The 57,671-nt window shown below is 73.8% G+C and carries 40 protein-coding genes and 34 pseudogenes (1 of these 74 running past the window's edge); 31 read left to right on the top strand and 43 right to left on the bottom strand.

Going from position 1 to position 57,671, the window contains the following annotated elements; all coding sequences use genetic code 11:
- The 5 genes and pseudogenes from UK94_RS25255 to UK94_RS25270 form a co-directional block, all read right to left on the bottom strand.
- A pseudogene (locus UK94_RS25255) lies at positions 1–552 on the bottom strand (hypothetical protein); the annotation flags it as partial.
- Entirely contained in the window at positions 552–1,025 is a 474-nt protein-coding gene (locus tag UK94_RS25260; RefSeq protein WP_011606646.1) for a toll/interleukin-1 receptor domain-containing protein, read from the bottom strand. The pseudogene UK94_RS25255 and the gene UK94_RS25260, both read right to left, overlap by 1 nt.
- A gap of 108 nt (positions 1,026–1,133) precedes the next feature.
- Positions 1,134–1,420 (bottom strand): ethanolamine ammonia-lyase light chain EutC (locus tag UK94_RS65080; RefSeq protein ID WP_235489803.1); only part of this gene is annotated, 287 nt, incomplete at its 5' end.
- Position 1,421: 1 nt separating this feature from the next.
- Positions 1,422–1,958 (bottom strand): annotated as a pseudogene (locus tag UK94_RS65085) (ethanolamine ammonia-lyase light chain EutC); the annotation flags it as partial.
- Positions 1,955–3,397, bottom strand: coding sequence for an ethanolamine ammonia-lyase subunit EutB (locus UK94_RS25270; RefSeq protein ID WP_095213000.1), 1,443 nt, complete (start codon positions 3,395–3,397; stop codon positions 1,955–1,957). The pseudogene UK94_RS65085 and the gene UK94_RS25270, both read right to left, overlap by 4 nt.
- A gap of 204 nt (positions 3,398–3,601) precedes the next feature.
- Between UK94_RS25270 and UK94_RS25275 the strand changes: the two genes are divergently transcribed.
- The 3 genes and pseudogenes from UK94_RS25275 to fabG form a co-directional block, all read left to right on the top strand.
- The coding region (locus UK94_RS25275; RefSeq protein ID WP_235489805.1) for a phosphotransferase at positions 3,602–4,536 on the top strand (935 nt) is incomplete at its 3' end.
- Between the two features lie 40 nt (positions 4,537–4,576).
- Positions 4,577–4,780 (top strand): annotated as a pseudogene (locus tag UK94_RS65090) (aminoglycoside phosphotransferase); the annotation flags it as partial.
- 80 nt (positions 4,781–4,860) lie between these two features.
- Positions 4,861–5,643, top strand: a complete 783-nt coding sequence (gene fabG / locus UK94_RS25280; protein WP_041939726.1) for a 3-oxoacyl-ACP reductase FabG — start codon at positions 4,861–4,863, stop codon at positions 5,641–5,643.
- A gap of 22 nt (positions 5,644–5,665) precedes the next feature.
- Here fabG and UK94_RS25285 read toward each other — a convergent pair whose 3' ends face one another.
- On the bottom strand, positions 5,666–6,211 hold the full coding sequence (locus UK94_RS25285; RefSeq protein ID WP_200912905.1) for a YbaK/EbsC family protein: 546 nt from the start codon (positions 6,209–6,211) through the stop codon (positions 5,666–5,668).
- Between the two features lie 2,315 nt (positions 6,212–8,526).
- On the opposite strand from UK94_RS25285, the gene UK94_RS25300 reads away from it, so the two are divergent.
- Entirely contained in the window at positions 8,527–8,868 is a 342-nt protein-coding gene (locus UK94_RS25300) for a hypothetical protein (RefSeq protein WP_055751825.1), read from the top strand.
- A gap of 152 nt (positions 8,869–9,020) precedes the next feature.
- On the opposite strand, the gene UK94_RS65095 is transcribed toward UK94_RS25300, so the two are convergent.
- The 3 genes and pseudogenes from UK94_RS65095 to UK94_RS25310 form a co-directional block, all read right to left on the bottom strand.
- On the bottom strand, positions 9,021–9,502 hold a 482-nt coding region (locus UK94_RS65095), incomplete at its 5' end, for an ABC transporter substrate-binding protein (RefSeq protein WP_235489807.1).
- A gap of 1 nt (position 9,503) precedes the next feature.
- Positions 9,504–10,295: pseudogene (locus UK94_RS65100) on the bottom strand (ABC transporter substrate-binding protein); the annotation flags it as partial.
- A gap of 811 nt (positions 10,296–11,106) precedes the next feature.
- Positions 11,107–12,057 (bottom strand): DMT family transporter, encoded by a 951-nt coding sequence (locus UK94_RS25310; RefSeq protein WP_011606634.1) that lies wholly within the window; start codon positions 12,055–12,057, stop codon positions 11,107–11,109.
- Here UK94_RS25310 and UK94_RS25315 point away from each other — a divergent pair.
- Both UK94_RS25315 and UK94_RS65105 read left to right on the top strand, forming a co-directional pair.
- Positions 12,056–13,510: a PLP-dependent aminotransferase family protein gene (locus UK94_RS25315; protein WP_095212992.1), complete on the top strand. Its 1,455-nt coding sequence runs from the start codon at positions 12,056–12,058 to the stop codon at positions 13,508–13,510. The genes UK94_RS25310 and UK94_RS25315 overlap by 2 nt on opposite strands.
- Positions 13,511–14,877: 1,367 nt before the next feature.
- Entirely contained in the window at positions 14,878–16,326 is a 1,449-nt protein-coding gene (locus UK94_RS65105) for an EAL domain-containing protein (RefSeq protein WP_235489852.1), read from the top strand.
- A gap of 10 nt (positions 16,327–16,336) precedes the next feature.
- Here UK94_RS65105 and UK94_RS25325 read toward each other — a convergent pair.
- On the bottom strand, positions 16,337–17,054 hold a 718-nt coding region (locus UK94_RS25325), incomplete at its 5' end, for an enoyl-CoA hydratase/isomerase family protein (RefSeq protein ID WP_268761616.1).
- A gap of 1 nt (position 17,055) precedes the next feature.
- Positions 17,056–17,284, bottom strand: a pseudogene (locus tag UK94_RS76510) (hypothetical protein); the annotation flags it as partial.
- A gap of 237 nt (positions 17,285–17,521) precedes the next feature.
- Here UK94_RS76510 and UK94_RS65110 point away from each other — a divergent pair.
- On the top strand, positions 17,522–18,051 hold a 530-nt coding region (locus UK94_RS65110; protein ID WP_235489809.1), incomplete at its 3' end, for a class I SAM-dependent methyltransferase.
- Between the two features lie 420 nt (positions 18,052–18,471).
- On the opposite strand, the gene UK94_RS25335 is transcribed toward UK94_RS65110, so the two are convergent.
- Both UK94_RS25335 and UK94_RS25345 read right to left on the bottom strand, forming a co-directional pair.
- The gene (locus tag UK94_RS25335) at positions 18,472–19,677 is read right to left on the bottom strand and encodes an HAF repeat-containing protein (RefSeq protein WP_041939725.1); all 1,206 of its coding nucleotides are present in this window, start codon (positions 19,675–19,677) and stop codon (positions 18,472–18,474) included.
- 1,269 nt (positions 19,678–20,946) lie between these two features.
- Complete coding sequence (locus UK94_RS25345) at positions 20,947–22,014, bottom strand: hypothetical protein (protein ID WP_157734432.1); 1,068 nt, start codon at positions 22,012–22,014, stop codon at positions 20,947–20,949.
- Here UK94_RS25345 and UK94_RS25350 point away from each other — a divergent pair.
- From UK94_RS25350 to UK94_RS25360, 7 genes and pseudogenes are all read left to right on the top strand, one after another.
- Positions 22,004–22,717: a hypothetical protein gene (locus UK94_RS25350; protein ID WP_231861334.1), complete on the top strand. Its 714-nt coding sequence runs from the start codon at positions 22,004–22,006 to the stop codon at positions 22,715–22,717. The two genes, UK94_RS25345 and UK94_RS25350, sit on opposite strands and share 11 nt — an antisense overlap.
- 189 nt (positions 22,718–22,906) lie before the next feature.
- A partial coding sequence (locus UK94_RS65115; RefSeq protein WP_313949595.1) for a protein kinase occupies positions 22,907–23,298 on the top strand: 392 nt, incomplete at its 3' end.
- Position 23,299: 1 nt separating this feature from the next.
- Positions 23,300–23,455 (top strand): hypothetical protein (locus UK94_RS65120; protein ID WP_235489856.1); only part of this gene is annotated, 156 nt, incomplete at its 3' end.
- Position 23,456: 1 nt separating this feature from the next.
- Positions 23,457–24,494 (top strand): annotated as a pseudogene (locus tag UK94_RS65125) (serine/threonine protein kinase); the annotation flags it as partial.
- 62 nt (positions 24,495–24,556) lie between these two features.
- Positions 24,557–24,887 (top strand): annotated as a pseudogene (locus UK94_RS65130) (serine/threonine protein kinase); the annotation flags it as partial.
- A 1-nt stretch (position 24,888) separates the two neighbouring features.
- Positions 24,889–25,615, top strand: a pseudogene (locus UK94_RS65135) (serine/threonine protein kinase); the annotation flags it as partial.
- Between the two features lie 140 nt (positions 25,616–25,755).
- Entirely contained in the window at positions 25,756–26,262 is a 507-nt protein-coding gene (locus UK94_RS25360; protein WP_231861333.1) for a universal stress protein, read from the top strand.
- 37 nt (positions 26,263–26,299) lie between these two features.
- On the opposite strand, the gene UK94_RS25365 is transcribed toward UK94_RS25360, so the two are convergent.
- From UK94_RS25365 to UK94_RS65145, 4 genes and pseudogenes are all read right to left on the bottom strand, one after another.
- Positions 26,300–27,466, bottom strand: a complete 1,167-nt coding sequence (locus UK94_RS25365; RefSeq protein ID WP_011606623.1) for a YihY/virulence factor BrkB family protein — start codon at positions 27,464–27,466, stop codon at positions 26,300–26,302.
- 10 nt (positions 27,467–27,476) lie between these two features.
- Positions 27,477–28,211, bottom strand: a complete 735-nt coding sequence (locus UK94_RS33075) for a LapA family protein (protein ID WP_235489811.1) — start codon at positions 28,209–28,211, stop codon at positions 27,477–27,479.
- 783 nt (positions 28,212–28,994) lie between these two features.
- A pseudogene (locus tag UK94_RS65140) lies at positions 28,995–29,224 on the bottom strand (mechanosensitive ion channel family protein); the annotation flags it as partial.
- 1 nt (position 29,225) lies between these two features.
- Positions 29,226–29,632, bottom strand: a pseudogene (locus UK94_RS65145) (mechanosensitive ion channel); the annotation flags it as partial.
- 638 nt (positions 29,633–30,270) lie between these two features.
- On the opposite strand from UK94_RS65145, the gene UK94_RS75040 reads away from it, so the two are divergent.
- The 4 genes and pseudogenes from UK94_RS75040 to UK94_RS65150 form a co-directional block, all read left to right on the top strand.
- The coding region (locus UK94_RS75040) for a hypothetical protein (protein WP_268761619.1) at positions 30,271–30,313 on the top strand (43 nt) is incomplete at its 3' end.
- Position 30,314: 1 nt separating this feature from the next.
- A pseudogene (locus UK94_RS25385) lies at positions 30,315–31,131 on the top strand (DUF3710 domain-containing protein); the annotation flags it as partial.
- Positions 31,132–31,294: 163 nt separating this feature from the next.
- The coding region (locus UK94_RS25390; protein WP_235489813.1) for an SsgA family sporulation/cell division regulator at positions 31,295–31,586 on the top strand (292 nt) is incomplete at its 3' end.
- 6 nt (positions 31,587–31,592) lie between these two features.
- Positions 31,593–31,732, top strand: a pseudogene (locus UK94_RS65150) (SsgA family sporulation/cell division regulator); the annotation flags it as partial.
- Between the two features lie 51 nt (positions 31,733–31,783).
- On the opposite strand, the gene UK94_RS25395 reads toward UK94_RS65150, so the two are convergent.
- The 11 genes and pseudogenes from UK94_RS25395 to UK94_RS65190 form a co-directional block, all read right to left on the bottom strand.
- Positions 31,784–32,353, bottom strand: coding sequence for a GNAT family N-acetyltransferase (locus UK94_RS25395; RefSeq protein WP_011606616.1), 570 nt, complete (start codon positions 32,351–32,353; stop codon positions 31,784–31,786).
- Between the two features lie 367 nt (positions 32,354–32,720).
- The coding region (locus UK94_RS25405; protein ID WP_235489815.1) for a DUF664 domain-containing protein at positions 32,721–33,214 on the bottom strand (494 nt) is incomplete at its 5' end.
- Positions 33,215–33,417: 203 nt separating this feature from the next.
- A partial coding sequence (locus UK94_RS65155) for an ABC transporter permease (RefSeq protein WP_235489817.1) occupies positions 33,418–33,724 on the bottom strand: 307 nt, incomplete at its 5' end.
- 1 nt (position 33,725) lies between these two features.
- Positions 33,726–33,995, bottom strand: a pseudogene (locus UK94_RS65160) (ABC transporter permease); the annotation flags it as partial.
- 1 nt (position 33,996) lies between these two features.
- A pseudogene (locus UK94_RS65165) lies at positions 33,997–34,079 on the bottom strand (ABC transporter permease); the annotation flags it as partial.
- Between the two features lies 1 nt (position 34,080).
- Positions 34,081–34,260 (bottom strand): annotated as a pseudogene (locus UK94_RS75045) (ABC transporter permease); the annotation flags it as partial.
- Between the two features lie 6 nt (positions 34,261–34,266).
- The coding region (locus UK94_RS65170; RefSeq protein WP_235489819.1) for a DUF4162 domain-containing protein at positions 34,267–34,818 on the bottom strand (552 nt) is incomplete at its 5' end.
- Position 34,819: 1 nt separating this feature from the next.
- A pseudogene (locus UK94_RS65175) lies at positions 34,820–35,325 on the bottom strand (ATP-binding cassette domain-containing protein); the annotation flags it as partial.
- A 314-nt stretch (positions 35,326–35,639) separates the two neighbouring features.
- Positions 35,640–36,266 (bottom strand): annotated as a pseudogene (locus UK94_RS65180) (aldo/keto reductase); the annotation flags it as partial.
- Between the two features lies 1 nt (position 36,267).
- A pseudogene (locus UK94_RS65185) lies at positions 36,268–36,331 on the bottom strand (hypothetical protein); the annotation flags it as partial.
- 1 nt (position 36,332) lies between these two features.
- Positions 36,333–36,612 (bottom strand): annotated as a pseudogene (locus UK94_RS65190) (aldo/keto reductase); the annotation flags it as partial.
- A gap of 354 nt (positions 36,613–36,966) precedes the next feature.
- Between UK94_RS65190 and UK94_RS75050 the strand changes: the two are divergent.
- The 7 genes and pseudogenes from UK94_RS75050 to UK94_RS25430 form a co-directional block, all read left to right on the top strand.
- Positions 36,967–37,010, top strand: a 44-nt coding sequence (locus UK94_RS75050) for a hypothetical protein (protein WP_268761620.1), incomplete at its 3' end; no start/stop codon positions are given.
- Between the two features lies 1 nt (position 37,011).
- The coding region (locus tag UK94_RS65195) for an AMP-binding protein (protein ID WP_313949593.1) at positions 37,012–37,276 on the top strand (265 nt) is incomplete at its 3' end.
- 15 nt (positions 37,277–37,291) lie between these two features.
- Positions 37,292–37,590 (top strand): annotated as a pseudogene (locus tag UK94_RS65205) (acyl-CoA synthetase); the annotation flags it as partial.
- 1 nt (position 37,591) lies between these two features.
- Positions 37,592–37,732, top strand: a pseudogene (locus UK94_RS65210) (hypothetical protein); the annotation flags it as partial.
- A 1-nt stretch (position 37,733) separates the two neighbouring features.
- Positions 37,734–38,313: pseudogene (locus UK94_RS65215) on the top strand (AMP-binding protein); the annotation flags it as partial.
- 1 nt (position 38,314) lies between these two features.
- Positions 38,315–38,514: pseudogene (locus UK94_RS65220) on the top strand (acyl-CoA synthetase); the annotation flags it as partial.
- Positions 38,515–38,666: 152 nt separating this feature from the next.
- A complete protein-coding gene (locus UK94_RS25430) occupies positions 38,667–39,455 on the top strand; it encodes a M50 family metallopeptidase (RefSeq protein WP_231861326.1) in 789 nt (262 codons plus the stop codon).
- A 129-nt stretch (positions 39,456–39,584) separates the two neighbouring features.
- On the opposite strand, the gene UK94_RS25435 is transcribed toward UK94_RS25430, so the two are convergent.
- The gene (locus UK94_RS25435) at positions 39,585–40,592 is read right to left on the bottom strand and encodes an alpha/beta hydrolase (protein WP_231861324.1); all 1,008 of its coding nucleotides are present in this window, start codon (positions 40,590–40,592) and stop codon (positions 39,585–39,587) included.
- A 353-nt stretch (positions 40,593–40,945) separates the two neighbouring features.
- Here UK94_RS25435 and UK94_RS25440 point away from each other — a divergent pair, with 353 nt between their 5' ends.
- Positions 40,946–41,800 carry a CoA ester lyase gene (locus UK94_RS25440; protein WP_268761621.1) on the top strand — a complete coding sequence of 285 codons (855 nt, stop codon included), beginning with the start codon at positions 40,946–40,948 and terminating at the stop codon, positions 41,798–41,800.
- Here UK94_RS25440 and UK94_RS25445 read toward each other — a convergent pair.
- Positions 41,797–42,507, bottom strand: a complete 711-nt coding sequence (locus tag UK94_RS25445) for a TetR/AcrR family transcriptional regulator (RefSeq protein ID WP_157734433.1) — start codon at positions 42,505–42,507, stop codon at positions 41,797–41,799. The genes UK94_RS25440 and UK94_RS25445 overlap by 4 nt on opposite strands.
- Before the next feature lie 142 nt (positions 42,508–42,649).
- Here UK94_RS25445 and UK94_RS65225 point away from each other — a divergent pair.
- From UK94_RS65225 to UK94_RS25460, 5 genes and pseudogenes are all read left to right on the top strand, one after another.
- The coding region (locus UK94_RS65225; RefSeq protein WP_235489859.1) for an NmrA family NAD(P)-binding protein at positions 42,650–42,732 on the top strand (83 nt) is incomplete at its 3' end.
- A gap of 1 nt (position 42,733) precedes the next feature.
- Positions 42,734–42,885 (top strand): annotated as a pseudogene (locus UK94_RS65230) (nucleoside-diphosphate sugar epimerase); the annotation flags it as partial.
- Between the two features lies 1 nt (position 42,886).
- On the top strand, positions 42,887–43,570 hold the full coding sequence (locus UK94_RS25450) for a nucleoside-diphosphate sugar epimerase (RefSeq protein ID WP_235489822.1): 684 nt from the start codon (positions 42,887–42,889) through the stop codon (positions 43,568–43,570).
- 233 nt (positions 43,571–43,803) lie between these two features.
- Entirely contained in the window at positions 43,804–45,126 is a 1,323-nt protein-coding gene (locus UK94_RS25455; protein ID WP_235489825.1) for a sensor histidine kinase, read from the top strand.
- A gap of 47 nt (positions 45,127–45,173) precedes the next feature.
- The gene (locus UK94_RS25460; RefSeq protein WP_011606602.1) at positions 45,174–45,617 is read left to right on the top strand and encodes a hypothetical protein; all 444 of its coding nucleotides are present in this window, start codon (positions 45,174–45,176) and stop codon (positions 45,615–45,617) included.
- Positions 45,618–45,737: 120 nt separating this feature from the next.
- Here the strand turns inward: UK94_RS25460 and UK94_RS75055 are convergent.
- The 13 genes and pseudogenes from UK94_RS75055 to UK94_RS76520 all read right to left on the bottom strand — a co-directional run.
- Positions 45,738–45,841: pseudogene (locus tag UK94_RS75055) on the bottom strand (phosphopantothenoylcysteine synthase); the annotation flags it as partial.
- Position 45,842: 1 nt separating this feature from the next.
- Positions 45,843–46,282: pseudogene (locus UK94_RS25465) on the bottom strand (flavoprotein); the annotation flags it as partial.
- Between the two features lie 138 nt (positions 46,283–46,420).
- The coding region (locus tag UK94_RS65235; RefSeq protein ID WP_235489827.1) for an ATP-binding protein at positions 46,421–47,059 on the bottom strand (639 nt) is incomplete at its 5' end.
- Between the two features lie 43 nt (positions 47,060–47,102).
- Positions 47,103–47,764, bottom strand: a pseudogene (locus UK94_RS65245) (GNAT family N-acetyltransferase); the annotation flags it as partial.
- 462 nt (positions 47,765–48,226) lie between these two features.
- The coding region (locus UK94_RS65250; protein WP_235489830.1) for an esterase-like activity of phytase family protein at positions 48,227–48,644 on the bottom strand (418 nt) is incomplete at its 5' end.
- A gap of 1 nt (position 48,645) precedes the next feature.
- Positions 48,646–49,495, bottom strand: a pseudogene (locus tag UK94_RS65255) (esterase-like activity of phytase family protein); the annotation flags it as partial.
- A 146-nt stretch (positions 49,496–49,641) separates the two neighbouring features.
- Positions 49,642–49,797: pseudogene (locus tag UK94_RS65260) on the bottom strand (DNA mismatch repair protein MutT); the annotation flags it as partial.
- A gap of 1 nt (position 49,798) precedes the next feature.
- A pseudogene (locus UK94_RS65265) lies at positions 49,799–50,040 on the bottom strand (NUDIX domain-containing protein); the annotation flags it as partial.
- A gap of 364 nt (positions 50,041–50,404) precedes the next feature.
- A pseudogene (locus tag UK94_RS65270) lies at positions 50,405–51,062 on the bottom strand (PIN-like domain-containing protein); the annotation flags it as partial.
- Position 51,063: 1 nt separating this feature from the next.
- Positions 51,064–51,268 (bottom strand): annotated as a pseudogene (locus tag UK94_RS65275) (PIN-like domain-containing protein); the annotation flags it as partial.
- Between the two features lie 1,778 nt (positions 51,269–53,046).
- A pseudogene (locus UK94_RS76515) lies at positions 53,047–55,353 on the bottom strand (DUF87 domain-containing protein); the annotation flags it as partial.
- A 1,479-nt stretch (positions 55,354–56,832) separates the two neighbouring features.
- On the bottom strand, positions 56,833–57,013 hold a 181-nt coding region (locus tag UK94_RS65285), incomplete at its 5' end, for a DUF559 domain-containing protein (protein WP_235489834.1).
- Position 57,014: 1 nt separating this feature from the next.
- Positions 57,015–57,671: pseudogene (locus UK94_RS76520) on the bottom strand (hypothetical protein); its annotated part runs 652 nt beyond the window's last position; the annotation flags it as partial.

Here is a 57,671-nt window from a genome sequence, read left to right on the forward strand (position 1 = left end):
CACGATGTCGACGCCAAGCCGAAGGTCGAACGGGCTGGTGATCCGGTAGCTGGCGGCGGCCTGCTCGATCAGCAGCTCCACGAACTGACGCTCCAGACCGCGGATCGCCTCGGAGGCCTGCGGAGCCGTCTCGACGTGGACGACCGGCTGGAGTACCTCGGCCACCGATGCCGGCACGAGCTCGTCGACGGTCCGACGGTCCGCCTCTCGCTCGGAACGCTCGGCAATCTCTTCAACGGTGACGTCGGCGCCTTCGAACCAGCAGAACCGGTCGGTGGGCGGGGCCTTGCGCCGGTCGCTGACCAGCCGCAGGTCGACCTTGGCCGATTTCGCCGCGTCGTCGAGGGCGGCGCGGAACTTGCGGAAGGTGTCCTGCGCCTTCACATCGCCCCCGCCGGGGGTGGCCACGTCCAACGCCTGTGGCATCGGGATGCGGTCGTCGTCGCCGATCAGGTCGGCCAGCCCCCGCAGCCGGGACATCTGCCGGGGGGTGAGGTCGTCGGTGAGCCGGTCGAGGTGCCGCAGCACCGCCCGGCGGGGGAGTCGCCGCATCAGGCCGCGTCGCTCAGCACGCGGTGACGGATCGCTGTCGTCAGATCCAGGGCGAACCGCTCCCGGCCGGCTCCGCGGGTCTCGGTGAAGCAGCGCCCCCCGGAGCCGGTGAAGATCTGCCGCGTGTCCAGGCCGTGCAGGTCCCGTGAGCCGTCGAGTGGCACCCGCTTCAGCATCACCGGCAGCACCTTGTCGGCGTCCGGGCCGAGCAGGCGGGGCAGCTCCTCGTCCAGGATGAAACGGCTGGCGAAGAACCCGGGGCTCAGCAGCAACAACCCGTAGTCGCACGCGGCCAGCCGGGCCAGGATCTGCCGCCGCCAGTCCGCGCCCAGCAGCAGGTGCGAGTCCTCCCACCAGGCGATCCGCACCCCGGCCAGGGTGCCCAGGTGCAGATGGCTGAGCAGTGCCTCCTTGGCGGCGAGGTCGCCATGACACCAGCTCAGAAAGATCGACGCCTCGGCCGGCTGCTCCATCGAACCCCGCCTCCTTCACGTTATTCCGGATGGCTTCACGATAGAACGCGGTGGGACGTCCTGATCGTCCGGGGTGGTCGGATGGCGGCTCCGTGGTCGAAGCTCCCGCTATGTGTGGATTTGCGGCGCTGTCGGAGGTTCCTTGATGGAGACGCCGCTGGTGCCTGCGGCGCGCACTGTCTGGGCCAGGCCGGTGATGCGGTCGACGGCCTGGGTGGGGGTGACGCCGCGGCGGTGGATGTTGGACAGGAGGTTGCGGTCGGCGTCGGTGTGGCCCGAGCGGGGGCGGTGGGCCAGGTAGGCGGAGAGGCTCTCGGCGGTGGCGAGGCCGGGGCGTTCGCCGATCAGCAGCACGATCACCGTGGGGTGCAGCAGGTCGCCGATGTCGTTCATGANGCCGACGCGGCACTGGCGCACCGCGAACGGTTGGCCGGTCGACCAGCCGGCCTCGGCCGCCGCGGTGAGCAGCGCGGGCAGCAACGCCGGGACCTGGGCGTCCACCGCCGCCGCGGACAGGCCGTCGCCGATCACGATCTGCAGGTCCGCGCCGGGCGGGCAGCGGGCGGCGACCTGCGCGCGGCCGGCGTCGGACAGCCGCCGGCCCAGGTCCGGCCGGCGCAGGTACTCGGCCCGGTCGGCGGCGGCCGACTGCACGACGAACAGGCCGAACCGCTCGGTCGTCGCGGCCAGCGCGGGGCCGGCGAGGTCCAGTTCGGCGTCGACGGCGTCGCGGGCCGCCGCGTGGTCGGCCCGCAGCGCCAGCAGGTTCGCCGTCCGGTAGGAGGTTCCGGTCCGGCCGACGAACACCCGTGCCGGCGTCACCGCCCGGACCCGCTCGGCCAGCGCCGCCAGATCCACCGGCACCGCCGCGGGCCCCCGATCCGGACTGGTCCGTTCGGGGGATGCGGCGGTGGGGTCGGAATCGGGGGTCACCGGGTCGGGCCCGAGGGGAGGGCGGGTCGGGTGGGGAGGGCGGCGAGGGCGTCGTCGAGGCCGGCGGTGAGCAGGGCGGCGACGGGGCCGGTGGGGTCGGCGAGGTGGCCGTCGACGAGCAGGCCGCGGTCGGTCAGCCAGGCGGTGAACTCCGGCGCGGCGTGCAGGTTGAACAGCTCGCGCATGCCGGCGGCGTCGTGGTAGCTCGTCGACTGGTAGCCGAGCATGACGTCGTCGGCGCTCGGGACGCCCATCACGAACGTGCAGCCGGCGGCGACGAGCAGGACGAGCAGGTCGTCGTTGGTGTTCTGGTCGGCGTCGACATGGTTGGTGTAACAGACGTCGCAGCCCATCGGCAGGCCCAGCAGCTTGCCGACGAAATGGTCCTCCAGGCCGGCGCGGGTGATCTGGCGGGCGTCGGCGAGGTACTCCGGGCCGATGAAACCGACGACCGAGTTGACGAGGAACGGGTCGAACGCCCGCGCCACCCCGTGCGCCCGCGCCTCGCAGGTGAGCTGGTCGACGCCGTGGTGCGCGTCGGCGGACAGCGCGCTGCCCTGCCCGGTCTCGAAGTACATGACCTGCTCGCCGACGAAGTCGCCCGACCGGTCCCGGCGATGGTGGGCGAGCACGGCCTCGCGGCCCTCGGCGAGCAGGTCCAGGGTGATCCCGAAGCTCGTGTTCGCCGCCTCCGTGCCGGCGACCGACTGGAACAGCAGGTCCACCGGCGCCCCGGCGGCCAGCGCGGCGAGCTGGGTGGTGAGGTGCGCGAGCACGCACGTCTGCGTCGGCAGAGCCAGCGCGTCGACCAGGGCGCCGAGGCCGCGCAGGATCGTCCCGACCTGCTCGACCGACTCGCGCGCCGGGTTCACGCCGAGCACGGCGTCGCCGCAGCCGTGCAGCAGGCCGTCGAGCACCGACAGCAGGATGCCCTCCAGGTCGTCGGCGGGATGGTTCGGCTGCACCCGCACGCCGAGAACGCCCGCCTCGCCGATCGTGTTGCGGCAGCGGGTGACCGTCCGCAGCGGCTTCGCGGCGCAGATCAGGTCCTTGTCGCTCATGATCTTCGCGGTGGCGGCGGCGATCTCGGGAGTGATCGCGCGGGCCAGGCCGTCGTCGCGCCAGCGCGCCGGGAACGACGGCGACAGCACGAGCTCGCGGAACTCACCCACGGTCAGCGACGCCAGCGGGGCGAACAACGCCGCGTCCTGACCGCGCAGGATCAGGTCGGTGACCGCGTCGTCGATCAGCGGCGCGGCGACGATCTCGCCGAGCGTGACGTCGGCGAGCGCGAGCTTGGCCGCCACCCGCTCGCGCGCCGACCCGGCGGCGATCCCGGCGAGCTGGTCGCCGGACTTCTCCTCGTTCGCCTTCGCGAACAGCTCCGCCAGATCGGCGAACACGTGCCGCTCGCCGCGCACCGTCATCCAGTAGGCCACCGCGGCCACCTCCCGTCCCAGACGCGATCCGCTCGCCGATGCACTCCGTCCGCGGACGCATGTCGCTCGACGATGCACTCCGCTCGCGTAACGGTACGGACCTTCGCCTGGACGGACGATGGAGCCGTATTACGGTGCTCCCGTGCCGAAGGACGGGAAGGTGGGGGCGGCAGGGGCGGTGCCGTCGCGTCGGGGGGCCGTGNGATGAGCGCAACCTCGGCGGAGGGACTGCTCGGGCTGGACGCGACCGTCGACGAGGTGCTCAGCGCCTACGATCTCGGGCCGGCGCCGAAGGCCACCCTCCTGCACGTCTCGGAGAACGTCACCTACCAGGTGGACGACCCGGCCGGCGGGCGTCGCTGGGCGCTGCGGCTGCACCGCCCCGGCTACCACAGCCTCGCCGAGATCCACGGGGAGCTCGCCTGGGTGGCCGCCCTTCGCGCCGACGGTGTCGTGCGCACTCCGCCGGTCGTCCCGACCCGCACCGGCGCCCTCGTGGCGACCGCGACCGGGCGGCATGCCGTGCTGTTCGAGTGGGTCGACGGCCGGTCGCCCGAGGCCCTGGAACCCGCCGCGCTGCGAGGGACGTTCGGCCAGCTCGGCGACGTCACCGCCCGGCTGCATCGGCACGCCCGGAGCTGGGCCCGCCCGCCGTCGTTCGCCCGCTTCGCCTGGACCTGGGAGAGCACCCTCGGACCCGCCGCCCGGTGGGGGAGCTGGATCTCCGGCCTGCGCACGGCGCTGGCCGAGGCGGTCGTCGTCGGAGCAGATGCAGCCGCGGGCGTGGACGACCCGGGATCGCGGGTCGTCCACGCGCCGGGATCTCCGGTCGCCGCCGGGCGGGGATCGCGGGGTGGCGCTGCGGGTGAGGCCGTGGAGCTGCTGGGCCGGGCCGTCGCCGTCGCCCAGGAGCGCCTGGCGGCCTTCGGCCGGGGGCCGCAGCGGTTCGGGCTCATCCACGCGGACATGCGGATGGCGAACCTCCTCGTCCCCGACGACGCTCTGGTCATCGGCACGGGAGGCGCGAGCGCGGCGCAGGCGGCGAAGTCAGTGAAGGCGGACGAGGTGTGCGTCATCGACTTCGACGACTGCGGCTTCGGCTGGTATCTGTGGGATCTCGCGGCGTCGCTGTCGTTCATNGAGCACCTGGACTCCGCCGGCGATCTCGTCGCCGCGTGNCTCGCCGCCTACCAGCGGCGGCTCCCGCTGACGGCCGCGGACGTCGCGATGATCCCGACCTTCGTGCTGCTGCGCCGGCTGCTGCTCGTCGCGTGGCTCGGCACCCACCCGCACTCCGACGCGGTGCCCAGCATCCCGGCGTACGCCCGCGACAGCTGCGAGCTCGCCGAGGCCTACCTCGCCGGACGCCTGCTCGCCGGCTGACCGCGGATCGGGCTGCTTGAACGNCCCATCGGCCGGGGACTATGCGGACATCACCGCGCATCGGCGAAAGGACGTGCCACATGTTCACCTCGGTCGCGGGTCGGACCGTCGTGGTCACCGGCGGGAGCAAGGGGATCGGCAAGGGCATCGCCAGGGTCTTCGCGACGGCGGGGGCGAATGTCGTGCTCAGCGGCCGGGATGTCGTCGCCGCGGCCACCACGGCGCAGGAGCTCGACGAGCTCGGCGAGGGCACCGTCAGCTTCGTACTCGCCGACGCGGCCAGCGCCGAGGACAGCGCGCGGCTGGCCCGGACCGTCGCCGAGCGGCACGGCGGGGTGGACGTCGTCTGCGCCAACGCGGGGATCTTCCCGTCCGTGCCGCTGGCGACGATCACGGAGGCCGACATCGACGAGGTGCTGGGCACGAACGTCAAGGGCGCCATCCTCACCGTGCAGGCGTTCCTGCCGGCGCTGGTCGCCTCCGGCCGCGGCCGGGTGATCCTCACCTCGTCGATCACCGGACCGGTCACCGGTCATCCCGGGTGGTCGCACTACGGGGCGTCCAAGGCGGCGGTGCTCGGGTTCATGCGCACCGCCGCGGTCGAGCTCGCCCGGGACCGGGTCACCGTGAACGCGGTGCTCCCGGGCAGCGTCCGCACCGAAGGGCTCGACGAGCTGGGCGCCGACTACCTGAACTCGATGGAGGCCGCGATCCCGATGCGCCGGCTCGGTGAGGTCGACGAGATCGGTCACGCGGCGCTGTTCCTCGCCTCGGACGAGGCCTCCTACATCACCGGGCAGGCGCTGGTGGTCGACGGTGGTCAGATCCTGCCCGAGTCGCCGGCGGCCCTACAGGTGTCGTGACACCGCGCGTGCCGGCGGCGGCTCAGTCGGCTGTCACGGGCAGCGGGGTGCCGTCGGTGACCCGGACGAGCTCCTCGTAGGTCGTCGGGAAGACGGTGTGCGGGGTGCCGGCGGCGGCCCAGATCCGGGGATGGTCCGCGAGGGTCACGTCGACGACGGTGCGCAGCGGCGCCGGATGACCCACCGGGGCCACCCCGCCGATGGCCTGCCCGGTCGCCTCCCGCACCTGGGCGGCGCTGGCCCGGGACAGGGCGGCCACCCCGAGCCTGGGGGCGAGCGCGTCGGTGTCGACCCGGTGGCTGCCGCTGGTCAGCACCAGCACCGGCTGCGCGGCCTCCGTGACGAACACCAGGCTGTTGGCGATCGCGCCCACCTCGCAGCCGACCGCCGCGGCGGCCTCCGCCGCCGTCCGTGCCGAGTCGGGCAGCTCGCGGATGGCTCGCGCGGCCTGCTCCGCCCCGGCCGCGTGCAGCGCTTCGGCGACCAGACGGCTGCGCGGCGGCAGCTCGGCGAAATCGGGTCCGGTGGTCTCGGCGCCGGTCTGGGGCTCGGTACCGGTCTGGGTCATGGTGCGATCTCCTGACGATCTTCGGCCTCGGGGTTCGGTGCCGTCCGCGGTGCCGGGCCCGAGTATCGCGCGAGCAGTTCGGTCGCGATGCGCCGAAGGTGCGCGGCGACGCCGTCCGGCTGGCCGGGCGGCTCGTCGACGATGACCCTGGCGCCGAATCCGGCGAGGTCGGCGGCGGCGACGGCCGCGCTCGGGAACGAGGCGCACAGCGCCGTCCAGCCGGCGGTGTGGTCGTCCACGGTGCCCAGGGGTGCGATGCGCGCCGGCAGATGCTCGGCGCCATCGGCGGTGCTCCCGCCGATGGGGGACGCGGCCGGCGGTTCAATGCGGCCGCGGGCGCCGAGCACGCCGAGCAGGATCGGCACGATCGCGGGGTCGGCGCGCAGGCGGACCCGGTAGGCCCACATCCGTTCCTCGACCGCGCGGCGCGACTGCGCCCACAGGGCCGGCAGGTCGAGGTCGGCGGGACGGTTCGCCGGTTCGTCGAGCTCGGTGACCGACTCGATGCGGGAGACCCGCAGCGTGCGCGGGCCGGCGTCCGTCCCGGCGACGAGGTACCAGACGTCACCCTTCTGCACCAGGCCGTAGGGGTCGACGTCCCGGTCGCGGGCGGGCTCGCCGGCCGCGCGGGCGGCCCGGCCGGCGTAACGGACCCGGGCGCGGTGGCCCGCCCGCAGGATGCCGGCCAGCGTCGCGAGCTGGGCGGGCGGCGTCACGGCGGGGCCACCCCAGCGGCCCGGGTCGACGAGCAGGGTGGCGGTGACGGCCTCGGCGTCCGGGCGGGTCGCCGCCGGCAGGGCCGCCAGCAGCTTGCGCAGCGCCGAGTCCACCGCGGGCTCCAGCCCGAGCCCGGGACGCGCCGCCGGACCCGCGACCAGGAACAGCCCGTGCGCCTCGTCGGCGGTGAGCCCCGACAGGTCGCTGCGCCAGCCGTGGACCAGCCGCCACCCGCCACCGCGTCCCCGCTCGGAGTACAGCGGCACCCCGAGTTCACCGAGGACGTCGAGGTCCCGGCGGACCGTCCGGTCGCTGACGCCGAGCCGCCCGGCGATCTGCGCGGNGGTGAGCCGCTCGTGNGCCTGCAACATCATGGTGATGGCGATCAGTCGACTCGCACGCACCCGATCACCGTAGGCCGAGCCCGATCCCGGGGGCGGCCCGGCCGGCTCAGGGGGTCACGATCGGATACCGCTGGTAGACCCCTTTGACGTTGTGGCTGACCGAGCCGTAGAAGCCGTGGGTGTACCAGGCCTGAGCGTGATGAGTAGGTATCCGGCCTGTGGCCTGGTCATGTCTCCCGGGGTGCCGCGCGAGCGGGCGTGTCCGGCGCCGTGAACAGGACAGGAGGTGTCCTGTTCGGTGGCTACCGTCGCCCCCGAACACGCCACTGCGACCGACGACGACCGAAGGAGNACCCCCATGAACCCGCTGGACGACCCGCGTCCGCTGCTCGACCGCGCCCTCGACCAGGCGGGGCGGCTCGTCGCCGCCGTCGAGCCGGACCAGATCGCGCTGCCGACGCCCTGTTCCGAGTTCGACGTCGCCACCCTGGTCGGGCACCTGTTCACCGTGGTCGACCGGGTCGCCGTCGCCGGTCGGGGCGGCGACCCCCGGGAGCTGCCGCTGGTGACCACCGGGGTGCCGTTCGACGGCTGGGCGGAGCGCTACGCGAAGGCCGCCGCCGAGCTGCGCGCGGTCTGGTCCGACGACGCCCTGCTCGACCGGCCGCTGCGCCTGCCCTGGGCGGTGCTGCCCGGCCGGGTTGCCGCGGCGGCCTACACCCAGGAGCTGACGACGCACGCCTGGGATCTGGCGGTCGCGACGGGCCGCACCGGCGGCCTCGATCCCGAGCTCGCCGTCATCTCGCTGGAGATCGCCCGGCGGGCCGTGCCGGTCGAGGGCCGCGAGGAGATGCCCTTCGGCCCGGTGGTCGAGGTGCCCGCCGACGCGGACGCCTACCGTCGGCTGGCCGGTCACCTCGGTCGTACCGTCTCCTGACGCGCCATGTCGTGACGTGCCGTGTCCTGGCGCGCGGTGTCCTGACGTGCCGTGCTCTGACGAGCCGCCTGCGCGGACGGGCACCGCAGGAAAAAGCCGCCTTTTCCGTCGGATTCAGAACGTGTCGATTCCGGTAGCGGGCGGAGGCTGGGTATCGAACNCCGAACAATGCGGTTCGCCCGATCACGACAACGTGGCGTGCCGACGATTGTGCGGAGGGTGGCGAGGGTATTCAGCAGGTGCGCCGGGGAGGGCCTGCCGACGGGAGATCCGAACGGTCGGGGTGTCGTGACGGCGCATCTGCCGAAGGGATGTGCATGAAAATCATCAAGCGTTGCAGACATCTGCTCCTGGCTGTCGTCCTCGCCTTCGCCGCATTCCTGACGGCCGCGCCCGCCGGCGCGGCCACGCCGTCACTGGCAAGCCCAGGTCCGGCCGCCACCACGCCCGCACCGCCGCCGCCAAAGGCGGTGGACAAGCCGCACGACGGCCCCAAGGACCACAAGGGGCAGCACCGGATCTTCCACCCCGGATACTGGGAACCCGGCTACTGGATTCCCGGTTACTGGTGGCACCACCACTACTTCCCGAAGGTCTGGCATCCCAAGGAATGGCACCCCGGCTTCTACTACTGGGGTAAGTGGCCGACCGCACGCTAGGTGGTCGTCCGACCTGCTCACCGCGGGGTGATGCCCCGGCGCGCCGGGTTCCCGCCGTCCGCCCGCTCGGGTCGGCGGCGGGAACCCGGCCGTTCGCGCGGGCGCGGTCACCCGGCCGTCACCCGGCCGGCGGGGTCACTCGGCCGGCGCGGTCAGCCGGCCCGCAGGATCCGCCCGCATCGTGGCTTGCCGGGCACCGGGACGAACTTCCTGCCGTCCTGGGTGACCTGGACGTAGTCGTAGCAGGGCGCGATGTTGGCCACGCCCCTGCTCAGGTTGATCGCCGCCGGCAGCAGCCCGTCGGCGTCGAAGCGGGTCTGGCGGCGCAGGCCGGCGAGCACGCCGGCGCGGGTCGGGCAGACGCCGGCGGTGGTGATGCCGCGCAGCAGCAGGTCCGCACTGATCCAGCCGATCAGCGCGGTGCCGTCCGGCAGCGCGGCGGCCTGGGGCGCGTAGGCGGCCATCGCGGCGAGGAACCGCCGGTGCGCCGGGGTGTTGAGCTCGAACGGCGTGTAGTCGAGGAACGCGTACGCCCCCGCGGCGGAGTCGCCGACTCGTGCGAGTTGGCTGCGGTCGTAGCTGGTCGGGTTGCCCAGGATCGCCTTGAGGCCGAGGTCGGCGTCCTGCACCGCGGNGACGATCTGGTAGAAGTTCGGCGCCGGGACGAAGGCGATGAGGCTGTCGGCGCCGGAGTCCCGGACCTCGTCGACGAACCGGTCGGCGTCGAAGGGACCGCTCGGCACCTGCAGGTTGTCCGAGACCTTCAGGCCGGCGGCGAGCACGCTGCGGCGGGCGGCGTCGGCTGTCGACCGAGTGGCGGAGGACAGTTCCAGGGAGACCGTGACCGCGCGGTGCGCGCCCCGGTTGGCGAGGAACTCGCCCCAGCCGCTGGAGGTGGGTTCCTGTACCGCCGGCCGGGAGTAGCTGAACACGTTCGAGCGGGGCGCCAGCGACGGATCGGTGATCTGCCCGTCGACGACGGGCACCCCGGTGGACTCCAGCTGCTTCGCCGATCCGGCGGCCGCCACGCTGAACTGGAGGATGCCGAGCGCCTTGTCGCGCTGCGCCAGGGCGCGCCCGCCGACGGCGTTCAGCGCGGGGACCGCCTCGTCGTCCTCGATGCGGTAGGACAGCCGGCGGCCGTAGATCCCGCCCTTGGCGTTCTGCTCGCCGAGGCGGGCGTCCACGCCCGCCCGGAACAGCGCGCTTGGGTCGCCGTCGTACGGCGAGCCGGAGTACAGCAGGCCGAGGCCGATCGTGTCGCGGTCGACGCCCGGTGTCGGCGCGCACGGGTCGGACCCGCCGTTGCGAGCCTGGCTCAGGATGTCCCCGCCGTTCCCCCCGCCTCCGCCGCACGCGGTCACGCCGACGACCATGCTGGCGACCGCGGCTATCGCCGCGACGGATGAACGCAGGCTTCTTCTCATTCCTCACCGTCTCCGTGCCTTGAACGAGCCCGGTTCCTGTTCCTGGGCTGGTGCCTGTCCCGGGCCGTCCACCACATGGGGGACGGGGCCCTTTCGGGCCCTTTCGGGCCCATTGCCGGCCCATGGGTGGTAGTCGGGTCGACGCTCGGTCGGACCGGGCTACCGGGCGAGGGGCAGCACAAGGTATCGGGCGGCACAGATGCCTTTGTGGTGGGTCCCGCTGCGAGCACCGGCGCTGCGGCTTTTCGATTTCCTCCGGCGCCACGNTGTCCACGAGGATGAGCGGGACGAGGGGATGAACGGCCTCATCGGGTGACCGCGGTGAGGTGCTTCATTACCTTCCGATGACGGCCACCCCCCATCGGTGCCTTCGGCGTGGCGGATTCACCGCTGTGGGCGCCGCGGCGATGCCGATCAGGCCTGCGACGTGTGGCATCCAAGGGGGTCTCGGCCGCTCGCGGGGGGCCGAGGGAAATCCGGTTCCACGGCCTCGGATGTTTGGATTCGTTCCGCCGGATGTGAAGTACGGAGAACCCTTATGCATACCGGTGGGTGGCAGGGTGTGGCAAAGCCGCCCCCACCCTTGGTGAGTGCGCGGGCGAGCGGCGCCCGGCGCCCACCCGGTGGGCGCCGCGCACCCGTCCCAGCGGGCCACCCCCGATCCACTGCGCACCGACGGGAGCGACCCGGCGGCGTGAGTCCGAACCGGGGCAGGGCCGGCCGCGGCGCGATGTGCACGGTCTGACGCCGGTGGATCGTGCACTGCGCACCGCAACTCCGCGCTCGGCCACCCGCCCAGCGCGACCAGCCGTTACCGGTGATCTGCCGTGGTCGTGCCCGGGCCGGTGACGGAGCCGGCGTGGTTCGGGCGTACGGGAGCCCGGCGGCCGAGGACGACCGAGGCGATGACGACCACCGCCGTCCCGACGCCGACCGGCGTCAGCGGCTCTCCGAGCAGCAGTGCCGCCCAGAGCAGCGTCAGCACCGGCTGGGCGAGCTGGAGCCGCCCGACCCGCGCCACCCCGCCGAGGGCGAGCCCTCTATACCAGACGACGAAGCCGAGGAACATGCTCACGACGCTGACGTAGCCCAGTCCGGCGGCCGCCCCGGCCGTCACCGCGCGCGGCGGATGCACGGCCAGGCCGATCGCGGTCAGCGGCACCGTGACCGGCAGCGCCGCCAGCAGCGCCCAGCAGATCACCGCCGCACCGTCGAAGCGCCGCGCGAGCACCCCGCCCGCGGCGTAACCGAGGCCGACGAGTGCCACCGCGGCGAGCACCAGCAGGTCGGCCAGCCGGGGCCGGCCCGCGCCCTGCACCACCGCGAAGGCCAGCACCGCGGCGAGCCCGACGCCCAGGGCCGCCCAGTAGGGCGGCCTCGGCCGCTCGCCGGCCAGCACCACCGCGAACCCGGCCGTCGCCGCGGGTGCCAGGCCCACCACGACAGCGGCGTGCGCGACCGGGACGTCCGCGAGTGCCCACGAGGTCAGCAGCGGGAACCCGACGACCACGGTCGCCGCGATGACGATCGTCGCCGCCCGCCCGTCCGGGGGGCGCAGGGGCAGGCCGCGGCGGCGTAGCAGGGCCGCCGCGAGGCCGGCGGCCAGCACGGCGCGCCCGGCGCCGACGGTCAGCGCACCGAAGGCGGGCTCCGCGGCCCGGGTCGCGACCAGCGTGAGGCTGAACGCCACCACCCCCGCGGCGCCCGACACCAGCCCCCGCGCTTCCCCGCTCCCGACGAATGCGCTTTCCTTGCCTCTCATGTACGAGGATATCGGTGGAAGCGCCGGCGGGCCGGCGGCCGGGCCGGACCGTGGGGGCGGGCCGGGCGGTGGGGGCGGGCCGGCGGGGATCGTCGACGAGCTGACCGCGCTGTGCGCCCGCCTGCCCGCGGGCTCGGCGCTGCCGAGCACCCGGGAGCTCCAGCGCCGGCACCGGGCGAGCGCGCTGACCGTGCAGCGGGCCCTCGCGGCGGTCGCCGCCCGCGGGCTGCTGCTCACCACGCCCGGCCGCGGCAGCGTCGTCGCCGCGCCGCCGGCGTCGCGGTCGACCGACCTGAGCTGGCAGACCGCCGTGCTCGGCGCCCGCGACGACCTGCCGCACGACATGACCGACCTGTACTCACCCGTCCCCGACGGCGTGCTCGACCTCGCCTCGGCCTACCTGGATCCGGCGGCCCAGCCGGTGGGCCTGCTCGCGGCGGCCGCCGCCCGCGCCGCGCGCCGGCCCGGCGCCTGGGATCGCACCCCGGTCGCCGGCCTGCCCGACCTGCGCGGGCTGATCGCCGGCCTCGTCAGCCCGTCCCACACCGCGTCCGACGTGCTCGTCCCCAGCGGCGGGCAGGCGGCGCTCGCGTTGGTCTTCCGCGCCCTCGGCCGGCCCGGGGAGGCCCTCGCGGTCGAGCACACCACCTATCCGGGGGCGCTGGCCGCCGCGCGGGCCGCCGGGCTTGTCCCGGTCCCGGTGCCGGCGGACGGCGCCGGGGTGCGCCCGGACGATCTCGCCGACGTCCTCGGCCGCAGCGGGGCGCGGCTGGTCTACCTCCAGCCGCGGCACGCCAACCCCACCGGGGCGGTGCTCGCCCCGGACCGCCGGCCGGCGGTGCTCGCGGCCCTGCGGGACCACCGGGCGTTCTGCGTCGAGGACGACTGGGTGGCGCCGCTGGATCTCACCGCGGTCAGCCCGCCCCCGCTGGCCGCCGCCGACCCGGACGGTCACGTCGTGCACGTGCTGTCCCTGTCGAAGAGCGTGTCCCCGGGCCTGCGGATCGCGGCGGTCACCGCCCGCGGCCCGGTGGCGGCCCGGCTGGCCCGGGTGCGGATCACCGACGACCTGTTCGTCGCCCCGGTGCTCCAGCAGACCGCGGTGGAGCTGCTCAGCATCCCGGGCTGGCGCCGGCACCTGGCCTCGTTGCGCCGGGTGCTGCTGGCCCGCCGGGCGGCGCTGCTCGCCGCGATCGCGCGCGCCCTGCCCACCCTCGACCCGCCGCAGCCGCCCAGCGGGGGTGTGCACGTCTGGCTGCCGCTGCCGCCCGGTGCCGACGACCGGCTCGTCACCGCGGCCGCCCGGCGGGCGGGCGTCGCCGTCGGGCCCGGCAGTGCCTACACCGTGGGCGAGGTCGTCGCCCCCCGCCTGCGGCTGACCTACAGCCGCACTTCGGGTGAGGGCCTCGTCGCCGCGGTCGACCGGCTCGCCGCGGTCCTGCACGACGGATGAACACCGGCCCGGGCAGCGCCGTGGCCGTTCGCCGCGGGTGCCCGGCAGGCCGTCGCCGCCGGTGTGCATCGGCCCCGGGAGCGCCGGTCTCTGCCGGGCGTCCAGGCCAGACCCCGAACCCGGGGGTCACGCTGGGCAGCGGTCGGGCTGGTTCGGTCGGGTCTGGGTCGCCGGACGGGCATAGGTACGAAGGGGCCGAGGGGCGGACCGCCACGGTGACGCCGCGCTCGGCCGGGTTGGACGGTGACGTTCAGATGGGGCGTGACGGCCGGACGCGGCGTGACGGCTGGTCGGGGCGTGACGACGGGTCGGGGCGTGACGGCCGGATCCGGGACGACGCACGCGGGCCGGCGCGGGCCCGCTCGGCCGGGTTCGGGGGGCCGCCCGTCGCCCGGTGGTGGCGGTGGACGGCGATCGTCGTCGCCGTGGTCGTCGTCGCGGTGGCGCTGGCCACGCTGACGCTGCCCGCCCGGGCCGCGCTGATCGTGGTGCGGGCCGCCGGGCTCGCGTCGACGGCGTCCGGCGCGCTGGCCTGCCTCGTGACCGCGGCCCGGCGCGAGGGCGCGGAACGCACCTGGCGCCTGCTCGTCGGCGTGATGGTGCTGGCGCTGTCGGGGACGGCGCTCGCCTCGCTGCGCGACGTCGTCCGTGGTGGACAACCCGTGCCGCACATCACCCTGCCCATGCTGGTCCTGCTGGTGCCGTGGCTGTGCGGCCTGGCCGGGGTGCTGCGCTATCCGACCGAGCCGTTCGACACGCTCGCGCGCGNCACCGCCCGGCAGCGGCGCTGGTACCTGATCACGGTGCTCGACAGCGTCATCGTGACCGGCGCCGTCGCGCTGCTCGCCTGGGTGACGGTGCTGCAGAACGGCATCAAGGAGGGCGACCATCCCGTCTACGACATCCTGCCGGCCCTGGTCGTGACCGCCGCCGCGCTCGTCACCGCCGTGACGATCATCCTGATCGCCACGTTCCGCCGCCCGCGTTCCCTGCTCGGCCTGAGCCTGCTCGGCTCGGGGCTGATGGTCTTCGCGCTGGCCATCATGATCTACCTGTACGCGACGACGCGGAGCCTCGCCGACCTTCCGCGCATCCTGGACATGGGCTTCGTGATCGGTCCGCTGCTGGTGGGTCTCGCCGCGCTGNTGCCGCCGGTGCAGACGCCCCTGGTCGTGGTCCCGGCGGCGCAGTGGACNGCCGCGGAGTACCGCCGGCGCTGGTGGCACGTGATGCTGCCCTACCTGCCGCTGCTCGTCGCGGCCGCCGTCGCGGTCGTGCGGGTGCTGGGGACCGATCTGGCCGGGCAGGAGGAGATCTGGGCGTTGCTGTGCCTACTCGTGNTGGCCCTCGTCCGGCAGCTGACGACGATGGCCGACAACGTGCGGCTGCTGGAGCGGTTGGAGGACAACCAGCGGGAGCTGCGCCGGCTGGCCTTCCACGATCCGCTGACGGGCCTGGCCAACCGGGCGCTGTTCGCCGACCGGCTCGACCAGGCCCTGGCCCGCTACGCCCGGGTACCCCACCCGGTCGCCGTGGTCTTCTGCGATCTTGACGACTTCAAGCAGGTCAACGACACGCTCGGGCACGCGGCCGGCGACGAGCTGCTGCGCGTCACCGCCCGCCGGCTCACCGCCGCCGTTCGGGCCACCGACACCGTGGCCCGCTTCGGCGGGGACGAGTTCGCCATCCTGCTCGAATCCGCCCGCGCCCGGCCCCACGACGGGGGCGGTACCGAGACCGAGTCCGAGACCGAGTCCGAGTCCGAGTCCGACGTCGAGTCCGAGTCCGACGCCGAGGCCGGCGAGGACCCGGTGGCGATCGGGCACCGGCTCGCGGAGGCGGTGCGCCTTCCGGTCCGGCTGGCCGACACCACCTACGCCGTCGCGGCCAGTTTCGGGCTCGTGGTCGTCGGCACCGCCGACACCGCGATCACCGCCGAGACCCTGCTGCATCGCGCGGACCTGGCGATGTACTCGGCCAAGTCCGGCAAGACCGGACTGCTCACGGTCTACGACGCCGGCCTCGGCGCGCCGGACACGGTCCCCGCCCTGCGGGCCGCCCTCGCCGCGGCCGCCCGCGACGACCCGAGCGGCGGCCGGCTCGACGTCTGCCTGCGGCCCGTCGTCGACCTGGCGACCGACGAGGTGCCCGCCTACCAGGCCCGGCTCGAATGGCATCATCCCCGGCTGGGCGTGTTCCGTCCGCAACGGCTGGCCGCCCTGGGCGACTCGGCCGGTGTCGGGCCGGCCCTCGACCGGTTCCTGCTGCGCCACGCCCTGGCGTGGATCGCCGGCCGGACGCAGCCCGGAGCGCGACCGGCGGCGGTGCACGTGCCGCTGCTCGCCGAGCGGGTCGCCCGCGAGGGACTACCCGCGGAGATCTCCTCGGCCCTGGCCGACGCGGGGCTGCCGGCCGGTGCGCTCGTCCTCGACATCCGCGGGACGGGCCGGGACCGCGACCTCGACGCCACCGCCGCGGTCCTCACCCGGCTGCACCGCGCGGGCGTGCGGATCTCCCTGGCCGAGGTCGGCTCGGCGGACACCACGGTGGACAGCCTGCGGCTGCTGCCCGTCGACCTGATCACCCTGCATCCCGCCTACACGGCGCTGTGGGTCGACCGCTCGACCCAGTACCGGCTGCGCATCCTCACCGACGCGTTCCTCGCCACCGTGATCGACCTGGGCATCGAGGTGATCGCCGACGGTGTCGACAGCAGGTCCACGGCACGCCGCCTGCTCGAACGCGGCTGCCACCTCGCCACCGGCGACATCGTCGACAACCGTGCCCCGCCGCCCGCGACCGCCGGTCGCCCGTGAACAGCGGGGTTCAGCGGCCGGTGAAGTGAGGGGCGCGGCGCTCGGCGGTGGCCCGCACGCCCTCGGCGAAGTCGGTGGTGGCCCGCAGGATGGCCTGCTCGGACGCCTCCCGCTCGGTGGCGGCCTGGATCGCGGGCACGAGGTCCGCCCACATCGTCTGCCGGATGCTGCGCACCGCCAGGGGCGCGGCCGCGGCGATCTCGGCGGCGAACGCGAGCGCCGCGTCGCGCAGCCCCTCCGCCGGGGCGAGCCGGTCGGCCAGGCCGATCTCGAACGCCTCCTGCCCGGCGACCCGGCGGCCGGTGTAGAGCAGGTCCAGCGCCTTCTGCCGGCCGACGACCGCCGGCAGCGTCACCGACAGGCCGAAGCCCTGGTGCAGGCCGAGCCGGGAGAAGTTCGCCACGAACCGGGTCTCCGGGCTCGCCACCCGGAAATCCGCGGACAGGGCGAGCCCCACCCCGCCGCCGATCGCGCTGCCCTGTACCGCGGCCACCACCGGGATCGGGGCGGCGAACAGCCGCGCCGCCGCCCGGTAGAGGGCCGGCGCGCCCTCCTCGGCCGTGACCGCCGCCGCCGTGCTGGCGCCGGCGAAGTCGGCGCCCGCGCAGAAGTGCCTGCCCTGCGCGGCGAGGACGATCGCGCGGACCTCGGACCCGGCCGCGAGCTTGTCGTAGGTGTCGGCGAGCTCCTCGACGAGGTGCACGTCGAAGTAGTTGTGCGGCGGCCGGNGGATCTCGACGACCGCGACGTGGTCGGGCCGGGTCTGGACGGCGACGTCGCCGGACTCGCTCATGCTGATCCTCCGCTGTTTGGTCGGTGCCGGCGTTTGCCGAGGGTCGGGCGCCCCGTCCGACATCCTGGCCGATCCGCCGGCCTGGGGCGCGCCGTGCCCGCCGGCCGAAACCGGGTGATCGGCGCCCTCGTCGTCCGGACGGGCCTTATACCGCATCCGCCGCATTGCCGGGGCGTGACCGCTTCAATTCCCCGGCTATGCGTATCGCTGGCGTGTCACCGGCCGATCACGGAGAATATTTCCTGTCGGCTTCCGGGGATATTCAGTGGCCTCGGGGGCGGGTGTGGAGTGCCCTTCATGGGTGCTCCGCTCTGTTAAGTGGCGATCCACCTGGGGTTTCTTTTGTGGTGCGGTGGATCGGCCCGGTGTAATCCGTGAACCCGTGCCGGGGAAAGGAAGATCATGACTGTTGACGATCTCGATGCACACGCGCTGGTCGGGCGGCCAGTGAGTTCCGCGAACGCGGCGGCCGCCGCCGCAGGGGCACCGGGAGAGCCCGCCCCGGACGGCCGGACCTGGGCCCGTGGGGACTACTCGGTGATCGCCCGCCTGCTCGTCGGCCTCGGCGGCGACCTCGTCCGGGCCGCGGGGGTCACCCCCGTCAACCGGGTGCTCGACGTCGCCGCCGGCAGCGGCAACGCGGCCATCGCGGCCGCGGAGCTGGGCGCGGACGTGACCGCCTCCGACCTCACTCCCAAGCTCATCGAGCGGGGCCGGCAGGCCGCGGCCGACCGCGGCATCAGCATGGAATGGCTGGAGGCGGACGCGGAGCTGCTGCCCTTCGCCGACGAGGACTTCGACGTGGTGCTGTCCTGTATCGGCGCCATGTTCGCGCCCGACCAGGCGGCGACGGCCCGGGAGCTGGTGCGGGTGTGCCGCCCGGGCGGCACGGTGGCGATGGCGAACTGGACCGCCGGTGGGGCGATGGGACGNCTGTTTGCGCTGTTGGAGCGGTACGNCCCCACCCGGGCGCAGGGTGCGCCGGCGCCGACGGACTGGGGCGACCCGGACCACGTGCGTGCCCTGTTCGGTGACCGGGTCGGCCGGCTGGAAACGCACCGGCGTACGGCCCGCCTGGACTTCGCCGGTTCGCCGGCGGAATGGTGCACGCTCTACCGGGCGTGTTTCGCTCCGGTGGTCGAGACATACGAACGTCTCGGCCCGGATCCGAAACTCCTCGCCGCACTCGACGACGACCTGCTGCGATTCGCCGCCGGCGAGTATCTCGGCCCGCTCGGCGGTCCGGGCCGGTACGAGTTCGAATATCTTCTGGTGTTGGCCGAGCCGGCTGCCTGACGGCGCTTTCCCGGCCTCCCCGGCCGGCCCTCGCGGCCGGCCGGGTCGGCGGGGGATCAGCGGCCGGGGGCCGGCCAGAACACCGCCTGCGGGAGCGGCGAGGTCGCCGAATGGGACGTGCCGAGGATGATCCCGGTAGGGGTGACGGCCCCCGCGTTCGCGTAGTTGCCGCCAAGGGTGGGGAGTTCGGTGAGCCGGCCGGCCCGCCAGCGGAACGCGCGTGTGGTGCCGTCGGCGGCCGTCACCGTGCCGCTGACGACTCCCTGGTCGTTCAGGTCCGTCGCCTCCACGGAGCCGTCGGGCGCCCACAGCCGGGTGCGCTGTCCGGCCTGCCAGAGGAAGGCGCTGTTCGTCGGCCCGTACGAGCTGACGAGCACCTGGCCGGCATTGTTGATCGCCACCGCGCGCGAGGTGGTCTCGCCGGGCAGGGGGCCGAGGTCGATCGCGCGGCCCCGGTCCCACAGCGCGGCGTGGTGGTGGCCGTCCGCGGTCTCGCTCTGGCCGACGATCTGCCCGCGATCGTTGATGGCGACGGCCTCGCTCGTCGGCCCGCCGAGGGTGCCGAGGTCGTGGCTGGTTCCCCCGAACCAGACGGCGGCGTGTGACTGGCCGGCGGCGGTCTGGCCGGAACCGACGATGTTGCCCGCGGCGTTCACGTCGGACGCCTGGCTCGACGGGCCGCCGAGGGTGCCGAGGTCCTGCGGCCGAAGGCCCTGCCACAGCACGGCATGCCGCGTGCCGCTGTTGGTGCTGCTGGTGCCGACGACGGCCCCGGTGGGGCTGACGGCCGCCGCGCTGCTGGAGCGCCCGCCGGCGGTGTCGGTGCCGCCGAGGTGCTCCAGGCGCTGGTAGTTGCCGTTGAACCAGCGGAACACCTGGCGTTCGTAGTGGGTCACCACGTCGCCGACGACGACGCCGGCCTCGTTGACGGCCACCGGATCGTTGCTGCCCGGGAGGAAGTGCACGGTCCCGTCGCGCCAGATGCCGCCGATGGCGCTGTACGGGGAGTCGTCCCAGCTTCCGACGAGCAGTCCCGCGGCGTTCCCGGCCTTCAGTCGGCCCGGGCTGTAGGCGTTGGGGCCGGGGACGAGCACCGGCGGACGCCCGAACGGGGGACGCGGCGGCGGCGCCGCGGCGGGTGCGTCGCCGGTGGCGGCGCCTGCCGTCGCCGCCGCGGCGGGTGGGACCGCGCCGAGCGCGAGGGGAGCGGCGGCGCCGGCCAGCGCGGCCAGGCGGATGAAGGTCCTGCGGTCGTTCGGCACGTGAGTCGCCTTTCCTGTCCGCCCGACGGAGGACCTGGCGTTCTCCACCGTGCAACTACTCTATGAAGTTGAATGGTGGCGCTGCGTCGTTATGGCGTCAACAAGCGACACGCCCCGGCTGGATGGCGGGGTGCGCGGCGGACGGGCGGTGCGGGACTACGCGGGCCGGGCGGGGGTCAACCGCGGCAGCAGGGCGCCGATCGCGAAACAGACGGCCGCGGCGATGACGGTCAGGGACACGTCGACGGCGGTGGTGGGCGACAACAGGCGGGTCGCGGAGAGGGCGAAGACGCCGAACAGCCCGACCGCGCAGCCGGCCGGCAGAAACCGCAGCCCCCGCTGCCACCACTCGGCCGGTGCGGCGTGCCGGCCGAGGGGGAGCAGCGCCACCGCCCACAGCAGCCCCATCAGGACCAGCAGGCCGAGCCCGAACAGGCCGTAGATGGACAGCAGCGAGCCGTGCACACTCGCGGTTCCGGTCGCCTTCGCCACGGTGTGCAGATCGGTGTCGCGCAGCGCCACCTCGATCGGCATCAGCCCGGTGGCCCGCCCGTCCAGGTCCCGGATGTCGAGATCGACCGTCCAGTTCGCCGAGCCGCGGGCCGNCACGGTCGTGCGGACGCGGGTGTCGTAGTCGAAGAAGGTCAGGCCGAGCACGGTGCCGCTCAGCCGCACCGAGTCGACGTCCACGTCCGACCGGCTCAGGTTCTGCACGCCGACCACCACTCGGGCTACCGCGCCGGCATCGAGGACGAGATCGCCCCGGCCGAGCGGCTGGCCGTCGACGGTCACGGCCAGCNCCACGCCACCCCCCGGCGCCGCACGGGCAGCGGGTGGCGGGGACAACATGAGCCAACCGAGGCACGCCGCCAGGCAAACAGTGATGAGAATTCTTTCCCGCGCCGGCCGCGCGGCCGGCCCTGCGATTGTCACTACTTCCCCCCGCGACCGGGATGTGCGGCCGGTCTGCTGTTATTCTAACGAGCGTCGTATGGTGGGACTTCCGCCAATCGTGCATCACGTGTTTTCGCGGGTCATGGGGATGGGCCNGCCTCAACGTGTTGCCGGTCGCACCCGGGGGGGCGCACTGGTGTCTGGCCATCGATCGGTCGACCGACTCGGGCGGCGGTCTCGGCGTGGGGTCGTGCCGACCGTCTTTCTTGGCGTCCTGCTCCTGTGTGCGGGAGCGGGGGCGGCCGGCGGCCTGCTCGGGCCACCCCGGCTGGTGAGTGTGAACGACGCGGCGGCGACGGCTACCGATGCCCCGCCTCATTCCGTCGGCACGCAGGATTCCGCCGTCTCATCGGATTCCGCCGATTCGTCGGGTTCTGGCTCTGTGTCGGGTTCTGGCTCGGTGGCTGATTCCGGCGCTGCGTCGGGGACCGGCTCTGCATCGGGGGCCGGTGCCGTGTCGGGTTCCGGAGTGTCCGGGGGCCTCGCGGCCGGCGCGGATTCGACCGGTGGCGCCCCCGCCGGCAGCTCAGCCGCAGGTGACCCGGGTGCGGGCGCCGGGTCCACCACGGGCGGCGCGGCCACCGGCGGCGGGTCCGGGGCCTCCTCCACCGGCGGGTCCGGGGGTACTTCCACCGGCATCGGCTCACCGGGTCGCCAGTCCGGGTCGGGTGGCACCCCGCCGGGTTCCGGTGGCTCGCCGGCGGGGCCTGCGACCACGGATCCCGCGCCGCAGCCGCCGCCCAGGCCGACGACTCCGACGACTCCGGCGCAGCCGTCCGGGGGCGAGAACACCGCGTCGCCGAGTGGCCCGGGGCCCTCGGCTTCAGCCGGCCCCACCGGCCCGACGAGCACTCCCTCCGCCTGCCCGAGCGGGACGACCCTCGCCGTCGGCGGGGACTGCACGCCCACGCCCACGGTCTGCCCGGCGCTGGCCGGTGCCGGTACCTGCCCGACGTCTGCACCGGTGTGCCCGACCGCCGCGACCGCCGGCCCGGACGGGACCTGTAGACCCATCTCCACGGCCTGCTCCTCGCCGTCCCGCGGCGCCCCCGCCCCCTCCCCCGCCGGTGTCTGCCACGCGCCGCCGCCGCCCTGTGGACTGACGACCGCGCCCGAGGGCCCGATCATCGTCGACGCAGAGCCGTCCGCCGACTCGTGCTCGACCACCTGCCCGACCGGATCGTCACCGGCGCCGGGCTGCGACCAGCGGCCGCCCTGCGCAAGCGCGACCCCGGCCCGCCCCCGCGGCCCGGCGGCGGCCGCCGCCACGCCCTGCCCGGGGCCGACCGCCACCCGGACCGACCACGCTGCGCCGACGCCGACCAGCGGTTCGCCGTCGCCGCATGCCTCGGTCACCTGCCCGGACGGGTCGGTGCGCGACACCGCCGACCAGTGCCCGCTGCCGCAGCGGTTCTGCGCCGGTTCGCCGGTCGGCGTGCCGGTGGGCGAGGCGTGCCCGGCGCCGACGCCGTCACCGCCCGTCCCCGTCGTCTGCTGGGACGGCTCGGTGCGGGCGGCGACGCTGGACTGCCCGGCCGGGCGACGGCTGTGCCCGGGGGGCGTCGCGGTGCCGCTCGACGAGCTGTGCGCCGTCCCGGCGCCGCCGCGCTGCGCCAAGGGCACGGTCCGCGTGCTCGGCGCGTGCACCCCGGTGCTTCCCGCCGGCGCACCGGAACCGCCGGTCGGCACCCCGGTGGCGCGGGAGGCGCATCCCGGCGAGCTGTTGTTCGACCGGACCGTCGTCACCGCGGGGGACACCCTGTTCGCCCGCGGCGCCGGGTGCCGGCCCGGGGCGCCGGCGGTGCTCACGGCCGGTGGCGAACTCGTCGGGCGGGCCGTCGCCGACCAGGCCGGTACCTTCGAGACTGTCGTCCAGTTCGCCAGCTTCCGGCCGGGGTACCGCCCGGTGAAGGCGGACTGCGGCAAGGACCTCGACGCCGGGATCGACATGGTGCTCGTCTCCGCGGACACCAGCGCGACGGCGACGTCGGTCCTGCTGCCGCTGTTCCTCGCGCTGTCCTTCCTGGCCGTGCACTACCAGCTCGCGGCCCGGGGGCGGCGCCGGGCCAGGGCGCAGCGCCGCTAGCCGTTAGCCACCGGCCGAGCCTTGGCCGGCTTCCTCGACGACCAGGGCGGGAGTGACGCACCGATGTCCCACCCATCCGGTCACGGCGCCACCNCCGACGGCGCGCACGACCGCCGTCCCGGGCCTGGGCCCGCAGAACCGACCCAGGTCGGCCCCTACCGCCTGCTGCGCCGGCTCGGGGCGGGCGGCATGGGCACGGTCTACCTGGGGGAGACCCCCACCGGCGGGCAGGTGGCCGTCAAACTGATCCGCCCGGACCTCGCCCGCCTCGCCGAGTTCCGGGCGCGGTTGAAGCAGGAGGCCGACAACGCCCGCCGGGTCGCCCGGTTCTGCACCGCCGCGGTCCTCGACGTCGACATCACCGCCGAGCAGCCCTACCTGATCACCGAGTTCGTCGACGGTCCGACGCTCGCCGAGGCGGTGGTGGGGCGCGGCCCACTGAACACGGCGGAGCTGCACCAGCTCGCCGTGAGCATGACGACCGCCCTCATGGCCATCCACCGGGCCGGCATCGTGCACCGCGATCTCAAACCGTCCAACATTCTGCTGTCCCGGCTCGGCCCCAAGGTCATCGACTTCGGNATCGCCCGCGCCCTGGACACCGCCACCAGGCTCGATCTCGACCATGGCGGGGACCGCCAGCTCGGCACGCCGGCCTTCATGGCGCCCGAGCAGGCCAAGGGCGAGCAGGTCACCTCGGCGGCGGACGTCTTCGCCTGGGGCGGTGTCCTCATCTACNCCGGGACCGGCCGGTACCCGTTCGGCGGCGGCCCGACGCCCGGGCTGCTGTTTCGCACCGTGAACGAGCCGCCCACGCTCGACGGGTTCGAGGACAGCCTGCGCCCCCTCGTCGAGGATGCGATGCGCAAGGTCGCCGCGGACCGGCCGCGCGCCGAGGAGCTCTACGCCCGGCTGCTCGACCTGCGGGCCGACGCGCCGGTCCCGGTGCCACAGCCGCCGCTGTCGCTGTCCGAGGTGACCGCGCTCATCCGGCCGCTGAACACCACGCCGCGGGGCACCCAGCCGCCCCCCACCCCGGCCGCCGCGGACCCCCTCACCCCCGTCACCCCCATCACCGATCATCAGCCTGTCGGGCCGCCGCCCGAGTTCCCGCCGACGCCTGCACGCGCCGACCTCTCCGGCTCCCTGCCGTCCGCGGACCGGGGCGATCGCAGTGGCCGTTCCGGCCCGCCGGCCGCGACCGGCGGGTCCGGGCCGGTCAGGTCGGCCGGGTCGGCCGGACCGGTCGGGGAGGCGTCCCCGTCGGGCCAGCACTCCGTCTGGCAGCCGGCGGAGCGGTGGCAGACGAGCCTGCCGGAGGTCACCGACGGGCTGGTCACGATCTGGACCGAGGCCGAGCCCCGCGGCGGCGCGGGCGCGCGTCCGTCGGGCCACGCCGTCGGCCAGGCGTCGGGCGGCGTCGCCCGCACCCCCGAACGCGAAGCCGGAATCGCGGCGAGGTCCGGACCCGGGGACGGGTCTGGGCCGAGGGAGAGGCTCGGGACGAGGGTCGAGGCCGGCGTTGGCGACGACGTCGGCTGGGCCGCCGGCGCGCCCTCCGCGTCGGGCGCCGAGACCGCGGCGCCGGCGTCGGCGCGCGGGCGGCGTCGCTCGGGGCGGCCGTGGCTGATCGTGGCGGCGGTCGCGGTCATCGCCATCGCCGCGGGCCTGGTCGTGGTGCTCGTCGGACGCGGTGGGAACGGGTCGGCCGCGTCGAACGTGCCCGACTCGGTCGCCACCCGCGCGATCACGCTTCAGGACGACGACAACGGGCTCGNCCGCCGCCTGGCCCTCGCGGCCTACACCGCGGCGCCGAGCTCGCCGGCCACCCGCAGCGCGATGATCGCCCTGTACGGCACCGACGTACCCCCCACCACCGTCGACACCGGGCCCGGCGCCGTGCTGTCGGCGGCGGCCAGCCCGGACGGAAGCCGGGTCGCCACCGGCGGGACGGACGGCGTCATCACCCTGTGGGAGGTCGCCGAGCGCACCCGGCTCGTCCGGCTCGGCTCGGTGACGAGCACCGGCTGGATCGGCGCGCTGGCCTTCAACGGCGGCGGCGACCTGCTCGCCTCCGGCGGCACCGACGGCGCGGTGCGGCTGTGGAACGTGCACGACCCGGCCCACATCACCCGCTGGTCCGTCGCCAGGCTGCACACCGACGCCGTGCNCACCGTCGCCTTCAGCCCGGACAGCAACACCCTCGCCTCCGCCGGGGCCGACGGCGTCCTCGCGCTGTGGGACGTCACCGACCCTGCCAACCCGACCCAGCGCTCCCGCGCCGACACGTCCACCGGCGGGGTGTACTCCGTCGCGTTCGCACCCGCCGGCCGGACACTGGCACTGGCCGGGGAGGACGGCACGGTGCGGCTGTGGGACATCCGCGACGCGGCCCACCCCACACCGGCCGCGGTCCTGCGCGGACACACCCGCGCCGTGCGTGCCGTGACCTTCGGCGGTGACGGTGGCCTGCTCGTCTCCGGCGGCGTCGACGCCACCGTCCGACTGTGGGACGTGCGCGAACCCGGGCGTCCCGTCCCGCAGGCGGTCGTCGCCGGCCAGCTCGGCGGGGTCTCGAGCGTGGCCCGTGGCGCCGCCCCCGCGCTCGTGGCGTCCGGCGGCGACGACGAGACGGTGCGCCTGTTCGACGTCAGCGACCCCGCCGCGCCGGTCACGCTGACCCAGTGGCACGGTCACACTCGCCCGATCAGCACGGTCACGTTCGTCGCCGGCACCGGCGTCGTGCTGTCCGCCGGGTACGACGGCACGCTGCGGCTGTGGGAGGCCGACCCGGGCCGCCTCGCCCGCACCGCCTGCGCCGACCCGGCGAACCGGATCACACCGGAGGAGTGGACCGACGCGTTCGCGTCGCTGCCCTACCACCAGCCCTGTGCCTGAGGCAGGCCCTGCGCCTGAGGCAACCCTGTGCCTGAGGCACCGGTAGGTGGGGTGGTCCTGCACCTGATGCCGACCACCGGCCTGCGCGCTGCCGGCGCCCGCCGGTGTCCAGACGCGGTCGGGTGCGAAAGACTGCGGGTGTGAGTGCTGAGGTGGGGCCATCGGTGATGCTGGTCGAGGACTTCGGGCCGGCGTGGCAGCCGGGGCGGTTCGAACTCGGCACGGACGGCCCGCGGGCGATCCTCGCCGGGGTGGACGGCTCCCGCACGGCGATGCGGGCGGCGGCGTTCGCGGCGGGTCTCGCCCGGCGGCAGGCGTCCCGGCTCGTCGTCGTGTACGTGGCGTCGCCGTCGGTCTGGGCGGCGCTGTCGCCGGCCCCGGCCGGGGAGGCGGTCCAGCAGGTCATCGACTCGATCGCCGCCGAGGTGCGGTCGTCGATCCAGGAACGCTCCGAGGAGCTCGGCGTGCCGATCCGCTTCCTCGTGCGCGCCGGTGACCCCTTCGACGGGATCAAGCGCAGCGCCGCCGAGGTGCAGGCCGACATGGTCGTCGTCGGCGCGTCCGAAAGCGCCGGGCACCGGCTCATCGGCTCCCTGGCGAGCCGCCTGGTCCGCAGCGGCCTGTGGCCGGTGACCGTCGTCCCTTAGCCCGTCGTCGTCTCGTAGCCGGTCGTTCCGTGCCCTGTCAGTTCCGGGCGACTCGTCGGCGCGGGCGCGGCCAGGCGCGGGTGTCGCGCGGCTCCACGTACGGCTCGACGCCCTCGTCGAGGCCCGCGGCGATCGCCCGCGCCCGGGCGATCTCGGCGTCGAACTCCAGGCCGAGCAGGATCGCCAGGTTCGACAGCCACAGCCACACCAGGAACACGATGACGCCGGCGAGCGTCCCGTAGGTCTTGTTGTACGAGCCGAACGTGGCCACGTAGAAGGCGAACGCGCCCGACGCGACCAGCCAGATCACGACGGCCAGCACGCTGCCCGGCGTCAGCCAGCGAAAGCCGTGCGGGCGCACGTTGGGCGTGCTCCAGTACAACAGCGCGATCACGGCGGTGACGATCAGCACGAGGACCGGCCACTTCGCGAACGACCAGGCGGTGATCGCCTCGTGGCCCAGGCCGATCGCGGTGCCCGCCTGTTCGGCGAGAGCACCGCTGAACACGACGATCACCGAGCTGACCGCGAGCAGCACCACCAGGGTGATCGTGATGAGCAGGCGCAGCGGGGCGATCTTCCAGACGGGCCGGCCCTCCGGCATGTCGTAGACGGCGTTCGCGGCGCGGATGAACGCCGCGATGTACCCCGAGGCGGACCACAGTGCGCCGGCCAGGCCGATGATCGCGACGACCCCGCCGGACCCGGCGCTGTCGCGCAGCCCGTTGACGGCGTTGTGCAGGATGTCGCGCGCGGCGCCGGGAGTGAGCTGCTCGATGTTGTCGAGCAGGCGGTCCGTCGTCGACCTGCCCAGCAGCCCGACCAGCGACACCAGCACGAGCAGCGCGGGGAAGATGGCGAGCACCGCGTAGTAGGTCAGCGCGGCCGCCCGGTCGGGGAGGTCGTCGTCCATGAACTCCCGGACCGTGCGGCGCAGCACCCCGAACCAGGAGCGTCGGGGCAGCTCGGTGACCTGCCCCGGCCCGTCGGCCGCCCGCACGGCCGCCACCGCCTGATCCCGCAGTATCGCCTGGTCCGGCACCATCAGCGTCTGGTCCGGCACCGCCGCCGGCGGCTCGCGTCCGGGGCCGGCATCCGAGGCGGTCCCGGCGGACGAACCGCCGACCTCGCGACCGGCACCGGCGTCCGGGGCCGCCGCGGCACGCTGGCCGGTCGCCCGACCATCCCTCCGGCGCCCTCTCATCGCGGGGCGGTCACCGCGCCGAGCGGTGGAGCAGCTTCCTGGCCGGCCTGCCGGCCGGCGGATCCGTGGGGACCGGTCGATCGGCCGTGCCGGCCACGCTGTTCGGCCCCGCCACACTGTTCGACCCCGCCACGCCGTTCGAGCCAGTCGGGACGGTGGAGCCAGTCGGGACGGTGGAGCCGGGCGCGCTGGTCGAGCGAGCCGGGACGGCCGCGGTGCCGCGCCGGGCCACCTTGCGGAGCTGGATCATGCGGCCGACGCCGGGGATCGCGACGAGAAGCGCGCCGGCGACCGCCGAGAACAGCATCGCGACGGCGAGCGGGATCGACCCGTGCGCCCCCAGGAACGACAGCTTCACGTCGTCCTGGTTCTGCAGGATGAAGATCAGCAGAAGGATGAGGACGAGCGCGAACAGCACCAGCGTCGTCCAGACGCGGCTGGTGCGGGTCACCGGGATGTGCGGGCGCTCGGCGCGCCCGCCCCGCCCCGGACCTCGCCGCCATCCCGCACCCGGCGCGGCCGTCGGCGCGGGCGATGATCCTGGCGCGGTCCGCGGCGAGGTCGACGATCCGGGCGCGCCGGTCGGCGGCGGGTACTGCCCGGGCGCCGTGCCGGCGGGTGCGCCGGGCGGGGGCGTCTGGCCGTACGGGGCGGCGGCGGGCGTGGGCGGTGACGGGTACGCGGCGGTGGGCGGCGGCGCGCCGGTCGGCATCTGGGTGGCGGGAATCGGTGCGGTCGTCGACACCGGTGATCCCGTGGGACCGGTCCCGGCTCGCGGGGCACCGCCCTCGGGCGATGCGGGGGTGGGCGGTGTGGTCATGGTCGGTCTGTACCCAACCGACCGGTCCATATCCCCACTTTCGGGTGGCCATACGTGGTGATTCCGTGGTCTGACGACATGCGGTGGTCTGACGACGTGCGGCGGTCCGACGTCGCGCGGCTACGTCGGTCGGGCTACGGCTGGGGGATGGTTCCCGACGAGCCGAGGCCGGGCGTGGCGGCGGGTGCCGGCGCGGTCGCGCCCGGCGTCGCTGCGGTGCCGTCCGATCGCAGGCCGGAGCCGGTGTCGGCGGTCGCGGTCGGGGAGAGGGGAGTCGACGCAGCGGTGGGGCTCGCCGTGGCCGCCGGATCTTCGGTGGCGGTGGGCGCCGGGGNCGGCGTGGGCGTCACGGTGCCGGTCGGCGTCGGGGTGGTGCGACGCGGCCTGGTCGTACTCGTCGCGGCGCCGTCGTCCGATCCGTCGGTCACGGTCGACTGCGTGGTCTGCGCCAGGCGGCGGTTCTGGACGACGCGCTCGGGGGTCGGGCGAACCAGCAGGTACAGCNCCACGGTCAGCAGGAAGAACACCACCAGGCCGATGGTGGAGCGGCGCATGTGGATCGACTGCAGGAACTGGACCGGCCGCAACGAGGACAGCGAGGTCATGCTCGGCACCGCCTGGTCGGATCGGGGTGGGCCACGCACCCGGCGCGGGTCGTGCGGCCGGCGCGGGTCACCAGGCCGGGGCGGGTCGTGCGGCCGGAGCGGGTCATGAGGAGGTGGGGGCGGCGGTGTCGAGATCGGTGGGGACGATGATGCCCTCCCGCAGCAGGGCGGTGCCGATGCGCGCTCGCAGCGTCCGGCCCACCTCGAACTGCCGGCCGGGCTGGGTGCGGGCCACGACCCTGATCTTGAACTCGTCGAGGTCCATGCTCTCCACGCCCATCACGGTCGGGGCGTCGAGCAGCAGGGCGTGCAGGGTCTCGTCCGCGTACGCCTNGGCGCCGACCCGGTTGAGCAGATCGCTGACGGTGGTGAGGTCCGCGGTCGCGGGAATCGGCACGTCGACGATCGCGCGGGCCCAGTCCCGGGACAGGTTGATCACCTGGACTATCTGACCGTTGGACGTGGTGACGACCTCGCCGCTGGACGTCCGGATCCGGGTGATGCGCAGCGTGACCTCCTCCACCGTGCCGGTGGACCCGGCCGCCGGGCCGCCGGCGACGAGCAGGCGGACCAGGTCACCGAACCCGTACTGGCGCTCGGCGATGATGAAGAACCCGGCGAGGATGTCCTGCACGACCCGCTGGGCGCCGAAGCCGAGGGCGACACCGACGATCGTCGCCGGCGCGACGAAACCCGTCAGGGGCACGCCGAAGCGCTGCAGCACCAGCACCGCCGTCAGGCNGTAGACGATGACCAGCACGGTCCAGGTGACGACCTGGGCGACGGCGTGCCGGTGCTTGGCCGCCTCCGTGCGCACGACCCGGTCGGCGCCGGTCGCGGGTACGTCGATCCGNCTCGTGACGCGGTCACCGAGCCAGGTTGCCAACCGGGTCAGCAGCGCCGCCCCCGTCACCAGCAGCACGACCTCCAGGCCGCTGCCGCGGGCCCAGTGCCCGATGTCGCTCAGCGGGGCGGACGCCGTGATCACGGTCGTGGACGTTCCGACGGCGCTGATCATGCGGCTCGGTGCGGCGGGTGCGGGGCGCCCGGGTGCATCACCCGCGCGTGCGACCGCGGACGGTTCGTCGCCGGCGGCGCCGGCCGGGGCTGTCGAACTCCGCTCACCCGCCCGAACCTACCCTCGGTCTACCCAACGGGTACACACCGGTTCCAGGTCACACTGACGGCTGGCGAATCCTCGTTCGCGTCGACACCGGCCGGGGCATCGGCGATCCTGAACGGGTTGCCAGGTGGAGAGGGCGGTCGCGATGTTCGGAAGGTTCGGNCGCAACCGTCTCGGCGCCGCCGCCGATGACCGATCGGACTATCTCGCGGGCGTCCCCGCCCGGCGCCACGAGCCGCCCCTGGGACCCTACGATCTGGCCGAGGCGCCGAACGACCAGATCCGTCGCCTCGACCTGGNCTCGCTCGTCGTCCCCGTGCCGGCCGGCGTCTCCGTGGACCTACGGATGGATCCGGACACCGGCCGCGGCGTCGCCGTCGAGGTGAGGGCCGGCCGGGCGACGATGACGCTCGCCGCGTACGCCGCGCCGAAGAGCCAGGGCCTGTGGGAGGAGACACGCGCCGAGCTGCGCGCCTCGCCCGCCGAGCGGCTCGCGGGCCTCGCCGGCTGGGCCGATCCGAGGACGTGCGGGCCGGTCCGGGAAACCGTCGGTGACTGCGGTGCGGAGCTTCGGCTCACGGCCGAGACGTCGGCCCGCGCCGAGACGTCGGCCCGCGCCGAGACGTCGGCCCGCGCCAAGACACCGGCCCGCGCCGAGACGCCCCTCGGTGGGGAGGCCTGGCTGGTGCGCGTGCTCGGCTTCGACGGGCCGCGCTGGCTGCTGCGGGCCGTGGTCACGGCGCCGGTCACCGCGTCGACCGGCACCGACGTTCTCGTCGGCACGGTGCTGCGTGGGGTCATCGTGCTGCGCGGTGGGCGGGCGGTCCCGCGCGGCGCGGCCCTGCCGCTGCGCCGGCCCACCGATCGGGACGCCGATCCGCCCGTCGTTCCCGACGCCGTCCGTCGCGGTGCCGGTGCCGGGGGCGTGGACACCCCTGGCCGCGACCGCGACGGCGCCCCCAGCGCTTCCGGCGGCGACACCGACGACGAACTCGACGGCGAGCTCGGTCGGATCCGACCGTCCGGCGCCATCGTCCTGGACACGCGGGGGATCAACCGCGAGGTGATCGGCGCGCCGGTCGGCGGCCTCAGCCGCAACCTCACCACCTGGGGATGACCTGGAGCTCCCTCCCCCGCGCACCTCCAGCGAACGCTCCTGCTGATCGGCCCGTGAGTGTCGGGTTGTTCCGCCTGTACACAGGGGCCCCTCGGGCGGCTGATCCGAAGCGTGGCGGGAGAGATGCTGACACGGTCGGATTTGACCGTGTTGGGAGGCAGCGATGCTCCGTCACAGTTCGACGCCCGCGCATGTCGTGGTGCGCGATCTCTCCGCCGACTTCGTCACGGAGGACGGTGCGCGAGCCTCCGTTGCGGGCACGTTGCGTTACGATCCGGCGGATCCGTTCGCGGTGGAGCTGATCCTGCGCCCCGGCCGGGAGTCCATCACCTGGATCTTCGCGCGCACGCTGCTGGCAGAGGGGACGCAGAGCCCCACCGGCACCGGTGACGTGCGGATCCGGCCGACCAGGTCGGAGGGGCGCGCGGTCGTCACCGTCACCCTGTCCAGTCCGTNCGGGNACGCCGACCTCGAACTGCCCCGCTCGATCGTCACCCGGTTCCTCGCGGAGATCGAGGAGAAGGTGCCGGCGGGCCGGGAGAGCGAGGGCATCGACTGGAACGCGGAGCTGCGCACCCTGCTGCGCACCCGCAATCCCTGACGGCCCGAGGCGCCCGCGCCTGCCGGTGGGAGTGCCTGGCGGGCCGGCCGCTCAGGCGGGCGTCCCGGCCGGCCTCCCGAGAAAGATCATTTCGATGCCGCCGTCGATGGCCCGTCCGGTCTCCTGGTAGCCGTGGCGGGTGTAGAGGCGGATGTTGTCGACGCTGCGAGCGCCCGTGAACAGCTCGAAACGGGCGGCGGTGGCGTGGTGGAGCTCGATCTCGGTGAGCAGCCGGCTGGCGAGCCCCCGGCGGCGCAGCCGCGGATGGGTGACGAGCCGGCCGACCCGGCAGGTGTCTCCGTCGAGCCGCCCGCGCACCGCCGCCACCACCTCCCAGCCGCACCGCGCGACGAGGACGGTCGCCGCGTCGCCACGCCGCCCGTCACCGCCTGCGGCGAGGATGGCGCGCAGCTCGGCGACGGTCTCCGTCAGCGGCGCGATGGAGTGGTCGCCATACAGCTCGGCCTCGGACTGGTAGCAGAGATACTGCAGTTTGACGATCTGATCCGCGTCCCCGTCCCGTGCCGTCGTGAGGATGATCTCGTCCTGCGGCGGTGGAGCGGGAAACGCCGCGGCTACGGAGGACGGGCCGGGAGCAGGCCGTGATCCGGCGTCGGGCATGACCGAGATTCTTGCATCCGGTCCCGTGCGCGTCCGGCTGTTGGTCGTCGGTNGCGGCCAGTGGCGGCCGGGGCTGGGGTGTCCNTGGAGGAGTCAGGAGGTGTCGGGGGCGCCCTCGGTCGGTTGCCAGACGGGGATCTCGGGCGGGTCGACGACCCCGGCGTCCCGCATGAGGATGTCGATCGCGGGCGGGTCGAGGAAGAACTGGTGGAAGGCCTCGGTGGGCCGCCAGACGTCGAGCACGATGAGCTGACCGTCGCCNGCAACGAAACAATGGGGCACGACGCCTACCTTTTGCCGACTGTGCGATGGGTTCCCGACCGGGGTGACGAAACGTCCGGTCGGCCTGCGGCCCGTCCCGGCGCCGTCACGACTGCCGTCGCTCGATGATGCCCCGCAGAAACGCCGCTTGGCCGACATGCTGGAGGTCGTCTGAAACGACGCTGATCAGGCGGACCCCAAGGGTGACAGGCGGCTCCCACCGTTCGTCCACCACGCGGTCGAAGTCACCGTCGGTGATCTTGGCGAGGTAGCGGACGGTCTGGTCGTGGACGGCCTCGTGGTAGTCGACGAGCAGCGCCGGGTCGGCCACGCGGACGGCGTCGACCTCCTCCGTCGTGTGCCCGTAGCCGATCGACGCGGCCGGCAGCGACAGCGCGAACCGGTCCGCGAAGCCCCCCGCGGTCCAGACCTGCTCGAGCCCGGCGACGTCGGCCACGTGGTCGTCCTGAACGCGGGTCAGGTGCCACACCAGCCAGCCGACGGAGTTGGACGTCCCGTCGACGCGGATGGCGAGCTGCTGCGCGTCGAGTCCGGCGACGGCGTCGCGCACCTCGTCCCGGATCCGCCCGAAGGCGTCGGNTAGAAGATCGGAACCGTTCATCGCGCAGGCTCCCTCACGTGGTGGATGCGACGCCGGCGGCGCTGGTCTCGATCTTAGTGAGGACGGGTCGCCCGGGCGCGCCGCCGATGCTCGCGGGCCGGGCCGGGCCGGGCTGGCGCCGGGGTGGCCGAGGCGGCCGGGGTGGTCGGATGCGGCCACGCGGTCGCGGTGCGCGTGCCGGTCAGACCCGCCGCCTGAACGCGGTCACCGCCAGCGGCGCGAACACCGCGGCCAGGCCCGCGGCCCACAGCAGCGCGTGCCATGTCGGGGTCCAGACCGGGCCCGAGACGAGCAGGCCGCGGGTGGCGTCGGCGAGCGCGGTGACCGGATTGACCTTGACGAACGCCTGCAGCCAGCCGGGCATGGTCGACGTCTGGACGAAGGCGTTGCTGACGAACGTCAACGGGAAGATCAGCGTGAAGCCGAAGACCATCACCTTCTCCGGTTCGGAGACGAGCATCCCGACGAGCACGGAGATCCACGAGGCGNCCAGCGCGAACAGCACCACCAGGCCGACCGCGGCCAGCGCCTGCAGCGGCCCGGTCTGGACCCGGAAGCCGAGGATGTAGCCGAGGCCGAGCAGCATCGCGATGGCCCAGAGCTGCTTGGTCATGTCGGCGAGGATCCGCCCGGCCAGCGGCGCGCTGCGGGCGATCGGCAGCGAGCGCAGCCGGTCGAACACCCCCTTGGTGAGGTCGGTGTTCAGCCCGGTGCCGGTGTTGAGCGTCGTGAACAGGGTGTTCTGGACGATGATGCCGGNCAGCGCGAACGTCAGGTAGTCGCCGGTCGAGCCGGAGATCGCCCCGCCGAACACGTAGGTGAACAGCAACAGGAACATCAGCGNCTGGACGCTGAAGTCGAGCAGCTCCATCGGGTTGTGCCTGACCTGCACGAGGGTGCGCCAGGCCAGCGTGGCGGTGTGGCGAAGCGCGTCGAGCGGGGTGACCCGCGCGGATCCGAGCGGCTGCGTTCCCCGGGTCGTCCCCGGGGTCTGGCTCGGCAGGGCTGTGGTGAGGGCGGTCACGGCGGGTCAGCTCCTTGTCGCCGCGGGAATCCGCGCGGCCGGGTCGTCGACGGCCGGCTCGCCGGCGTTCACGTCGGTGGAGGAGGTCGGCTCGGCGGGGGTCGGGCCGTCCGTGGCCGGATGGCCGGTCAGCGCGAGGAACACCTCGTCCAGGCTGGAGCTGCGCAGGGTGATCTCCCCGACGGTGACGCCGGCGTCGTCGAGGCGGCGCACGAGCGCCGGCAGCACGGCCGGGTCGGTGACGCGGACGCTGACGAGGCCGGCGGCGATGTCCGGCGCCACCCCGACCAGCTCGGCCACCGTCGCCGCCACCAGCGGCGTGTCGGCGCCGTCCACGGGGCGGACCGCCAGGGTCTGCGCGCCGGTCTGCTTCTTCAACGCCTCCGGCGAGCCGTGGGCGATGATCCGCCCGTGGTCGACGACCGCGATGTCGTCGGCGAGCTGGTCGGCCTCCTCCAGGTACTGCGTCGTGAGCAGCACCGTGACGCCGTGGCCGCCGACCAGGTCGCGCACCACGTCCCACATCTCGTTGCGGCTGCGCGGGTCCAGACCGGTGGTNGGTTCGTCGAGGAACAGCAGCCGCGGGCGGCCGACCAGGCTCGCGGCGAGGTCGAGGCGCCGGCGCATGCCACCGGAGTACGTCCGCGCCGACCGGTCCGCGGACTCGGTGAGCCGGAAGTCCGCGAGCAGCTCGCCCGCCCGGGCCTTCGCGGTGGACCGGGACAACCCGAGCAGTCGGCCGATCATCACCAGGTTCTCGCGGCCGGTGAGCATCTCGTCCACCGAGGCGTACTGCCCGGTGAGCCCGACGAGCTGGCGGACCCGGTGACTGTCGTGGCGGACGTCGTAGCCGCCGACCAGCGCCCGCCCGGCATCCGGCCGGATCAGGGTCGCCAGGACCCGCACCGCTGTCGTCTTACCGGCGCCGTTGGGTCCGAGCAGGCCGAAGACCGTGCCGGCCGGCACGGTCAGGTCGACGCCCGCGAGCGCCGTCGTGGCGCCGTAGCGCTTGACCAGCCCCTCGGCGACGATCGCGGGGGTGCGGTGTTCGTGTGTGACCGTCATGCCGATGAGCTTGCCGGCCACCACTGACAGTTTGGCGAGGCGCCGGTGACGCGCCGGGCGTGGCGCGGCCGCCGCGCTGACAGCCCGCTGACAGCCCGCTGACACGGCCTCCCCGGCCCCGCCGCGCCGGGAGCGGCCCCCGTTCGGGTCGGAGTTCGCCTTCCTTGCCGTTCCAGAGGGTTCAGCGCCCGATTCGTCCCTCTGGAACGGCAAGCAGTGCGGGCATGCCAACGAGGTGGGTCAGCCGGCGCGGCGGCGGGACGCGGGGCGCAGCGAGGGGTTGCCGCTGTAGTGCTCGATGCCGGCGATGTCGNTGCCCGGCGGGACGACCTTGTCGATCGCGTCGAGCGTGGTCGCGTCGAGGGTGACGTCGGCGCCGGCGAGCACGTCGTCGAGCTGCGCCTGCGTCTTCGGCCCGATGATCGTCGACGTCACCGCCGGGTGGCTGTCCACGAACGCCAGCGCCAGGTGGGTCAGGGAGATCCCGGCCTGCTCGGCGACGGTGGCGAGCCCCTCCACCGCGTCGTAGCGGGCGGGCGTGCTCGGGTCCTCGTCCAGCCCGGCACCGCCGCGGCGGCGGGCGAACACCCCCTCCGACCCGAAGCGCGAGCCCGACGGGATCTCGGCATCGCGGCGGTACTTGCCGGTCAGCCAGCCGCCGGCCAGCGGGCTCCACGGGATGACGCCCACGTCGTGGCGCAGCGTCGCGGGCAGCACCGCCTCCTCGATCGACCGGGCGAAGATCGAGTACTGCGGCTGCTCGCAGACGAACCGCTCGCTGTTGCGGCGGCGCGCGGCCCACTGCGCCTCGACGATCCAGTCGGCCGGGTACGACGACGAACCCAGGTAACGGACCTTGCCCTGGCGGACGAGGTCGGTCAGGGCGCCGAGGGTCTCCTCCAGGTCGACGTCCCAGTCGTGCCGGTGGACCTGGTAGAGGTNGATGTAGTCGGTGTCGAGCCGGCGCAGGCTGTCCTCGACGGCGCGGGTGATCCAGCGCCGTGAGNCGCCGCGGTGGTTGCGCTCGTCGCCCATCGGGGTGAAGCACTTGGTGGCCAGGACGATGTCGTCACGGCGGCCCTTGATGGCCCTGCCGACGATCTGCTCGCTCTCGCCCTGGGAGTAGACGTCGGCGGTGTCGACGAAGTTGATGCCCGCGTCGAGCGCGTGGTTGATGATGCGTTCGCACTCGTCGTGGTCGGTGTTGCCGAAGGCGCCGAACATCATGGCGCCCAGGCACTGGGTGCTGACCTCGACGCCGGTCCGGGCGAGCTTGCGGTACCGCATGGGTGAAGCCTCCTGCTCGTCATCGCTGACCCTGCATGTGTACCGACCCTGCACGTGCTGACCCTGCATGTGTGGACGCCGATCCCGCGGCTGAGAACTCCCCCGCACTGCCTATCGAGAGGGATTAATCGGACATCGAGGGGCTCGGACGGGCAGGAAACCGTCGCCCGCAGCCGACCGTNACGATGAGAGCGCACTCGAAGTCAACCCGGCTGGCGAGGCCCGGTTCGGGGGTCGAGCCTGGCGCCGATGTGTCGAAGTCTGTGGACGTAACGTGACGGCGTCGATATTGTGATGGCTGCCACATTCGGATCCGCTCGAACGGCCACGCCGCATCGGCATCAGGGAGAGCGCATGTACCCGGGGGTGTTCGCCGAGCAGTCTCCCCACAAGCCGGCNGTGATCGTCGCCGGCACGGGTGCCGTGCTCACCTATGGCGAGCTGGAGGACGCCTCGAGCCGGCTCGCCCGCCGCCTGCACGAGGTTGGTCTGCGCCGCGGGGATCATCTCGCCCTGCTCACCGACAACGACCCGCGGGCCTTTGAGGTCTTCTGGGCAGCGCTTCGATCGGGCCTGTACATCACTGCCGTCAACCGGCACCTCGTCGCGGACGAGGTCGCCTACATCATCGACGACTGCGGCGCGCGCGGCCTCGTCGTCTCGGNCGCCCTGCTCGACNTGGCCGAACAGATCGTCGAGGCGACCCCCCGGGTCGGGATCCGGCTGGTCTACGGCGCGGACGCGGGTGCATCGAGTACGTATGGCTCGTACGACGAGGCGCTGGCCTCGGTGCCTCCCGGCCCGCTGTCCCACCAGCCGTGCGGCACGGACATGCTGTACTCGTCCGGCACCACCGGCCGGCCCAAGGGGATCCGGGACGACCTGCCCGAGCGCGAGGTCCACGAACCCGGCGACCCGCTGGTCACCCTGTTCGGGTCGATGTACGACTTCGGCCCCGACACCGTCTATCTCTCGCCCNCACCGATCTACCACGCCGCGCCGCTGCGGTTCGGCGGCTGGGTGCACCGTCACGGCGGGACGGTCGTGCTGATGGACCGCTTCGACGCCGAGGGCGCACTCGCCGCGATCGAGCACCACCGCATCACCCACAGCCAGTGGGNGCCGACGATGTTCGTCCGCATGCTCAAACTCGCCCCGGCTGTCCGGGAGAAGTACGACCTGTCCAGCCACAGGGTCGCCGTCCACGCGGCGGCGCCCTGCCCGCCCGAGGTGAAACGCGCGATGATCGACTGGTGGGGTTCGATCATCTACGAGTACTACTCGTCGACGGAGAAGGCCGGCGCCACGTTCATCACGACGGAGGAATGGCTACGCAAGCCGGGCTCGGTCGGCCGCCCCGGGATGGGGATCGTCCGGATCTGCGGCGACGACGGCGCCGAGCTGCCCACCGGCCAGGTCGGCACGATCTTCTTCGAGCGGGACGTCCCCGCGTTCGAATACCACAACGATCCGGCGAAGACCGCCGCCGCCCGCCACCCCGACCACCCCACCTGGTCGACCACCGGCGACGTCGGCTACCTCGACGAGGACGGCTACCTGTTCCTCACCGACCGCAGGGCGTTCACCATCATTTCCGGCGGGGTCAACATCTACCCACAGGAGATCGAGGACAGCCTGACCCTGCATCCCAAGGTGCTTGACGTCGCGGTCATCGGCCTGCCCGACGAGGAGATGGGGGAGNGGGTCGTCGCCGTCGTCCAGCCCGCCCCGGCCGCAGTCCCCGGCCCTGAGCTGGCCGCCGAGTTGCTGGACTTCCTGCGCCCCCGCCTCGCCGGCTTCAAGATCCCTCGCACGGTCGACTTCGTCGACGACCTGCCGCGCACCCCCACCGGCAAGCTGGTCAAGCGCCAGCTCCGCGACCAGTACCTCAACACCGTCTGAAGCCGTGACCGGGCGGGATCACCGGACATCCTGTCGGCCGCGGAATCCCGGCGATACCGGGAAAAGACGAGGAGTCACCCAGATCGGCCCGGGATGATCGTGGCCGGACGCGGGAGCGGAGGCCGGGCGGCATCCGTGTCAGGGCGGCATCCGTGTCTGGGGGTACCAGGCCGGCGGCGGGCAGCCTCGGGCTCGGGGTGACGCGCCTGCGCCGGCCCGGGGGGATTCGGCGTGGCTTCGGGGGCGCGGTGAGCGTGGTGGCGGACGGCACTCTTGCCGTCGTTCTGGACGGGGCGGCGGCGCCGCGGTCGGTCGCCGTCGTGACCGGGCTCCTCGCGCTGCTGGCCGTGCTCGTCAGCAGCGTGCCGGAGCATCTCGACACCGCCGTCCACGAAGGCGGGCATGCTCTCGCGGCCTTTCTCTCCGGCCGGCGGGTGGGCGGTGTCTGGGTCGAGTCCGACGGCAGCGGCCTGACCTATTCGTTCGGCCGGCGCCGCGGCATCGGACTGTTCGCCACGCGGGCGGCGGGCTACGTCTTCCCCTCGCTGATCGGGGTCTGCTCGGCGCGGCTGCTGGCGGCGGGCAAGGTGACCGCCGTGCTCATCCTGGCGGTGGCGGCGCTCGCCGCGTTGCTGCTCGTGATGCGCAACCGCTTCGGGGAGCTGGTCGTCGTCTCGGTCGGTGCCTCGCTGATCCTCGCCGGCCGGTACGCCCCGGGCTGGGTCCAGCTCTGGTACGCCTATCTGCTCACCTGGGTGCTGCTGTTCTCCGGTCCGCGGTCGGTGCTGGTCCTGCACCGCGCCCGCCGGCGCGGCGCGGTCGGCTCGGACGCCGACAAGCTCGCCGAGAGCACCCATCTTCCTGCGCTGTTCTGGGTCCTCGCCTTCGGCGCCGTCAGCCTGTGGTGCGCCCTGAAAGGCGCGGCCCTCCTGCTCGCCTGACCCGCCGCCGCGGCCAGCCTGGCCTGGCCTTCCTGCCTATCCAGAGGGACGAAACGGACACGGAGGCCTCCGGACAGGCAGGACGGCGTCCGGACACGGAGGCCTCCGGACAGGCAGGACGGCGTCCCATCAGCCGGCTGGGGCGGCACGGCCGGCCGGAGTGCCGCCGGCCGCGGCCGTCTCGACGCGGGCGAAGTGGGCGTCGACGGCGGTCAGCCACGCCAGCGGACGGCTGGCCTGGGGGCTGTGATCGGCCCCGGCGATGACGGCGAGATGGGCTCCGGGGATGTCGTGTGCCAGGGTCTGCGCACCCGCCCGCAGCGTGGAGTCGTGCTCGCCGACGATGACGGTCGTCGGCACGGTGATCTCGCCGAGCCGGGGAACGAGCGAGGGATAGCCGCCGAGTTCCCGGCCCAAGGCGGCGAGCGCCTCCGGGTCCGCCTGGCCCAGCCCCGCCACCTGACGTTCGGCAGGGTTGCGATGGTCATGGACCGCGCCCACGCCGTCGCCCTGCGCCGCACCCACGCCGCCGCCCTGCGCCGCGCCCGCCGGGCCGTCGGCGTCGGTACCGGCACCGGCCCGGCCGTCGCGACGGGCAAGGTCGGAGCCCGACGCGATCGCCGCCGCTCCCTCCAGCACCGCCGCCACGATGCGCCTCGCGACCGGTCCGGTGGCGCTGGCGGGCGCGGCGGCGGTGTCGACGAGCACGAGGGAACGCACCCGGTCCGGATGCTCCAGCGTGTACCGCAGCGCGACCACCCCGCCCAGGGAGTGGCCGACAAGATGGATCCCGGCCGGCCCGAGTGCCGCAACCACGGCGGTGAGATCGGCGAGGAGGAGGTCGAAGCTGTAGTCCGCCCGACCGCCGGGTGCCCGGCCGCTGGCGCCGTGCCCCCGATGGTCGTAGGCGATCACCCGGCGCGTGGCGGCCAGCTCGGGTGCCACCGCGGCCCAGTCCGCGGTGCTGCCGGCGATCCCGTGGACCAGCACGACCGGGCTGCCCCAGCTGCCGACTCCGCCGCCCGGGGCGCCGGCCAGAGCCGCCCCACCGGGCGGGCGGGCGTCCGGCTGCACGTCCTCGACGTGCAGCTCCAGTCCCGCCGCCACCGGCAACCGCCATCCGCTCGCACTGACCACGTGCACATCCTCGCCTGGTTGGGCTCGCTCGCGCCGTTGGGCTCGCTCACATGGTCGGTGCGTTCACCTCGTTGCGCTCGGTCGGCTGGCCCCCGGCACCGGCCACCGGGCCAGTAGGGTGAGTCCGCGTGTCCTCGACCGCAACAGCCGGTCTGGTCGGAGAGACATCGGTTTCACCTGGTCTCCGGCGGACCGTCCGGGTCCGGATGGCGGGGCGGGACGGGGCGCGCGGGGACGGGAGGGATGCGGTGACAGCCGAGGGTGCCACGGCCGAAGGGNCAGCGTCCGAAGGGACGGCGGCCGGAGCGACGGCGGCCCACGGGACGGCGGCGGACTACCGGCCGCGTCGGTCGGTGCTGTACATGCCGGGGGCGAACGAGCGGGCGTTGGAGAAGGCGAAGGGTCTGCCGGCCGACGCGCTCATCCTCGACCTGGAGGACGCGGTGGCCCCGGCCGCCAAGCAGGAGGCCCGGACGCGGGTCTGCGCCGCCGTGGCCGCCGGCGCCTACGGCCGGCGGGAGGTGGCGATCCGGGTCAACGGGCGGGACACACCCTGGCACGCCGACGATCTGCGCGCCGCCGCCCAGGCGGGACCGGATGCCGTCGTCGTGCCGAAGATCGGCTCGCCGGCCGACGTGCACGCCGTCGAACGGGACCTGGACGCGGCCGGGGCGCCGGGGCACACCCTGATCTGGGCGATGGTGGAGACGCCGATCGCGATGTTGCGCGCCCTGGAGATCGCCCAGGCCTCGCCGCGCCTGGCCGTGCTGGTGATGGGCACGAACGACCTGGCCAACGAGCTGCGTGCGCAGCACGTGCCCGGCCGGGCGCCGCTGCTGACCGGTCTGGGGCTGTGCCTGCTGGCGGCGCGGGCCAGCGGCAAGGCGATCCTCGACGGCGTCTACAACGACGTCCGCGACGCCGAGGGTTTCGCCGCCGAATGCCGGCAGGGCCGTGAGCTGGGGTTCGACGGCAAGACCCTGATCCATCCCGGCCAGGTCGAGCCCTGCAACCGGGCGTTCTCGCCGTCCGCCGAGCAGCTTGCCGAGGCCGCGGAGATCGTGCGGGCCTGGGCGGACGCGGAGGCCGCGGGCCGGGGGGTCGTCACCGTCAACGGGCGGATGATCGAAAATCTGCACGTCGACAACGCCCGCCGGCTGCTCGCCGTCGACGCCGCGATCGCCGGACGCCCGAGGGCGCTGCGCTAGCGGCGTGCGCCGTGGCTGTCCAGCAGGATCCGGACGAGGTCGCGGGCGTGCCGCGCCGGCCCGTCGGCGCCGAGGGCCGCCACGCTGGCGTAGACGCCTTCCATGATCAGAACCAGCTGGTCGGCCAGCTCCCGCGAATCTGAGGTGGAGTCGGCGCCGGGAGCGGTGGGGTCGGCGCCGGGGGCGGCTAGGGCGGCCGTCATCGCGGCGAACTGGTCGCGGACCCAGGCCTTGGTGGCGACGGCGTGGCGATGGGCGGGCGCCTGTGGGTCGGGGATCTCGGCGAGCGCCATGAGGAACGGGCAGCCGCGGCAGCGGTCGGGTCGCGTCTGCTCGACCAGGGCGTCGAACACGGCGAGGATCCGCGCGCGAGGCGACGTCCCGCCCGCCTCCGCCGCCTCGGTGAACCACTGCCGGTACAGCGCGCCCGCCCGTTCCACGTAGGCGGCGACGAGATCGTCCTTCGCGGCGAACAGCCGATAGAGGGTGGTCGGCGCGACGCCGGCCTGCGCGGCGAGCGTGTCCACTCCCGTGGCGCGGATGCCCTGCCAGTAGAACAGCTCGTGCGCCACGGCCAGCACGTGCTCACGGGTCTGCGCCGCACTGCGCCGCGGTGGCGACGGTGACGGCGGCGGTGAGGGCGGTGGCGTCGCCGGCGGCGGTGGGGCCGGGGAGTCGCCGTCGGTCGTCCTACCTGTACCTGGCACGGTCGTGAGTCTCTCGTCGTCGGTGGTCGAACCCGGGCGGGCCGTGGGTTGCGGCGTGCAGGTTTATGGTCCCGCATTGTTAGGGAACGTTCCGTACCGCCGTCAAGCTGATCATTGAGCACTCTCGCCGGGAAGGACGATCATGTACCTCGTCACCGGAGCAACCGGCAACATCGGGCGGGAACTCGTCGACGCGCTCGCCGCGGCCGGCCAGCCGGTCCGCGCNCTGACCCGTCGCGGCGAGCTGCCCGCCCGGCCCGCGCCGTCCGCCTCATCCCCGTCACCTGCGTCATCCCCGTGCGAGGAGTCATCCACGTCACGCGCGCCGCTCGAGGTGGTGCGCGGAGACCTGGACCGACCGGAGACTCTGGCCGGTCCNCTGGCCGGCGTGCGGGGGATGTTCCTGCTGCCGGGCTACCGGGACATGCCGGGGGTGCTCGCCGAGGCGCGCCGCGCCGGGGTGGAGCACGTCGTGCTGTTGTCCGGCAGCTCCGCGGCCAGCGGCGACCGGAGCAACGCCGTCACCGACTACATGGTGCGCTCCGAGGAGGCCGTGGCCGCCGCGGGGGTGCCGTGGACGGTCGTGCGCCCCTTCGCGTTCATGTCGAACACGCTGCGCTGGCTGCCCCAGCTCGAGGCCGGCGACGAGGTGCGCGAGCCGTTTCCGGACGCCCCGGCCGCGGTGATCGATCCAGCCGACATCGCCGCCGTGGCCGCGCGGGTGCTGACCGCTCCGGGCGGGCAGGCGGGGGCGATCCACACCGTCAGCGGGCCGCAGTCGCTGCTGCCGGCCGAGCGGCTCCGGCTGCTCGCCGAGCGGCTGGGTCGTCCGCTGCGGCTGGTGGCACTCGGGCCCGACGAGGCCCGCGCGGAGCTCGACCGGACGATGCCGGCGCAGTACGCCGCCGCGATGGCCGACTTCTACCTCGACGGCTCGCTCGACGAGTCGCCCGTGCTGCCCACCGTCGAGGCGCTGCTCGGCCGCCCGCCGCGGACCTACGCGCAGTGGCTCGACACGCACGCCGCGGAGTTTCCCGCCGCAAGGCTGGCCTCGCCCGTCTGAACGGGACGGGGCGGGCCACGGGGCGGGGCGGGCCACGGGGCGGGGCGGGATGGATCTGCGTGGGACGGGGCGGGGTCGGGATAACCCGAAGGCGAGTGGTGGGCACACCGGCTGGGAGCGTCGAGGACGCGGCGGCAGGCTGAGAGGCGTCCCCACGGGGACCGGGCGTCCCGCGGTGACCGTGTCCCGGGCGACCGGGCCGTGACATACTGCTTCCGAAGGCGCCGATGATCATGACGAGCCCACCGCCCGGCGTCCCCGCGCGGGAGCCTGGACCGCCGCGCTGGCGGGTGCACCGGGAGTTCGCCCACACCCTGGTCGGGCTGCTGCTGGGCATCCTCTCCTTCGTCTACGCGGTCGTCGCGATCTCCGTCGGCGCCGGCCTCGCCGCCACCGTCGTCGGCCTGCCGCTGCTGGCGGCACTGATCGTCGGCGCCCGCCGGCTCGGCGAGGTGAACCGGCGGCTGGCCGTCGGGCTGCTGCACGCGCGCGTTCCCGCGCCCCGCCCGTTCCGGCCACGCCGTCCCGGTGCGTCCGGCTGGATCCGGGCGGGGCTGGGCGACACGGTCGGCTGGCGGGCTCTCGCCTACCTGCTGCTGAAGTTTCCGCTCTCGCTGGTCAGCGGGATCGTCTCGATCACGCTCTGGGGCTACGCGCTGGGCGCGGTCACCTACGCGGTCTGGCGGCCGTCCCTGCCGTTGCAGCACGACGGCGACGGGCAGGGGCACCGCGGTGCCTCGTTCGGCACCGACTACTTCCTCGACACCGCCCCCCTCATCGTCGGGGTGACCGTGACGGGGCTGCTGATGCTGCCCGTCGCCCGCTGGACGGTGCGCGGGCTGGTGCAACTGGACGTGCTGCTGAGCCGCGGCCTGCTCGGCCCGACCCGGCGATCGCTCACCGCGCAGCGGGTGCGTGACCTGGAACGCACCCGCGCCGCCGCCGTGGACGACTCGGCCGCGGCGCTGCGCCGCATCGAACGCGATCTGCACGACGGGGCGCAGGTCCGGCTGGTGGCGATGGCGATGAACCTCGGCATCGCCCGCGAACACCTCGCCGCCGACGGCGACGCCGTCGACCTGGAGACCACCCGCACGCTCGTCGACGCCGCCCACCGCGACGTCAAGGAGGTCCTCGTCGAACTGCGGAACATCGCCCGCGGGATCCACCCGCCGATCCTCGACCGGGGCCTCGGCGCGGCGCTGGTGAGCCTCACCGCGAGCAGCGCGCTGCCGGTGCGGGTGAACGTCGACCTGCCGGACCGGCCGTCGGCGGCGATCGAGACGATCGCCTACTGCTGCGTCGCCGAGCTGCTGGCCAACGCGGCCCAGCACAGCCATGCCGGCGAGGCGCACGTCAGCATCGTCGGGCGCGCCAGGCGGGTGCGCGTCGTCGTCGGCGACGACGGTGCCGGCGGGGCGCGCGTCGACCCCGGCGGCGACGGGGGGCTCGCCGGCCTGGTGGAGCGGGTCCGCACTGTGGACGGCTGGCTCGCCGTCACCAGCCCGTCCGGCGGCCCGACCGCCGTGACCGTGGATCTGCCGCTGCACGCGTGACCGGATCGTGGCGGGCTGGGCCGACCCGTGACGGCTCGACCCGAAAAATGATCCCTCGTGGTCGCGAGCGGGGCGGCGCGCTCCGTCGAGACGCCCTGGTCCAGGTCGGCCAGCGCTTCGCCGCCGCGAGCGGGACGAAGCTGACCGTCACGGACCTGGCCCCGACCGCGTCCACGAATCCCAACGGAACGATCGAGTTCTACGCGATCGTCTTCCTGGCGATCGGCAGCGCGCTTGGCGCCACGGTGCTGGGGCGCGTCCTGGGGACCGTGGCCGCGCTGACCCCGTACTCTCCCCACGGCGGCGGCCTGTCGGTGCTGCGCGGCGGCCAGTACTTCGATGGCCGGGGCATCGCCGCCGGTGTCGGCTGCCTCGTCGTCTGGGCCGCCGTCGGACTGCTGCTCCTGGCCGGCGCGGCCGTCCGAACCGGTCTGCGGACCCGGACGGCCGCACCGGCGCCGACCGCCGGACAGGCGCCGGCACTCGGGTGACCGCGCGGGGGATGTCGCACACGGTCACCCGATCACCTGGTGGTCCGATGACCTGGTGGCCCGGGAGCCTGATGGCCGGGTAGCGCGGCAGTCTTTCAGGAGGTCTTCGCGGCCTCGAGNGCGTCGAGGAGCTTCTGCCAGGGGAACAACGCCTTCCACGCCTCGATGTCGGGGACGTTCTCCAGCACGACGTCCTCGTATTCGAAGATCACCTGTACGCCCCANGAACGCAGGGTCGCGATGTTCGCGAGGAACGCGGGATGCTTCGCGTGGGTCGGGTTCGGCGGCAGCCCGATGATGATGGGGATCCCCGAGCAGATCGTCTCGTTGAGCAGGCTGAGTGCGAGGGTGTCGGAGATCCCGCCGGCGAACTTGTTCACCGTGTTGAAGGTGGCCGGCGCCACCACGATGGCGTCGGGTACCGGGCGCTCCTCGTTGTCGTCCTCGACCAGCGTGTACTCGCTGCGCACCCCGTGACCGGTGAGGTTGGCGAGCAGGCCGGTGTCGATGAACTTCAGCGACGACGGGGTGGCGACGACCCGGATGTCCCATCCGGTCGACTGCGCCTGCTTGACGAAGACGGGGAGGTCGTCGGCGGGATACCCGCCGCCGCAGACGACGATGTAGAGCGCGCGATTTCCGACAGTCATGGCGAAGAAACCCATCTCGAGGCCGCGGAGAAACCAGAAGCATCTGTTCCAGTCGTCATTCTCCGCCGGATCGGCCGCTTTCCGGGCGGAGCAGCCGAACGTCGGGTGCGGACGGACCGAAGGTCCCGCCGCACCCGGCACCGGCAAAGGACCTCAGATGCGGGTGAAGGCCTCCGCGTCCCGGCGGAAGCGGTCGAGCTCGGTCAGGCTGATCGTCGGACGGGCCTGTCGGGCCGCGTCGAGCAGGTCGGCGGTGGTCAGCGGCGTCGCCGCGGGGTTCTCGCCGCCGTCGGGACCGGCCGCGTCCGAGCCGGGCTTGCCATGCAGCCAGGTGCCGTCCGCGGCCCGGTGGAAGGCCGCCGCGGCCGAGCGCTGCACGACCGCCGAGAGGTCCGCGGGGGTGAACAGGTCGGTCGCGGCCACCACCGCGTCCAGGTCGATGTCCTCCTTGTTGGCGACCCGCTCCAGCAGGCCCGCCAGCAGCACGCGGCGTCCGCTGGCGTCCGGCGGCCCGACGGGGAGTACCAGGTCGAACCGGCCGGGCCGGACGAACGCCGGGTCCAGCGCCGACACCGCGTTCGTCGCGCAGATCAGCAGCCGTCCCTGCACCCCGCGGAACAGCGGGATCGCCTTGAGCAGCTCGTTGACGACCGACTGGTTCTCCGGCCGGGTCTCGCGGGACTGGGCGATCTCGTCGACCTCGTCGATGAACACGACGACGCGTTCGACGCCCATCAGGTCGTCGATCGCCGAACGCAGCTCGGCGGCGAGCCCGGCCGCCCCCGAGGCCAGNCGCGACGGCAGCAGCTCCACGAACGGCCACTCCAGCCGGGCNGCGATCGCGCGGGCGAACGACGTCTTACCGGTTCCCGGCGGCCCGAACAACAGCATCGCCGTGGGGATGACCACGCCGTAGGCCTCGGCCAGCTCTCGCTCGCGCACCGGCAGCAGCAGCCGCTGCTCGATGAGCTTGCGCTCGTCCTCCATGCCCGCGAGGTTCGACCACTCGGACGTGCTCAGCAGCGCCCCACCCCAGCGTTCGACGGTCGACACGTCCGCCGGGCGCAGCGGGATCTGCTTGTCGTAGAGCACCTGCCCGGTGGCGCTGAAGCCGCGGTTGAGGAACGCCTCCTCCCCGGACTGGCCGGGGGTGATCAGGGTGGTGATCCGCCGGCAGCCGGCGTGCAGGAGCAGGTTCTCCACGCTCTGCAGCAGGCCGGAGCCGATGCCGTGGTGACGCCAGGCCGGCGCGATCGCGACCGTGAGGACCCGGCCCGCGCCACCCTCCTTGCGCCCGATCGCGGCCCCCACGATGTGCTCGCCCGCGACGGCGACCACGACGGGGGACTCGGTGTCGGGCGGCTCGTGCCGCAGCGCCAGCACGGTGTCGGTCAGGTTGATCGGCGGTCCGCCCGGGGTGCTGCGCACCTCCTCGAGCAGCCGCACGGTGGCCGCGTAGTCGACGGTCTCGTAGGGACGGATGTGCCAGATGGGCACGCTGGCTCCTTCAGGTCGGTCACCGACGGATCGTCGAGACGACTCTGCCTGGGCGGTCCCGGCGAACCCGCCGGGACTGTTGGAGTTTTGTAAGGGGACCTAGGGACCGGCACCGGTTGACGAAGGCAGTCTGTGTGCCCGGGGGTGCTCCCCCGGGCGGGGTCGCCGTCCCGACGCCCGACGGCACGCGACGGCGCCCGGCCGGCCGCGGCGACGCTGGTGGGCGCGCGGCGCGCGGCGGTGGTGACGCTGCTCGCCAGGCACCTTCGACGGCCGGCCCGGTGACGCTCGTTCGGGCGCCCGCATCGTGGACCCCGCCACGCCCATCCGGGGGTGACCACTCCGCCCCGGCGCCCCCGAACGGGTGCATCGCCCTGCGTTCGGACGATGTCCGGCACCGCCCCGCGGGGCAGGGGAGTCACCGCCCGGATCGCCTCGCCGAGGGGTCGGCGCGGGCGGTGGTCAGGGCAGGGGCGCGGCGAGGGTGAGTACGCGGGTGATCTGGGTGGCGGCGAGGTTGTCGTCGCTGATCAGGGTGAGCGTCGCCGGGCCGCGACCGGCCGGCGGCGCGGCGACGGCGAGCCCCTCGTAGTTGTCGAGCAGCGGGTTGAGCTGCGGCTCCCGGCTGGGCGCGCCGAGGGTCGGGCAGCGGACGAGGTCCGCGACCGGCTGCTTGACGATGATGTCGGCGGCCGGCGCGGTGGCGAGGTCGGCGATGCCGCCGACGTCCGGGGCCCGGTCGGCGCCGGTGACGGCGTAGAGGGTCGCGGTGTTGCCGACGTTCGGCGTGAACGCCGCCTCCAGCACGACCAGCCGCCCGTCACCGTAGGCCGTCGCCTCGGCGATCCGGTTGCCCGGGTCGACCCGGTAGCCGAGCTGGNGGATCAGCCGGAAGCCGTCGGCCGCGCCGGGGTCGGCGGCGTAGACGAGGATCCGCCGGAACGGGGCCTGCCCGCTCCCGGGCTGTCCGGCCCCGGGCTGTCCGCTCCCGGGCTGTCCGCTCCCCGGCTGTCCGGGACCGGCGGCGTCTGTGGCGGCGGCCTCTGTGGCCGGGGCGTCCCCGGCGAGCGTGCCCTCCATCGCGGCGTAGACGAACCGCCCCGACGGCGAGATCGACAGGCCCTCCAGGGTGGCGTTCGCCGTCGCCTCGCCGGCGGGCGCGACCGCGAACCGGGCCGGCACCGCGAGCTGCCCGGCCTGCCGACCGTCCCGGCCGAACACCCGCACGGACGGCTCCGTCTCCGAGCTGACCAGGAACCGCCCGTCCGGCAGGACGGCGACACCCTCCCCGTCGAAGCCCGCCGCGTCGTACGGGATGCCGTCCGGTCGGCGCAGGGTCAGCGTGCCCGTCGGCGTGGGGTGGCGCGGGTCGCGGAAGAAGAACAGCCGCGCCGGATCCGTCCCGCTGTGGTCCTGGACCGCCACGTACCCGCCGCTGCGCCAGTCCGCCGCGAGCCCCGACAACCCGCCGACCGTCACGCCGCCGATCGACGCCTTGTCCAGCGCGTCGCTGAACCCGACGGCGACCGCGCCGGGCGGGCAGACCCGCTCCCGCGGCCCGCCCGGCGCCGCCGAGGCACCGGCCGCCGCACGACTCCCGGGGGCCGTCGTCAGCGTGCTCGCCGTCGTCGACGCGGCTGTCGTCGTCGATGCGCTTGCGGTCGCGGCGGCGGAACACGCGAGTGCCGCGGCCGCGGCGGCGGCCAGAACGGTGCGACGGATCGATGTCACACTGTCACCCTTCTCGGGCAGGGGTGACCGGCGGAAGGCCGGTGAGATGAACGGCGCCCGAACTCATGCCACCGAATGAACGCGGCCGCTACTTGGTCGGGTGGGCGGGCACATCACCATCCCTTGGCGGCGAAGTTCTCGCCGCNGCGGAACAGCTCGATGCCGGTGCGGGAGGTTCTGTAGGTCCGCGCGGGGATCGCGTCGAGGGGGAACCAGGCGATTCCGGCGCACTTCTCCGGCTCGGCGTTGACCGGCTCGCCCGTCCAACTCGCCGGCCGGAAGACCAGGCCGAGGCGCGCGCTNCCGCGGTCATTGCGGGAGTGGATCGTGGCGGTGAGGCAGAGCCTGGACCGATCGAGGACGAGGCCGGTCTCCTCGCGGGCCTCGCGCACGAGCGCGCTGGCGGCGTCCTCGTTGTGTTCGAGCTTCCCGCTGGGCAGGTTCCACCAACCGTCGGCGAATCCGGTTCCCGCACGCAGGGCAAGCAGCACCTGGTCGTCGCGGACCAGGAGCAGAAGCACGTCCACGGGACTCGTGTAGGTCATCGGAACTCCAGGGCCGGTGGATTCAGTCCTCGTCGACCGCCGGGTCGGCGGGGGAGCCGAGCAGCGCGGTGACGGAGACGGGGAGCTGGAAGCCGATGGCCTGGCCGGACTGGTCGTCGTAGACGGCGTCCAGCAGCGGCTCGGCGTCGAGCGGGATGCGCCCGCGGCCCTGGAAGTAGGCGACGATGCGGCGCACGGGACGGGTGAACCCGCGCAGGCTGCGGTCCGCCCCGTAGCCGATCCGGTACACCTCCTCGCGGCTGATGAAACCGTCGGACTCGGCGGCCCGCTCGATCGCCCGCGCCTGCACCGCCGCCTCCTGGCGCAGCCGGCCGAGGACCGCGTCGAGCGCCACCGCGGTCCNGCCGGTCTCCTGGTCCTCGGGCTCGTCGTCCCGATCGTTCCGCTCCTGCTGCAGTTGCTGGACGCGACCGACGTCGGCCAGCGCGGCGGCGGGCACCTCGACGCTGAGCATCTCCCCGGCCAGCCGGAGCAGCGTGTCGGGCCGGACCATGTACAGGGCGCAGCCGGCGGTGTCGAGCAGCTCCCGGACGAGTTCGGGCCGCGGGCCCACGGGGAGGCCCTGGTCGAGACGCCACCAGTCCTCCTTGACGTCTCCGGTGACGAAGAGGACGGCGCAGTGTCGCGCGCCGGCCTCCACCTGGATCTGCTTCCAGAGCACGTAGTCGCCAGCCGGAGCGGCACCCTTCTTCGTGCCGTCCTTGTAACCGGGCGGGCGCTGCTGCTCGACCCTGCGCAGACCCTCGTCGACCGCCTCGCGGTGCTCGTCGGGCGGCAGAGCGGGACCGACCCGCCGCTCGAGAATGGTCGCCAGTCGCTTCACGACGGGGTCGAGGTTCGAGTCGGTGGAATATCGTGCCATCTCGCGGTCATGGGTGGCCGCGATCCGCTCCGACACATGGTCGAACCCGGCAGCGAGGGCCCTGTGTAGGCCGGTCGCCTCCACCAGGTCGAGGGAGAGCCGGTTAACCCAGGTGCGTATCACCTTGTCAGCCTGGTCGNGCAGCTTCAGCAGCTCGCTCTGGGCCGCCGTCGTGCCCCGCGGGTCGCGCAGCACGTTGGTGCGCTGGGTCCAGAACTCCGCGACGACCTGATGCGGTGCCCACACCCGTTCGCCGAGCCCGGTGAGCACATCCAACAGGTTGTCGCGCGCGTCCGGGTGATAGCGATACAGGTTGAGCAGGACGTTCGTGTCCGGCACGACCATGCCACTCGTCAGCACCCGCCGGTAGTCCTCGACCGACGGCGTGCGGTACGCCTCGAACCCGTCGAACAGGCCGAACTTGCTTGCCGCCAATCCTGGTGTTACCGCGGAGTCCCCCACACCGGAAAACTTTATGCCTTGGTCACGGGGCGGGTCTCGGCGGGGTTCTTCGCATGGCCCGGGTGTCCAGGCGAACGCCGACGGTCGCGTCCGCTATCTTGTCAATGAGATCGGCTCGTCGTTCCCGCGCACGGTGCGGGACGTGCAGCGCGTCGGCAAGTGCCGTCAACCGGGGAATGAAGGTGTCGAGGTATCGCCGCAGCCTCCTCTCGGCTAGACATCGCCGTCAGGGCGGCGTGCGCGGCAGTGGCCTCCTGCGGCGAGACGATATGCCCAAGATCGTCGCCGAAGGCCGGTTTGGTGGAGGTGNCTGGAACAGGGGAGCGTCCAGCCTGGCGGGCGTTCGCCGACTGCTCTCGTGCGCCGAGGATCAGAGATCGCCGGCCGGAGAGGAGATCGTTTAGGCTCGCGAGGTCCAGACTCTCAACCAGGTCGGCGAGCCGTCGAAGCGCGGCCGCGAGCGCCGCCGGCCTCGTGTCATTCATCGTGCAGCGCCTCCAGTCTCGCGGTGAACTCGGCTGCTAGAGCCTGNCACTGGCCGGGAATGTCCCGCTGCTGGCGGGATTGCGGATCCNCAAGCACGATAGGCGCGGTCGCTGTCGTGCCGCCATACCGGACGGTGTCGAAGATGATGGAGTTCAGCACCGGAAGCTTGCGCTGGACCTGGTCGATCGCGTTGCGTTGAGAGGGGGNGACCTCGTCGCGCTGGTATGACCGCACCATCGTGAAGACGACTCCAAGGATCCGAGGGATCANCCGAGCAGGAATTCCCTTCCGTGTCGCTGCCGGGCCCGCTCTGTCGTCGTACTCGCCGACGAAATGATCGAGCCGTTCCCCGAGGTGGTCGATCGCCTGAGTGGAAAGCCGATCCGACGGCTCGGTACCAGTAGGCAGTTGCTGGCGACGATCGCCGTCCGGGTCAGAACTCCGAAGTTCGGCGCGCAGTCGAACAGCACGAGATCATAACTGGCCTCCCGCACGGTCTCCAGCGCAGCGACAAGTCGTCCGTATACCCGGAGGAACGGCGTTCGTGGGGGATTCGGGCCGCCGAGCTCGTGGATAAGTCGCTCCTCGGCGCCGCTCAGCCGCAGATCAGCTTTCGCTTCTCGCGGGTGCGCGAGACGGGCGCATTGGAACCGTCGTCGGTGCGCGTCTCGGGGTCATTAGTCCTCCCTGGCGCGGGCGATGACCTCCTCGTCGGTCAGGGGGGAGGCGGGATGGTGGGTCAGGCACAGCGGGGTGCGGATCTTCTCGAAGGTCAGCGCCTCGCTGGTGGCGTAGAACTCGCCGACGCCGAGCCGGCCGATGTCCGCCGCGTCGCCGCCGCTGGCGCGCGCCATCAGCCGGGCCGCGTCGATCTGGGTCGGGCTGTTGAGCCGGCCGAACAACTGCGTGGTGGCGTTGCCGGGGATGCCGTTGTGCAGGTTCTTCGGCGCCTGGGTCGCGAACACCAGCCCGAGGCCGTACTTGCGCGCCTGGGCGGCCAGCGCCAGCGTGCTGGCGGTGCAGGCGGTGGTCGGCCCGGACGGGGCGAACGTCTGCGCCTCGTCCATGACGAACAGCCCGCCGAGGGGACGCTCGCCCGCGGGGTTGCGTTTCACCCAGGCGAACAGGGCGAGCTGGAGCTGGTTGACGAAGCTCTGCCGCTGCTCGTCCTGGGNCAGCCCGATCAGGCTGATCACGGAGACGCGGGCGCGGCGTCCCGGGGCCGGGCGCAGCAGCGCCCCGGGATCGACCGGCGCGCCCTGCCCGCCGAACAGCGGATCATTCACCATCGCCGCGCGCAGTGTCTGGGCCAGGCCCTTCGCGAGCTTGTCCGCCGGGTCGAGGTCGGTCACCCCGTCGGGCAGGTCCGCGAGCAGCTCGACTAACGCGGTCAGACCGGACCGGTTCCCTCGGGCGAAATGGCGCAGCGCGGCGGTGAGGATCGCCCGGCCGATGCTGGCCCGGGACGTCGCGCCGGTCACGCCCGCCCGCGCCGCGAGAGTGGCCACGGCCGCGTCGATCGCCGCGGCGAACTCGTCCGGGTCGTCGCGCAGACCGGCGAAGTCGGGCAGCGGCTGGAAGCTCACCGGCCGGCCGCCGTCGCGCCGTGGCGTCCAGATCACCACGTCGGTGCCGGCGAGGTAGTCGTCGGCGAGGCTCTTGTCCTCGCCCTGCCAGCCGGCCGGCGGACTCGGCCACGCCTCGCCCAGCCGGGCCAGGTCGTTGTTCGGGTCCAGCACGATCGAGGACACGCCCCGCAGCGCCGCCTCCTCGATCAGCCGCCGGATCAGGACGGTCTTGCCCGACCCCGACCCGGCGAAGATCGCCACGTGCCGGCGCAGGACGGCCAGATCGAGCCGGGCCGGTTCCGCCGAAGCCAGCGAGGTGCCGAGTACGAACGTGGACGGCGTGCCCGGCGCGCTCGTCCGCTTGGTGGGGGCGGGGATGCCGGCGACCCGGTCGGGGGAGCCGTTCGCCGGTGTCGGACAGCCGCCGGCCGCACCCGCCCTGTCGTCCACTGTCCGCGCGGCGCCGGCCTCGGGTTCCGCGGCGCCGCCGGGGGGTTCGACGGCGGCGTCCCCCAAGGCCGTGCGCAGCAGGGACGTTGCGCTGGCGGGGCGGCGCGCGGTCAGCCATTCGCGCAGGTGGGGATGCTGGCGGTCGAACAGGGTCCGCAGCGCCGCGAAGGTTGCCAGGTCGTCGCGGTCGAGGCGGTGCACGACGCCGCCCGCCTCGGTGAAGGCGGCGAGTGCCTCGTGCGTCTTCGTGCCGTGGCCCCAGTCGGTGTTGCGCAGCAGGAACAGCCGCCGGCGCGGGTTGCCGGCGGCGATCCCGGACATGACGCAGGCGCTGGTGATGCGGGGCAGGATCGCCCGGCCGTGGCCGGAAGTGATCGCCCGGAACGACCACTGAGCCTGCTCGCCGGTCTCGGCGTTGAGGATGTGGGACAGCCGGGCGTGCAGCGGCGGCCGGGCGCTCGGGCTCGGTTCGAGGCCGAAGCCGCGGCGCGTCCCGCCGTTCTCGGTGATCCAGGCGGTGAGTCCCGCGTTCAGTAGCTCCGGCATGACGATGTCCTCATTGGCCGGCGTCACGCTCGGCACGGTTGCGACCAGTTCGGCGAACACCGCGTCCAGCGCCGCCAGGGACGGTTCGGCCGGGTGCGGCGGCGTCCCCGCGGTCGAGGCCGGCCCGGTCGAGTTCCCGTCCGCCGCGGGTGTCGAACCGACCCGCCTCGCACCCTCCTGGGACGCCGCCGCCGGCTGGGCTTCGGCCTGGCCGGCCACTTCCCCCGCGATCCCAGCCATACCGGATCCGACGGTCCCGGCGGATCCGGCCGCGGTTGCGGACGCATCGGGCGTGGCTGGTTCGGCGGCCCGGGCGGCAGCGTGCGCGTCGGGTTGCGCGGAGAAGTCGTCCAGCTCGCGGACGACGCCGGCGGACAGGCAGGTCTCCAGATGCCGGTCGATGCGTTGTAGCAGCTCGCGCGGGGTGTAATGGGGAGCGCGGTCGAACGCCGCGCGCTTCACCGGCCAGGTCGGGTACGGCGGGGTGAAGCCGATCCGGTCGAAGTCCTCCCGGAACCGCCGCTCGATGATCCGGACGGTGATCGCGGGATCCTCAAGCCGATTGAGCGGCATGATCTCGTGGAAGCGGTCGCGCACGGACGTCACCGCGTTCTCCCGGAACAGGATCCAGCTCGCCGGCAGGCAGGCCAGCAGGCACAGCGTCCGCTCGGTCCGCTCGTGCAGCATGAGCAGCCCATCGGCGAGCACGTTGAACGCCACCGACCCGCCGCGCCGCCCGTCCGGATCGTCGTCACGGACCGCTGCCTCGGCCACAACCGTGTCGACCTGGTCCACCGCAATCACGCTTGGCCCGGTCAGGGCCAGCAGCCGGGACAGCTCGTGCACGATGTCGGCCGGGCGGCGGGTGGCGGGCCGGATGCCGCGGCGGGCCCGCTCGCCGGGCTCCTGTTCGTCCATCGATCGCAGATAGGTCTCGCCAACGGTCAGCTCGTCGTAGTCGTCGGAGTTGTACAGCGTCAGGGCCCGCAGGGTGTGCTGACATTCCCGGGCCAGCGCCCGGTCGTGGTCGCCCAGCGCGACGATGAGGTCCTTCAGGTGCCCCGGCTCCAACGCCGTCTCGCCCACGACGGAGGCGGTCAGCTCCGCGGGTACGCGCAGNAGCTCGCACAGCGACCGCAGGAACCGTCGAAGCTGGGTCTCCCCGTCGACGGGCCGGAACAGGTCGGACAGCATCGACCCGACGACGCTGGCATGGAACGCCTCGCTGCTCGCGTGCCCGACCAGGAAGAAGTACCCGCCGAGTTCCTGGACCTGCTGACGGACCCAGCCAAGCAGGTGCGTCTTGCCCGCGCCGGCCTGGCCCTGCACGACGACGCCGAGCGGCTTGCGCGTGTCGGCCTCCATCAGCGCGGCGAGGATGCGTCGCCGCGGCTGCGTGTGCAGGCCGTCGACATGGACCGGGGAGCTGCGCCAGACGTCCTCCAGCGCGTGCACCCAGTCCAGCCTGACAGCGGCCAGGGCGTCCAGTTCGGTGATCATGCCGGCCCGATCAGCAGCAGGTGGTTGTCGTGCTCGCCGATGCGGACCGCCGCCGCGCGGTCCGCGGCATTCAGCGACTTCTGGTCCTCGTCCGGCACGACCCGCACGTCCGGCTGGCGCGCCATCCGCCGCAACGCCCGGTCGACCTGCGCCTTGGCCGTGCCGCCGAGAAGCGGGCGGACCTTCGCCAGCCGCACCCAGTCGTACGGCCCGGCGGCGAGACTGGCGTACGCCGCCCGGATAGCCGCCTCGATGGCCACGCCACCGTCCTCGTCGACCATGTCGTCCGCGGGCCGACCGCTGTCCGCTGGCCTGGCTTCGTCCGCGGGCTCGGCGTCCACGGTTGCCGTCGCCGCAGTCGATGGAGCCGTCGCGGTGCCCGCCGCCGGTTCCGTGCTCGGATCGGGCAGCGCCGGGGGCGTGGCACTCGCCGGCGGGGAATCGGCCGGGCCGGGCGGATCGGCGCGGAACAACTCGCCGATGGCGATCTGCTCCCGTTCCAGGAACCGGTGCAGGCCCTCGGCGACGGCGAAGAAGACCCCGGCGGGCAGGGTGCCCGTCTCGATCGGACGCGGCGCCAACTCCTGGCAGCCCCGTGCCCAGCCGGCGTCGGTGACCTGATGGAACAGGAAGTTGCCGTGTCCGGGCACCTTGNCGCTCTCGACGAGGCGCAGCTCGTTGAGCCGGCGGCGCTCGGCGCCGACCAGGGTGAAGCGGAACCGCTCGCGCAGCTCCTCGTTGGAGATCGGCCGGTCCTGGGCGAGCAGGGCCAGCAGGATCGCCGCCTCCCGGGCAGACAGAGCTGAGCGGTCGCGGCTGGCTGATCCCGTGCGGCGCGCCGTGGTCGGGCGGGCCGGGTCGCTCGTGGGGGTCGGGGAGCTGGCGGGGGTCATGGTCCTATGCCTCTTTCGGAGTCTTTCGGCGCGCCTCGACGCATCGTTCGATCTGGCTCGCGACGGCGTCCACGTCGTCGAGCACCTGGTCGTTGGTGAACCGCAGGACGGCGAAGCCGTCGAGGACGAGTTCGGCGTCCCGCCGCCGGTCCGATTCGTAGTGCGCAACCCCGCGGTGTTCCGGGNCGTCGACCTCGATGACCACCCGCTCGGCGGACCAGATGAGGTCGAGGTAGTGCAGCCCGGTCAGGGGGCCGGAGCGGTAGGGCTGGTTCCAGGCCCGCCCGTGCGCCCACTCCTTGGCGCGCAACGCGCCTTCGAGCCGCTTCTCCGCCCGGCTCGCCGGATGCGGCCGGCCGACGACCGCGGGCAGCACCACTCGGTTCGGTCGGTCATCGCCGCCCGCCGGCATACCCGGCTCATCCGTCGCCGTCGCCGTCGTCGGTGTCGTCGTCGTCGGTGCCATCGTCGTCGACGACGGTGGGGCGGCCGGCGCCCTCCAGGTGGACTGCGGCCGGGCCGGCTCCGCCCCGGCGCTCCGCGCCCGGATGCGCCCCTCGCGCGTCGCTGCCGTCGGCTCCATCTGGTTGATCGCGGCCGTGCTAAGGGTCGCGGGGGTCGGTGTGGCGACCTCGCCCGGCAGCGGGGACGCCGCCGGCTCGGACGCCCCGTCGGCCGGGGCCGGGCGCCCGCTCGCGGGGCAGGACACGGTCCTGGCCCGGTCGGCGTCCGGGCCGTCGGGGAGCCCGGTCAACCACACGCCGACGCGTGCCGTATAGGCGAACCAGGCCAGTGCGTCAAGGGCGGTCCGTCGGTCGCGGAGCCGACCCCCGGATGCCCCCG

It is taken from the genome of Frankia sp. AvcI1, from assembly GCF_001420875.1.
Taxonomy (GTDB): domain Bacteria; phylum Actinomycetota; class Actinomycetes; order Frankiales; family Frankiaceae; genus Frankia; species Frankia alni.

Coding starts and splice junctions, on each gene's coding strand:
- UK94_RS25260 (WP_011606646.1), bottom strand. CDS start 1,025: ATGGAGCAGCCGGCCGAGGCGTCGATCTTTCTGAGCTGGTGTCATGGC.
- fabG (WP_041939726.1), top strand. CDS start 4,861: ATGTTCACCTCGGTCGCGGGTCGGACCGTCGTGGTCACCGGCGGGAGC.
- UK94_RS25285 (WP_200912905.1), bottom strand. CDS start 6,211: ATGACCCAGACCGGTACCGAGCCCCAGACCGGCGCCGAGACCACCGGA.
- UK94_RS25300 (WP_055751825.1), top strand. CDS start 8,527: ATGAAAATCATCAAGCGTTGCAGACATCTGCTCCTGGCTGTCGTCCTC.
- UK94_RS25315 (WP_095212992.1), top strand. CDS start 12,056: ATGTACGAGGATATCGGTGGAAGCGCCGGCGGGCCGGCGGCCGGGCCG.
- UK94_RS25310 (WP_011606634.1), bottom strand. CDS start 12,057: ATGAGAGGCAAGGAAAGCGCATTCGTCGGGAGCGGGGAAGCGCGGGGG.
- UK94_RS65105 (WP_235489852.1), top strand. CDS start 14,878: ATGGCCGACAACGTGCGGCTGCTGGAGCGGTTGGAGGACAACCAGCGG.
- UK94_RS25365 (WP_011606623.1), bottom strand. CDS start 27,466: ATGAGAGGGCGCCGGAGGGATGGTCGGGCGACCGGCCAGCGTGCCGCG.
- UK94_RS25395 (WP_011606616.1), bottom strand. CDS start 32,353: ATGCCCGACGCCGGATCACGGCCTGCTCCCGGCCCGTCCTCCGTAGCC.
- UK94_RS25455 (WP_235489825.1), top strand. CDS start 43,804: ATGACGAGCCCACCGCCCGGCGTCCCCGCGCGGGAGCCTGGACCGCCG.
- UK94_RS25460 (WP_011606602.1), top strand. CDS start 45,174: ATGATCCCTCGTGGTCGCGAGCGGGGCGGCGCGCTCCGTCGAGACGCC.